54 protein-coding genes and 1 tRNA gene (2 of these 55 cut by a window edge) are annotated in these 55,758 nt (G+C 67.1%); 21 read left to right on the top strand and 34 right to left on the bottom strand.

Features of this window, described 5'->3' with window-relative positions:
• Nucleotides 1–400 carry the start of a hypothetical protein gene (locus tag EPO41_RS26950; RefSeq protein ID WP_296332121.1) on the bottom strand. The gene continues 896 nt to the left of window position 1, outside the view, so only the first 400 of its 1,296 coding nucleotides appear in the window; its start codon is at nucleotides 398–400; its stop codon lies beyond the left edge, outside the window.
• A gap of 232 nt (nucleotides 401–632) precedes the next feature.
• Here EPO41_RS26950 and EPO41_RS26945 point away from each other — a divergent pair, with 232 nt between their 5' ends.
• On the top strand, nucleotides 633–1,592 hold the full coding sequence (locus EPO41_RS26945; protein WP_296332119.1) for a LysR family transcriptional regulator: 960 nt from the start codon (nucleotides 633–635) through the stop codon (nucleotides 1,590–1,592).
• On the opposite strand, the gene EPO41_RS26940 is transcribed toward EPO41_RS26945, so the two are convergent.
• From EPO41_RS26940 to EPO41_RS26915, 6 genes are all read right to left on the bottom strand, one after another.
• Nucleotides 1,589–2,014, bottom strand: a complete 426-nt coding sequence (locus EPO41_RS26940; protein WP_296332117.1) for an HIT family protein — start codon at nucleotides 2,012–2,014, stop codon at nucleotides 1,589–1,591. The two genes, EPO41_RS26945 and EPO41_RS26940, sit on opposite strands and share 4 nt — an antisense overlap.
• Nucleotides 2,011–2,946, bottom strand: coding sequence for an ATP/GTP-binding protein (locus EPO41_RS26935; RefSeq protein WP_296332116.1), 936 nt, complete (start codon nucleotides 2,944–2,946; stop codon nucleotides 2,011–2,013). The genes EPO41_RS26940 and EPO41_RS26935 overlap by 4 nt, the downstream gene beginning before the upstream one ends.
• Entirely contained in the window at nucleotides 2,943–5,618 is a 2,676-nt protein-coding gene (ppdK, locus tag EPO41_RS26930; RefSeq protein ID WP_296332114.1) for a pyruvate, phosphate dikinase, read from the bottom strand. Before ppdK ends, EPO41_RS26935 begins: the two co-directional genes overlap by 4 nt.
• Nucleotides 5,619–5,620: 2 nt before the next feature.
• Entirely contained in the window at nucleotides 5,621–7,672 is a 2,052-nt protein-coding gene (glyS, locus tag EPO41_RS26925; RefSeq protein WP_296332112.1) for a glycine--tRNA ligase subunit beta, read from the bottom strand.
• A gap of 2 nt (nucleotides 7,673–7,674) precedes the next feature.
• Complete coding sequence (locus EPO41_RS26920) at nucleotides 7,675–8,574, bottom strand: glycine--tRNA ligase subunit alpha (RefSeq protein ID WP_296332111.1); 900 nt, start codon at nucleotides 8,572–8,574, stop codon at nucleotides 7,675–7,677.
• A gap of 114 nt (nucleotides 8,575–8,688) precedes the next feature.
• A complete protein-coding gene (locus tag EPO41_RS26915) occupies nucleotides 8,689–8,970 on the bottom strand; it encodes a hypothetical protein (RefSeq protein ID WP_296332109.1) in 282 nt (93 codons plus the stop codon).
• Nucleotides 8,971–9,022: 52 nt separating this feature from the next.
• On the opposite strand from EPO41_RS26915, the gene glpD reads away from it, so the two are divergent.
• Nucleotides 9,023–10,561: a glycerol-3-phosphate dehydrogenase gene (gene glpD / locus EPO41_RS26910; RefSeq protein WP_296332107.1), complete on the top strand. Its 1,539-nt coding sequence runs from the start codon at nucleotides 9,023–9,025 to the stop codon at nucleotides 10,559–10,561.
• Nucleotides 10,562–10,638: 77 nt separating this feature from the next.
• Entirely contained in the window at nucleotides 10,639–11,229 is a 591-nt protein-coding gene (locus EPO41_RS26905; protein WP_296332105.1) for a Spy/CpxP family protein refolding chaperone, read from the top strand.
• Between the two features lie 3 nt (nucleotides 11,230–11,232).
• Here the strand turns inward: EPO41_RS26905 and EPO41_RS26900 are convergent, their stop codons facing one another.
• Nucleotides 11,233–12,057 carry an aspartate dehydrogenase gene (locus EPO41_RS26900; RefSeq protein ID WP_296332103.1) on the bottom strand — a complete coding sequence of 275 codons (825 nt, stop codon included), beginning with the start codon at nucleotides 12,055–12,057 and terminating at the stop codon, nucleotides 11,233–11,235.
• A gap of 118 nt (nucleotides 12,058–12,175) precedes the next feature.
• Here EPO41_RS26900 and EPO41_RS26895 point away from each other — a divergent pair.
• A tRNA-Pro gene (locus EPO41_RS26895) sits at nucleotides 12,176–12,252 on the top strand.
• A 45-nt stretch (nucleotides 12,253–12,297) separates the two neighbouring features.
• On the opposite strand, the gene EPO41_RS26890 is transcribed toward EPO41_RS26895, so the two are convergent.
• The 9 genes from EPO41_RS26890 to EPO41_RS26850 all read right to left on the bottom strand — a co-directional run bounded on the left by EPO41_RS26890 (nucleotide 12,298) and on the right by EPO41_RS26850 (nucleotide 20,904).
• A complete protein-coding gene (locus tag EPO41_RS26890; RefSeq protein ID WP_296332102.1) occupies nucleotides 12,298–13,257 on the bottom strand; it encodes an oligopeptide/dipeptide ABC transporter ATP-binding protein in 960 nt (319 codons plus the stop codon).
• A complete protein-coding gene (locus tag EPO41_RS26885; protein WP_296332100.1) occupies nucleotides 13,254–14,264 on the bottom strand; it encodes an ABC transporter ATP-binding protein in 1,011 nt (336 codons plus the stop codon). The genes EPO41_RS26890 and EPO41_RS26885 overlap by 4 nt, the downstream gene beginning before the upstream one ends.
• Nucleotides 14,261–15,124, bottom strand: a complete 864-nt coding sequence (locus EPO41_RS26880; RefSeq protein ID WP_296332098.1) for an ABC transporter permease — start codon at nucleotides 15,122–15,124, stop codon at nucleotides 14,261–14,263. The genes EPO41_RS26885 and EPO41_RS26880 overlap by 4 nt, the downstream gene beginning before the upstream one ends.
• Entirely contained in the window at nucleotides 15,105–16,058 is a 954-nt protein-coding gene (locus EPO41_RS26875; RefSeq protein ID WP_296332097.1) for an ABC transporter permease, read from the bottom strand. The genes EPO41_RS26880 and EPO41_RS26875 overlap by 20 nt, the downstream gene beginning before the upstream one ends.
• A gap of 32 nt (nucleotides 16,059–16,090) precedes the next feature.
• Complete coding sequence (locus EPO41_RS26870; protein WP_296332095.1) at nucleotides 16,091–17,620, bottom strand: ABC transporter substrate-binding protein; 1,530 nt, start codon at nucleotides 17,618–17,620, stop codon at nucleotides 16,091–16,093.
• A gap of 112 nt (nucleotides 17,621–17,732) precedes the next feature.
• Nucleotides 17,733–18,023: a hypothetical protein gene (locus tag EPO41_RS26865; protein ID WP_296332092.1), complete on the bottom strand. Its 291-nt coding sequence runs from the start codon at nucleotides 18,021–18,023 to the stop codon at nucleotides 17,733–17,735.
• 36 nt (nucleotides 18,024–18,059) lie between these two features.
• Nucleotides 18,060–18,824, bottom strand: coding sequence for a sulfite exporter TauE/SafE family protein (locus EPO41_RS26860; RefSeq protein WP_296332089.1), 765 nt, complete (start codon nucleotides 18,822–18,824; stop codon nucleotides 18,060–18,062).
• A 153-nt stretch (nucleotides 18,825–18,977) separates the two neighbouring features.
• Nucleotides 18,978–19,754 (bottom strand): SDR family oxidoreductase, encoded by a 777-nt coding sequence (locus tag EPO41_RS26855; RefSeq protein ID WP_296332088.1) that lies wholly within the window; start codon nucleotides 19,752–19,754, stop codon nucleotides 18,978–18,980.
• A gap of 1 nt (nucleotide 19,755) precedes the next feature.
• Nucleotides 19,756–20,904 (bottom strand): iron-containing alcohol dehydrogenase, encoded by a 1,149-nt coding sequence (locus EPO41_RS26850; RefSeq protein WP_296332087.1) that lies wholly within the window; start codon nucleotides 20,902–20,904, stop codon nucleotides 19,756–19,758.
• Between the two features lie 48 nt (nucleotides 20,905–20,952).
• Between EPO41_RS26850 and EPO41_RS26845 the strand changes: the two genes are divergently transcribed.
• The 4 genes from EPO41_RS26845 to EPO41_RS26830 all read left to right on the top strand — a co-directional run bounded on the left by EPO41_RS26845 (nucleotide 20,953) and on the right by EPO41_RS26830 (nucleotide 23,534).
• Nucleotides 20,953–21,432: a GNAT family N-acetyltransferase gene (locus EPO41_RS26845; RefSeq protein WP_296332086.1), complete on the top strand. Its 480-nt coding sequence runs from the start codon at nucleotides 20,953–20,955 to the stop codon at nucleotides 21,430–21,432.
• A gap of 92 nt (nucleotides 21,433–21,524) precedes the next feature.
• Entirely contained in the window at nucleotides 21,525–22,598 is a 1,074-nt protein-coding gene (locus tag EPO41_RS26840; RefSeq protein WP_296332085.1) for a TauD/TfdA family dioxygenase, read from the top strand.
• Nucleotides 22,599–22,682: 84 nt separating this feature from the next.
• Nucleotides 22,683–23,129, top strand: a complete 447-nt coding sequence (locus tag EPO41_RS26835) for a MarR family transcriptional regulator (RefSeq protein ID WP_296332084.1) — start codon at nucleotides 22,683–22,685, stop codon at nucleotides 23,127–23,129.
• A 9-nt stretch (nucleotides 23,130–23,138) separates the two neighbouring features.
• Nucleotides 23,139–23,534: a DUF1398 family protein gene (locus EPO41_RS26830; RefSeq protein WP_296332082.1), complete on the top strand. Its 396-nt coding sequence runs from the start codon at nucleotides 23,139–23,141 to the stop codon at nucleotides 23,532–23,534.
• Here EPO41_RS26830 and EPO41_RS26825 read toward each other — a convergent pair.
• The 7 genes from EPO41_RS26825 to EPO41_RS26795 all read right to left on the bottom strand — a co-directional run bounded on the left by EPO41_RS26825 (nucleotide 23,531) and on the right by EPO41_RS26795 (nucleotide 30,634).
• Nucleotides 23,531–24,586, bottom strand: coding sequence for a branched-chain amino acid ABC transporter permease (locus tag EPO41_RS26825; protein WP_296332081.1), 1,056 nt, complete (start codon nucleotides 24,584–24,586; stop codon nucleotides 23,531–23,533). The two genes, EPO41_RS26830 and EPO41_RS26825, sit on opposite strands and share 4 nt — an antisense overlap.
• 4 nt (nucleotides 24,587–24,590) lie before the next feature.
• Complete coding sequence (locus EPO41_RS26820) at nucleotides 24,591–25,565, bottom strand: branched-chain amino acid ABC transporter permease (protein WP_296332079.1); 975 nt, start codon at nucleotides 25,563–25,565, stop codon at nucleotides 24,591–24,593.
• 10 nt (nucleotides 25,566–25,575) lie between these two features.
• The gene (locus EPO41_RS26815) at nucleotides 25,576–26,301 is read right to left on the bottom strand and encodes an ABC transporter ATP-binding protein (protein WP_296332077.1); all 726 of its coding nucleotides are present in this window, start codon (nucleotides 26,299–26,301) and stop codon (nucleotides 25,576–25,578) included.
• Nucleotides 26,302–26,378: 77 nt separating this feature from the next.
• Entirely contained in the window at nucleotides 26,379–27,158 is a 780-nt protein-coding gene (locus tag EPO41_RS26810) for an ABC transporter ATP-binding protein (protein ID WP_296332076.1), read from the bottom strand.
• 37 nt (nucleotides 27,159–27,195) lie between these two features.
• Complete coding sequence (locus EPO41_RS26805; protein ID WP_296332075.1) at nucleotides 27,196–28,386, bottom strand: substrate-binding domain-containing protein; 1,191 nt, start codon at nucleotides 28,384–28,386, stop codon at nucleotides 27,196–27,198.
• Nucleotides 28,387–28,416: 30 nt separating this feature from the next.
• Nucleotides 28,417–29,592, bottom strand: coding sequence for a serine hydrolase domain-containing protein (locus EPO41_RS26800; protein WP_296332073.1), 1,176 nt, complete (start codon nucleotides 29,590–29,592; stop codon nucleotides 28,417–28,419).
• A gap of 154 nt (nucleotides 29,593–29,746) precedes the next feature.
• On the bottom strand, nucleotides 29,747–30,634 hold the full coding sequence (locus EPO41_RS26795) for a LysR family transcriptional regulator (protein ID WP_296332071.1): 888 nt from the start codon (nucleotides 30,632–30,634) through the stop codon (nucleotides 29,747–29,749).
• A 71-nt stretch (nucleotides 30,635–30,705) separates the two neighbouring features.
• On the opposite strand from EPO41_RS26795, the gene EPO41_RS26790 reads away from it, so the two are divergent.
• From EPO41_RS26790 to EPO41_RS26760, 7 genes are all read left to right on the top strand, one after another.
• Nucleotides 30,706–34,287: an ABC transporter ATP-binding protein gene (locus EPO41_RS26790; RefSeq protein WP_296332069.1), complete on the top strand. Its 3,582-nt coding sequence runs from the start codon at nucleotides 30,706–30,708 to the stop codon at nucleotides 34,285–34,287.
• A 4-nt stretch (nucleotides 34,288–34,291) separates the two neighbouring features.
• Nucleotides 34,292–35,614, top strand: coding sequence for an LLM class flavin-dependent oxidoreductase (locus tag EPO41_RS26785; protein ID WP_296332067.1), 1,323 nt, complete (start codon nucleotides 34,292–34,294; stop codon nucleotides 35,612–35,614).
• Between the two features lie 4 nt (nucleotides 35,615–35,618).
• Nucleotides 35,619–36,602 (top strand): tripartite tricarboxylate transporter substrate-binding protein, encoded by a 984-nt coding sequence (locus EPO41_RS26780; protein ID WP_296332065.1) that lies wholly within the window; start codon nucleotides 35,619–35,621, stop codon nucleotides 36,600–36,602.
• 21 nt (nucleotides 36,603–36,623) lie between these two features.
• Nucleotides 36,624–37,007 carry a VOC family protein gene (locus EPO41_RS26775; protein WP_296332064.1) on the top strand — a complete coding sequence of 128 codons (384 nt, stop codon included), beginning with the start codon at nucleotides 36,624–36,626 and terminating at the stop codon, nucleotides 37,005–37,007.
• A gap of 105 nt (nucleotides 37,008–37,112) precedes the next feature.
• Nucleotides 37,113–37,817, top strand: a complete 705-nt coding sequence (locus tag EPO41_RS26770) for a DinB family protein (RefSeq protein WP_296332222.1) — start codon at nucleotides 37,113–37,115, stop codon at nucleotides 37,815–37,817.
• Nucleotides 37,818–37,885: 68 nt separating this feature from the next.
• The gene (locus tag EPO41_RS26765) at nucleotides 37,886–38,218 is read left to right on the top strand and encodes a hypothetical protein (protein ID WP_296332062.1); all 333 of its coding nucleotides are present in this window, start codon (nucleotides 37,886–37,888) and stop codon (nucleotides 38,216–38,218) included.
• 43 nt (nucleotides 38,219–38,261) lie between these two features.
• Nucleotides 38,262–38,525 (top strand): hypothetical protein, encoded by a 264-nt coding sequence (locus EPO41_RS26760; protein ID WP_296332060.1) that lies wholly within the window; start codon nucleotides 38,262–38,264, stop codon nucleotides 38,523–38,525.
• Here EPO41_RS26760 and EPO41_RS26755 read toward each other — a convergent pair.
• A complete protein-coding gene (locus EPO41_RS26755; RefSeq protein WP_296332058.1) occupies nucleotides 38,492–39,685 on the bottom strand; it encodes an AI-2E family transporter in 1,194 nt (397 codons plus the stop codon). The two genes, EPO41_RS26760 and EPO41_RS26755, sit on opposite strands and share 34 nt — an antisense overlap.
• A 160-nt stretch (nucleotides 39,686–39,845) precedes the next feature.
• On the opposite strand from EPO41_RS26755, the gene EPO41_RS26750 reads away from it, so the two are divergent.
• Nucleotides 39,846–40,586, top strand: a complete 741-nt coding sequence (locus EPO41_RS26750) for an alpha/beta fold hydrolase (protein ID WP_296332056.1) — start codon at nucleotides 39,846–39,848, stop codon at nucleotides 40,584–40,586.
• Nucleotides 40,583–40,957 (top strand): DUF4189 domain-containing protein, encoded by a 375-nt coding sequence (locus EPO41_RS26745; protein ID WP_296332054.1) that lies wholly within the window; start codon nucleotides 40,583–40,585, stop codon nucleotides 40,955–40,957. The genes EPO41_RS26750 and EPO41_RS26745 overlap by 4 nt, the downstream gene beginning before the upstream one ends.
• 13 nt (nucleotides 40,958–40,970) lie before the next feature.
• On the opposite strand, the gene EPO41_RS26740 is transcribed toward EPO41_RS26745, so the two are convergent.
• Complete coding sequence (locus EPO41_RS26740; protein ID WP_296332052.1) at nucleotides 40,971–41,351, bottom strand: hypothetical protein; 381 nt, start codon at nucleotides 41,349–41,351, stop codon at nucleotides 40,971–40,973.
• Nucleotides 41,352–41,445: 94 nt separating this feature from the next.
• On the opposite strand from EPO41_RS26740, the gene EPO41_RS26735 reads away from it, so the two are divergent.
• On the top strand, nucleotides 41,446–42,255 hold the full coding sequence (locus tag EPO41_RS26735) for a hypothetical protein (RefSeq protein ID WP_296332050.1): 810 nt from the start codon (nucleotides 41,446–41,448) through the stop codon (nucleotides 42,253–42,255).
• 176 nt (nucleotides 42,256–42,431) lie between these two features.
• On the opposite strand, the gene ybaK is transcribed toward EPO41_RS26735, so the two are convergent.
• The 4 genes from ybaK to EPO41_RS26715 all read right to left on the bottom strand — a co-directional run bounded on the left by ybaK (nucleotide 42,432) and on the right by EPO41_RS26715 (nucleotide 46,898).
• Complete coding sequence (ybaK, locus tag EPO41_RS26730) at nucleotides 42,432–42,911, bottom strand: Cys-tRNA(Pro) deacylase (RefSeq protein WP_296332047.1); 480 nt, start codon at nucleotides 42,909–42,911, stop codon at nucleotides 42,432–42,434.
• A gap of 43 nt (nucleotides 42,912–42,954) precedes the next feature.
• Nucleotides 42,955–44,181, bottom strand: a complete 1,227-nt coding sequence (locus tag EPO41_RS26725; protein WP_296332046.1) for a hydantoinase/carbamoylase family amidase — start codon at nucleotides 44,179–44,181, stop codon at nucleotides 42,955–42,957.
• A gap of 144 nt (nucleotides 44,182–44,325) precedes the next feature.
• A complete protein-coding gene (locus tag EPO41_RS26720) occupies nucleotides 44,326–45,594 on the bottom strand; it encodes an amidase (protein WP_296332044.1) in 1,269 nt (422 codons plus the stop codon).
• Complete coding sequence (locus tag EPO41_RS26715) at nucleotides 45,591–46,898, bottom strand: amidase (RefSeq protein WP_296332041.1); 1,308 nt, start codon at nucleotides 46,896–46,898, stop codon at nucleotides 45,591–45,593. Before EPO41_RS26715 ends, EPO41_RS26720 begins: the two co-directional genes overlap by 4 nt.
• A gap of 68 nt (nucleotides 46,899–46,966) precedes the next feature.
• On the opposite strand from EPO41_RS26715, the gene EPO41_RS26710 reads away from it, so the two are divergent.
• Complete coding sequence (locus EPO41_RS26710) at nucleotides 46,967–48,571, top strand: ABC transporter substrate-binding protein (RefSeq protein WP_296332040.1); 1,605 nt, start codon at nucleotides 46,967–46,969, stop codon at nucleotides 48,569–48,571.
• Between the two features lie 182 nt (nucleotides 48,572–48,753).
• On the opposite strand, the gene EPO41_RS26705 is transcribed toward EPO41_RS26710, so the two are convergent.
• Nucleotides 48,754–49,635 carry a DMT family transporter gene (locus EPO41_RS26705; protein ID WP_296332038.1) on the bottom strand — a complete coding sequence of 294 codons (882 nt, stop codon included), beginning with the start codon at nucleotides 49,633–49,635 and terminating at the stop codon, nucleotides 48,754–48,756.
• Nucleotides 49,632–51,941 carry a xanthine dehydrogenase family protein molybdopterin-binding subunit gene (locus EPO41_RS26700; protein ID WP_296332036.1) on the bottom strand — a complete coding sequence of 770 codons (2,310 nt, stop codon included), beginning with the start codon at nucleotides 51,939–51,941 and terminating at the stop codon, nucleotides 49,632–49,634. The genes EPO41_RS26705 and EPO41_RS26700 overlap by 4 nt, the downstream gene beginning before the upstream one ends.
• 111 nt (nucleotides 51,942–52,052) lie before the next feature.
• On the opposite strand from EPO41_RS26700, the gene EPO41_RS26695 reads away from it, so the two are divergent.
• Nucleotides 52,053–52,781: a glutathione S-transferase N-terminal domain-containing protein gene (locus EPO41_RS26695; RefSeq protein ID WP_296332034.1), complete on the top strand. Its 729-nt coding sequence runs from the start codon at nucleotides 52,053–52,055 to the stop codon at nucleotides 52,779–52,781.
• Here the strand turns inward: EPO41_RS26695 and EPO41_RS26690 are convergent, their stop codons facing one another.
• Nucleotides 52,782–54,203, bottom strand: a complete 1,422-nt coding sequence (locus tag EPO41_RS26690) for an MFS transporter (protein ID WP_296332031.1) — start codon at nucleotides 54,201–54,203, stop codon at nucleotides 52,782–52,784.
• Between the two features lie 118 nt (nucleotides 54,204–54,321).
• Between EPO41_RS26690 and EPO41_RS26685 the strand changes: the two genes are divergently transcribed.
• A complete protein-coding gene (locus EPO41_RS26685) occupies nucleotides 54,322–55,590 on the top strand; it encodes an MFS transporter (RefSeq protein ID WP_296332029.1) in 1,269 nt (422 codons plus the stop codon).
• Nucleotides 55,591–55,606: 16 nt separating this feature from the next.
• Here EPO41_RS26685 and bla read toward each other — a convergent pair whose 3' ends face one another.
• Nucleotides 55,607–55,758 carry the 3' end of a class A beta-lactamase gene (gene bla / locus EPO41_RS26680; protein WP_296332220.1) on the bottom strand. Its footprint extends 682 nt past the window's final position, so 152 of the gene's 834 nt are visible here — the last part of the coding sequence; its start codon lies beyond the right edge, outside the window; it ends in the stop codon at nucleotides 55,607–55,609.

Below are 55,758 nucleotides of genomic sequence, written 5' to 3'. Positions count from 1 at the left end.
TCGTGACGAGCGCAGCCCCGGCTATGCCGCCGACGGACGCCATCCCGAGCTGGTTGAGCGCACCCCCCCATAACATCAGCCAGAACATCACCAGGTTGAACGCCAACTGCGGGATGAATCGCCCGAGCCGGCCGGCCGTGACGAAGCCGAACCGATTGTTCGCCCAAAGTTCGGCCTTGTTACTGAGCTTTGCGTAGCTCGGCAGAAACACCCCGACGAAGATTGACACGCAGATCAGCGTGGGGTTAGCCCAACTGCTGTGCGCGTACGCATAGCTCAAGTATGTTAAAAGTCCGCCAAAGGCGGCCATGCGCGTCGACGGACTGCGCAGGTAACGACCGAATTTGCCGACGCGAACCGCGGCCGGCGTTGTTTTTCCGTTAGAGCCGATGGCGGCCACGGGTAGCACTCCTGTCTCGTTGCGAGCGTCGATCCGGATACTTACAACCGAAAAATCGACTGGCGAATACGTGAACTGGAGGTGCCGAAGGGTCCCGGCGCGGTCCGAAAAGCCGCCTAACCCCCTAAAATAAGACAGAAAACGACATTTCACCGATAATGGTATAGGATGTAGAACATGAAGCTCGCGTCAGATATGCGTGAGCGCAACTCTTATTGTATCGATTGTCACCATGGTCACGATCCCTCCGCGCAAGAACAAGGTGCCGAACATTCTCGGCGACTGGGATGACGTCCGTTTCTTCCTTGCGGTTGCGAAGACCGGAAGTTTCAGCGCCGCCGCCACCCAGTTGAACACCAAGCAGACGACCGTCGGTCGCCGCATCCAGGCGCTGGAGCGGCGTCTCGGCGCCAAGCTGTTCGACCGCCACCGCCACGGCATGGAAGTGACCCCGGCCGCCCGCGGCGTGCTCGTGCAGGCCGAGTCCATGATGTCGAACGCCACGGCAATCGAAAGGCACCTGGCCGGCCTCGACCGCGAGATGGCGGGAATCGTTCGCATCGCCGCAACCGAGGGCATTGCCGCCCACTGGCTGGTGCCACGGCTCGGCGTGCTGCGCCGCACCCATCCCGACATCATCGTCCAGGTGATCGCCGGCGACCAGGTGCTCGACCTCGCCACCCGCCAGGCTGACCTCGCCATCCGCTTCTTCCGTCCGACGTCGAACCAGCTGGTCGCCGCGCGCGTGGGTCAGGTCAACATGTCGATCTTCGCCGCGCCCTCCTACATCGAGCAGTACGGACTGCCGCAGAAGCTCGAGGACATGCGCGATCACCATGTCGTCGACCACACGACGCTGCACAGCCTGCCCGCCATGAAGCCGTGGAGCGAAGTGGTCGAGCGCAGTACCTCGGTTGTCCTGCGCACCAACTCCTCCTACGCCGCCATGGAGGCGGTGCAGACCGGCTACGGCATCTCGGTGTTCCCCGACTATATCGCCAAGTCGTCGAACCTGGTGGCTGCGCCGATCGATCTCAGGATCGTCCGCGACATCTGGCTGGTCAGCCACGAGGAGACCAATAAGGGCGCGCGCATCCGCACCGTGATCGACTATGTACGCGAGCAGTTCCGCCAGGACGAACGCGAGTGGTTCTCCACCACGCCGCGCAGCAGGTCGATGGCAGCCGCCTAAAGGGCAGCCGTCAACCTCTTCCAGATCGCCTCGATCTCGGCCTTGTCCCCCGGCTTGTAGGTCCAGTTCAGCCTGACTTCGTCGCCCGGGAAGCGCGGCAGGATGTGAACGTGGAGATGGGGCACGCTTTGCCCGGCGCCCACGCCATTGGACTGCAGAAGATTCACCCCGCTCGGTTCCAGCGTGGTCATCGCCGCCTTCGCCACGCGTTGTGCCGTCTTGGCGACCGCGGCCAGGACCTCGGGTGGAATGACGTCGATGGTCGGCCAGTGGCCCTTGGCGACCGCCAGCGCATGACCCGAGTTGACCGGATTGATGTCCATGAAGGCGATCGTCGCCTCGTCCTCGAGCAGCTTGAAGCACGGCAACTCGCCCACGACGATCCTGCAGAAGATGCAGCTGCCGTCTGTTGGATGGCTCATAGCGGTCTCTCCAGGGCGAGGCTGAGTTCGCGCAGCCTCTGAAAGGGCTGCGTGCCGGGCGTAAGGGCCGGATCCAAGCCCAGTCGCCCCAGTCTGGCAATGCCGTCGCGGCCGAACCGGTCGCGCAGCGATTGGACGACCCAGCCCTCGCTCTGGCGATGGCGCGCCACAGCCAGTCTGGCATCCGCAGCCAGGTGCTCCCGATGTGCCTCGAGTGCCGCGACCAGCCCGTCGATTCCGGCGCCGTTGCGCGAGGAAACGGCCAGGGTCCTCACTGGCCAGTCCCCGGCCTCGCCGGCGGTGGCGAGTGACAATGCACCCGCCACGTCGGCGCGCGCCCGTTCGGCCGGTGCGCCGACATCCGCCTTGGTGACGACGACCAGATGCGGGATCTCGACGATGCCCGCCTTCATGAACTGCAGCGAGTCGCCCGAGCCCGGCTGGACGCAGAAAACGACCGTGTCGGCGACGCCCGCCACGTCCGTCTCGGACTGGCCAACGCCCACCGTCTCGATCAGCACGCGGTCGAACAGGGCGCGCATGACGACCATGGCGGCCACCGTCTGGTCGGCCAGGCCGCCCAGGCGATCGCGGGCGGCCATGGAGCGGACGAAGCTGCCCTCGTCCGCCCCATCATGAACGATGCGCACCCGGTCGCCGAGCAGTGCGCCGCCGCTGGTCCGCGACGAGGGATCGACGGCGATCACGCCAACTGTCTTGCCGGAGCGTCGCCACGCCGCGACCAGAGCGGCGCAGAGGGAGGACTTGCCGACACCTGGCGGACCGGTGACGCCCACGACATGCGCCCGCGGCTCGCGCCATGCCGCATCGAGCAGCGCCTGCGAGGCTTCGCCGTCGGGATCGCGCTCCAGGCCGGCGAGGGCGGTGGCCAGGGCTCGCTTGCCGTCCGTGCGGAGCGCCGCCAGCGTCATTCGGTCTTGAGCGGACCGCCCAGCGCCGCCTGAGCCGCCGCCAGCCGCGCGATCGGCACGCGGTAGGGCGAACAGGAGACATAGTCGAGGCCGGCCTTGTGGCAGAAGAAGACTGAGGCCGGATCGCCGCCATGCTCGCCGCAGATGCCGAGCTTCAGGCTGTTGCGCACCTTGCGGCCGCGCTCCGTCGCGATCTCGATCAGCTCACCCACACCCTCGGTATCGAGGGAGGCGAACGGATCGTGCTCGAAGATGCCACGCTGCTGGTACTTCTCGAGAAACGAGGCCGAGTCGTCGCGGCTCAGGCCGAAGGTCGTCTGCGTGAGGTCGTTCGTGCCGAAGGAGAAGAACTCTGCCGACTCCGCGATATCGCCGGCGCGCAGCGCCGCGCGCGGCAGTTCGATCATGGTGCCGACGAGATATTCGAGTTTCTGACCCGACGCGGTGCTCACTTCCTCGGCGACCTGGTCGATCACTACCTTCATCAGGTCGAGCTCCTTCTTGGTTGCTACGAGGGGGATCATGATCTCCGGCACGACGGTCTTGCCGGCCTTTTTCTGAACCTCCGCCACGGCCTCGAAGATGGCGCGGGCCTGCATCTCGTAAATCTCCGGATAGGAGATGCCGAGACGCACGCCGCGATGGCCGAGCATGGGATTGAACTCATGCAGCTTGTTGGCGCGCTCCTCGATCTCCTTCACGTCGACCCCGAGGTCCTTGGCAACGACTTCCATCTCCTCCGCCGTCTTCGGCAGGAACTCGTGCAACGGCGGATCGAGCAGGCGGATGGTGACCGGCAGGCCCGCCATGATCTCGAACAGTTCCACGAAGTCCTGGCGCTGCATCGGTTGGATCTTGGCCAGTGCCACGCGCCGGCTCTTCTCGTCGTCGGCCAGGATCATCTGGCGCACGGCCACGATGCGGTCGCCGTCGAAGAACATGTGCTCGGTGCGGCAGAGGCCGATGCCCTCGGCGCCGAACTTGCGCGCCTGCGCGGCGTCGGTCGGGGTTTCGGCGTTGGTGCGGATGCCGAGCTTGCGGAACTCGTCGGCCCATTCCATGAGCTGGGCGAAGTCGCCGCTGAGCTCGGGCTGGACCGTCGGCACGACCCCCAGCATGATCTCGCCGGTGCCGCCATCGAGGGTGATGGTCTCGCCGGCCTTCACCACCGTGCCGCGCACGCTGAGCGTCCCGGCCTTGCCGTCGATACGCACGTCGCCAGCGCCCGCGACGCAGGGCTTGCCCATGCCGCGCGCGACCACGGCGGCGTGGCTGGTCATGCCGCCGGTCGAGGTCAGGATGCCCTCCGCGGCGTGCATGCCGTGGATGTCTTCCGGGCTGGTTTCACGCCGCACCAGGATGACCTTCTCGCCGGCGCGCGCCTGCTGCTCGGCGTCGTCGGCGCTGAACACGACCTTGCCTGAAGCCGCGCCCGGCGAGGCCGGCAGGCCCTTGGCGATCACCTTGCGGGCGGCCTTGGGATCGAGTGTCGGGTGCAGGAGCTGGTCGAGCGAGGCCGGCACGATGCGCGCCACGGCCTCACGCTTGTCGATCAATCCCTCGTGCACCATGTCGACGGCAATCTTGAGGGCGGCCTTGGCGGTGCGTTTGCCGTTGCGCGTCTGCAGCATGTAGAGCTTGCCGCGCTGGACCGTGAACTCGATGTCCTGCATGTCGCGATAGTGCTGCTCGAGCCGCTGGCGCACGCTGTCGAGCTGCTTGAACACTTCCGGCATGACCTCTTCCATGGCCGGCGCGTCGGATTTCTGGGCGAGCTTGCCCTGAACGGTCAGGTGCTGCGGCGTGCGGATGCCCGCGACCACGTCCTCACCCTGCGCGTTCACGAGATACTCGCCGTAGAACAGGTTGGTGCCAGTGGAGGGATCGCGCGTGAAGGCAACGCCGGTGGCGCAGTCCTCGCCCATGTTGCCGAACACCATGGCCTGGACGTTGACAGCCGTACCCCAGCTCTCGGGAATCGAATGCAGGCGTCGGTAGGTGATCGCCCGCTGGTTCATCCAGGATTCGAACACCGCGCCGACGGCGCCCCACAGCTGCTCGCGCGGCTCCTGGGGAAACGGCCTGCCGGTGCGCTTCTCGACCAGCTTCTTGTACTCGGCCACGACCGCACGCCAGTCGTCGGCCTTGAGGTCGGTGTCCATGGAAACGCCGAGATCCTCTTTCTTGATCTCGAGTGCCTCCTCGAAATAGTGATGGCCAACGTCGAGCACGACGTTGGAGTACATCTGGATGAAGCGGCGATAGCTGTCCCAGGCGAAGCGCTCGTCGCCCGACGACTTGGCGAGGCCCAGCACCGTCTTGTCGTTGAGGCCGAGGTTCAAAACCGTATCCATCATGCCCGGCATCGAGGCGCGGGCACCCGACCGGACCGATACCAGGAGCGGATTGGCTGCATCGCCGAACTGCGTGCCGACGACCTTCTCGACCTCGGCGAGCGCCTTCTCCACCTCGTCCGTCAGCTCGGCCGGATAGGTCTTCTTGTTGTCGTAGAAGTAGGTGCAGACTTCGGTGGTGATCGTGAAGCCCGGCGGCACCGGCAGGCCGAGGCTCGACATCTCGGCCAGGTTGGCGCCCTTGCCGCCCAGCAGGTTGCGCATGTCGGCGCGGCCCTCGGCCTTGCCATCCCCGAAACTGTAGACCCACTTGGCCATTCTTAGCCCTCGATCTTTGAGAAATCGGCCACGGTATCCATGGTGGCACGAATCTGGTTGAGCAGCTTCAGCCTGTTCAGGCGAACCTCCGGCCTGTCCGTCACGTTGACCGTGACCTTGTCGAACAGGGCGTCGATCGGCCCGCGCAGCCCCGCGAACGCAGCCATTGCCCCCGCGAAATCCTCGGCGGCGAGTGCCGGCTTCACCGTGCGCGCCACTTCTTCCAAGGCGGAAGCAACGGCTTTCTCCTCAGCTTGTTCCAGGAGTGCGGCCTCGGGTGCCCCCGCGATCCTGGCGGCGAGCGCCTTGTCCTTCTTTTCCTCGGCGCGAACGATATTGGCGGCGCGACCGTAGGCCGTCAGCAGGTTCCTGCCAGCCTCGGTGCCGAGGAAGGTCTGCAGTGCCTCGACCCGCGCCAGGAGGCGCACGAGATCGTCCTCGCCACCCAGCGAGACGACGGAGTCGACCACGTCGTGGCGCACGCCCTTCTCGCGCATCTGCACCTTGAGGCGCTCGGCGAAGAAGGCGAGCAGGTCGTCGGCCTTGAGGAACGGCTTGAGCGGCAGGCGCAGCTTGTTCTCGATCACGATGCGGATCACGCCGAGCGCCGCGCGGCGCAGCGCGAAGGGATCGCGCGACCCCGTGGGCTTCTCACCGATCGACCAGAACGACATCAGCGCGTCGAGCTTGTCGGCCAGCGCAACGGCGATCGACACCGGCGCCGTCGGGCAACGGTCGTTGGGACCGGCCGGCGTGTAGTGATCGCCTATCGCGTCGGCAACGGCCACCGGCAGTTTCTCGCCCAGTGCGTAGTAACGGCCCATGACGCCCTGCAGCTCGGGAAATTCACCCACCATGCCGGTCACGAGATCGGCCTTGCAGAGCCGCGCCGCCTGCTCGACCGCGGCCGCATCGGCGCCGGGAACGGATTTCGCGATCTCGCCGGCCAGCGCCACGATGCGCGCGACCCGCTCGGCCTGGGTGCCGAGCCTGGCGTGGAACACGACCTGGTTCAGCCGCGGCAGGCGGCTTTCCAAAGTCGCCTTGCGGTCCTGTTCCCAGAAGAACTTCGCGTCGGCGAGACGGCCGCGCAGCACGCGTTCGTTGCCGGCGACGATCGTCTTGCCGCCGTCACGCGCGACGTTGTTCGCCACCACGACGAAGCGGTTGGCCAGGGTGCCGTCGGCCTTGGACGTCGTGAAGAAGCGCAGATGCACCTTCATCGAGACGATCAGCACTTCCGGCGGGACGTCCATGAACTGGGCGTCGATGGCGCCCAGCATCGGCACCGGCCATTCCGTCAGGCCGGCCACTTCTTCGAGCAGGCCTTCATCCTCGTTCAGCTTGACCTGTGCCCCGGTGCAGAGCTTGCCCGCCCCCTCGAGGATGATCGCCTTGCGTTCGGCGGCGTCCAGGATGACATGCGCCTCACGCAGCCTGGCCGCGTAGTCGGAGAAGCTCGCAACCTCGAACATGCCCTTGGACAAGAAGCGATGGCCGCGAGTCGTGGCACCAAACGGGATCGGCGCCATCCGGCCGCCCGGTGAAACCTCGCCTTTCAGCACCTTGCCGTCGAACAGCGCGACGATGGATTGAAGCGGGCGCACCCAGTGCATTGTGCTGCTGCCCCACTTCATCGACTTGGGCCAGGGCAACGCCTTCAGCGCGGCATCGATCACCGCCCCGAGCGCGTCGGCCGTCGGCCCACCCTTCTTGGTGATCACGGCGAACCAGAACTCACCCTTGCCGGTGTCGCGCTTCTCTGCCTGGTCGAGCGAAGCGAGGCCGGCGCCTTTCAGGAAGCCCTGCACGGCCTGGTCGGGCGCGCCAACGCGCGGCCCGCGTCTTTCCTCGCTGACATCATCCTGGATGGCCGGGATGCCCTCGACCACCAGCGCGAGACGCCGCGGCGTCGCGAAGGCCTGGGCCTTCTCGAAGCCGATGCCCGCGCCCTTCAGCCCGTCACAGATCAATCGCTTCAAGTCTTCAGCCGCACGCGTCTGCATGCGCGCGGGAATCTCTTCCGACAGGAGTTCGAGAAGAAGCTCGGCCATCTTCAGGCGGCCTTCTTCTGCGTCGCCAGCCACGCTTCGCAGCAGGCCTTGGCGAGTTCGCGCACACGCAGAATGTAGCTCTGGCGTTCCGCCACGCTGATCACGCCGCGGGCATCGAGCAGGTTGAAGGCGTGCGATGCCTTGATGCACTGCTCGTAAGCCGGCAACGGAAGCCTCTTCTCGACCAGCCGGCCGCATTCCTTCTCGGCGTCGGCGAAGTGGCGAAACAGCATCCCGGTGTCGGCATGTTCGAAATTGTAGGCCGACTGCTCCCGCTCGTTCTGCAGGAACACGTCGCCATAGGTCAGCGGCACGTCCGAGTCGGCGCGATTGTACGGCAGCTCATAGACCGACTTCTTGTCGAACAGGTACATGGCCAGCCGCTCGAGACCGTAGGTGATCTCGCCGGCGACAAGGTCGACCTCGATGCCGCCCACCTGCTGGAAGTAGGTGAACTGCGTGATCTCCATGCCGTCGCACCAGACTTCCCAGCCCAGTCCCCAGGCCCCCAGCGTCGGGCTCTCCCAGTCGTCCTCGACGAAGCGGATATCGTGCAGCGTCGTGTCGATGCCGATCGCCTGCAGCGAGCCCAGGTAGCGTTCGAGGATGTCGGGCGGTGACGGCTTCAGGATGGCCTGGAACTGATAATAGTGCTGCAGCCGCATCGGGTTTTCGCCATAGCGACCATCGCCGGGGCGGCGCGACGGCTGCACGTAGGCCGCGTACCAGGGTTTCGGGCCGAGCGCGCGCAAGGTCGTCGCTGTGTGGAAGGTGCCGGCCCCCATCTCCATGTCGAACGGCTGGAGGATCAGGCAGCCCTGGGCCGCCCAGTAATCCTGCAGGGTGAGAATGAGTTCCTGGAAGCACGTCGGCTTGCCGCGTGCTGCTGAGGGGTTCGACACCGTTATTCCCCGAAGCTCAGAAGGCCTTTGATTTCCGCGACTTAGGCTGTTGTTGCGGTGCGGCAAAATAGGTTCCACCCCCTACCCGGTCAAGGCTGGCGGTGCGCCATCGCCTCACACCCGTGCATGCCCGCATTGGCCGCACTTTTCGGCAGTGGTCGGAATATAGGCACCGCAGGCGGCACATTGGACGGTATCCTCGATCACCACAGGCTTGCGCACCGGTGCTGCGGGCGGCGGCTCGGGCCGAGCGGGCGGCGGCGCAGGCGTCGGCGGGTGCTGGGGCGGGACCGCATTGCCCGTGAAACGGTCGAAAAGGCCCTTCCAGTGCCGGAAAGTCCTGTACGCACCATAAATAGCGACGCCGAACAGCAGGATCTTGAGCAGGAAACCCATGCGGCCTTTTGCGGTTCCTGCACAACACGGTCAAGCGGGCTATAGGTAGGCGATGAGTGGAACGGAGGATCGGCCGCTCGACCTTTTCGTGGTCGGGGGCGGCATCAATGGCGCGGGCATCGCCTGCGACGCGGCGGGGCGGGCGCTCAAGGTCGGCCTCTGCGAGATGAATGATTTCGCCAGCGCGACCTCATCGAAGGCGACCAAACTCATCCATGGCGGCCTGCGCTACCTGGAAACCTACGAATTCCGCCTGGTCCGCGAGGCGCTGCAGGAGCGCGAGGTGCTGCTGGCCAAGGCGCCGCATCTGTCGTGGCCGCTACGCTTCGTGCTGCCGCACGAACCGCACCTGCGGCCGCGCTGGATGCTGCGGCTCGGCCTCTGGCTCTACGACCATCTCGACTGGCACATGACCCTGCCCAAGTCGATCGCAGTCGACCTGCCGGGATCGAAATTCGGCGCCGGTCTCAAGCCCAGCTTCCGGAAGGGCTTCGTCTATTCGGACGCCTGGGTGGACGATGCGCGGCTCGTGATCTCCAACCTGAAGTCGGCGCGCGAGATGGGTGCGAAGATCTACGCCCGCCACCGCTGCGTCTCGGCCCGCCGCAGCAGCGACGGCAAACTGTGGAACATCGAACTCGAAGGTGCCGGTGGTGCTCCGGTACATCTCAGGGCGCGCGGGCTGGTGAACGCCGCCGGCCCCTGGGTGAAGCATTTCCTCGATGAGCAGACCGAGATCCGGACGCCCAAGCGCGTGCGCCTGGTGAAGGGCAGCCATATCATCGTGCCGCGTCTCTACGAGGGCGATCACGCCTTCATCCTGCAGAACAGCGACAACCGCATCGTGTTCGTCATTCCCTACGAACGCGACTTCTCACTGATCGGCACCACCGACATCGCGGTCGAGGACGGCGAGCATCCGGTCTGCTCGCCCGAGGAGATCACCTATCTGTGCGACGTCGCCAGCCGCTACATGGCCAGGCCCGTGCGTCCGGAAGACGTGGTCTGGACCTATTCCGGCGTCCGCCCGCTGTTCGACGACGGCGACGACAACCCCTCGAAGGTGACGCGCGACTATCATCTCGAAGTCGATGGCTCGCCGCAGGACAAGGCTCCCATCCTCTCCGTGTTCGGAGGCAAGATCACGACCTACCGCCGGCTGGCGGAGCATGCGCTGCGGGACCTGCAGCCCTTTTTCCCGCGCATGGGCGGCCCCTGGACCGATAGCCGCGCGCTCTACGACGGCGAGATGGCGGACGCGCCGACCTTCGAGCAGGCCTTCGACAGGTTCGTGGACGGCGCCGCCGCCAGCAAGCCGGGCCTGCCCAAGGAACTCGTGCGCATCCTGGCCCGCCGCCACGGCTCGGGCATCGAGGATCTGCTGGAGCATGTGAAGACCGTGGCCGATCTCGGCCGGCACTTCGGCGGCTCCCTCTATGAGGTCGAGGTCCGCCATCTCGTGCGCGACGAATGGGCGGTCGAGGCCGAGGACATGCTGTGGCGGCGCACCAAGGAAGGCCTGCACATGACGGCCGGCGAACGCGAAGCATTCGCCGTCTGGATGGAAGAGCAGAGGCCCAACTTCACATAACTTTACCTCCAGTCCGGGCACGCTCGGCGCCCTCGGTCCGTACGTCAGGAACCACCCCTTGTTCGGTGAGGTTCCCGATGTCCATTCGCTCCCTGCTCCTGCCTTCCGCCCTCGTGCTGGCGGCGGGCTTTGCCTTCACCACCCCTGCCTCGGCCTTCGATCTCTTCGATGAAGACGACATGATCGAGCTCGCGCAGGCCACTCCGCCGGCCCCGCCGCCCCCTCCAGGTCCGCGGGGCGAGCGGGCCCCCGGTGAGCGAGGCGCCGCTCGCGTCGAGCGCAGCTTCTCGCCCAGGTCGATGTGCCTCGACATGGCCGCCCGCCGCATCGGCGATCGCGCCTACCTCAAGGCCCGGCTGGAGCTGAAGCCCGAGCAGATGACGGCCTGGAATGCCTTCGAGAAGGTGGCCGACGAGGCCAGCGCCAAGTCGATGGCGCGTTGCCAGACCCTGCCGGCCGAGATGAAGGAGCGCCCGACTTATCTCGAGCGCCTGACGATGGAAGAGGACGTCATGAAGGCCCGCATCGCCACGATCGAGGCGGTCAAGCCGTCGCTGACGGCGCTGGTCGCCGTCCTGACGCCGGAGCAGAAGGCGATCCTCGACCGTCCGCGTGGCGGCTTGGGCCATCATGGCGGTCCTGCGATGGGCCGCCCCGGCCCGCGCTGACCTCTACCAGTCGCTGTGGCGGACGATCTTCATCAGGTCGTCCGCCATGGTGAGGGCGGTGAGGACGCCGGTCTTGGGATTGTCCGGCATGGCCCGCCCCAGCCGCTCGAGCTTCAGCTCGCCTGAATCGGAGACGACCTCCAGCTTGCTGGCATTGGTGCCGGGCGGCAGGGTCGGATCGGCTACCAGCTCGATCTCCGTCTTGTCGAGACCCGCGCCACAGAGCGCCACCGTGACCGCCAGATTGGCATTCTTCGGATAGAGTCGGCCCGCATCCGCGGGCGAGCCGCGGAAGATCACGGTCGGTTCCTTGATCGATGGCAGGTCGAACTCGGTCTCGGCCGGCGTGCCGGTCCAGGCATGCGGCGGCTTGATCGAGATGTATTTCACCCGCTCCAGCGTCCCCAGCCGCATGGCGAGCAACCCGTCCAGGCCGGCGATGGCGCCGGACGGCAGCCGCAGACGCGCGCCGGCCTTTTCCGCCGCCTTCAGATGCTTCTTCCACAGCACCGGGTCGCCGTAGGCGCCGGTGGCGATCACCATGAAGTCGATGCCCTTCTTCAGAACGGTCTCGCCCCAGTCGCGCACCGCCTGCTGGCTCGCCGCCTCGACCACGACGTCGGGCTTGAGTTTCAGCAGCGCTTTCAGGTCATCGACGACGGCGACCTTCTTGCCGAGCTTCTTCTGGGTGGCCGCGACCCTGCCCTTGCGCACTAGGACACCCACGATGTCGATCGGCGGCTTTTTCTCGCGAAACACGTCGAACAGCATCTGGCTGATGGCGCCATAGCCGATCAGTGCGATTTTCAGCCGCTTTTGCTTAGCCATTTGTCCCCCGCTGGCTGGATTTGCCGCCGACTATAACGGGCAGGCTCGGCCCTTGCGACCCACCGGGGCGGCCGCTATAACCCCGGCCTCGCCGCGGGCCGGAGTCCGTAAAACCTGACGGAGCGTAGCTCAGCCTGGTAGAGCACTAGCTTCGGGAGCTAGGGGCCGGAGGTTCGAATCCTCTCGCTCCGACCAATCGGCGAGACGAACGGCGCGCAGCAATGCGCGCCGTTTTCGTTTTCACGCCACCAGCGGAAAGTGGCAGGCAACCTCGCGGCCGGGCGCGATCGCGCGCAGCGGCGGCACGTCGGAGGCGCAGCGCGGCTGGGCATGCGGGCAGCGCGTGCGGAATCGGCAGCCGGAGGGCGGGTCGAGCGGCGACGGCGGGTCGCCGGGCTTCAGTTTCGTATCTCCCAGCGGGACGTCCGGATCGGGCACCGGAATCGCGGCCATGAGTGCGGCTGTATAGGGATGCGCCGGCGTCGCGAACAGCGAGTCCGAATCGGCCACCTCGCAGAGCCGGCCGAGATACATGACGGCGACCCGGTCCGACACCGACTTCACCACCGCGAGATCGTGGGCGATGAACAGGAGCGTCAGGCCGAAGCGCGCCTTCATGTCCTCCAGCAGGTTGACGATCTGCGCCCGGATCGAAACATCGAGCGCCGAGACCGGCTCGTCGCACACGATCAGGCTGGGTTCGAGCACCAGCGCACGCGCGATGGCGATGCGCTGGCACTGGCCGCCGGAGAATTCGTGCGGCCTGCGGTTCCACACGAGATCGGGATCGAGGCCGACCGCCTCCATGACGGCACGCACACGGCGGGAGCGCTCGGCGGCATCGGACACGCCCGACACGATCAGCGGCTCGGCGATGATCTCGGAGACCTTGCGGCGCGGATTGAGCGAGGCGATCGGGTCCTGGAAGATCATCTGCAGGCGCGGCCGCACGGCGCGCAGCGCCTGGCCGCGCATCTTCGTGAGGTCCTGGCCGTCGAACAGCACCGCGCCCGCCTTGGGCGGCGGCAACTGCAGCAGCGCGCGCGCCAGCGAGGATTTTCCGGAGCCGGATTCGCCGACGAGGCCCAGGGTCTCACCCTGTTTCACCGATAAGGTGACGTCGCTGACGGCATGGACGTGACGGCCGCCGCCGACCGGATACTCGACCACGAGGTTCTGGATGGCGAGGAGATCGCTCATGCGCCAACGCCCCCTTCAACACCCCGGGGATGGAAGCAGGCATAGCCGCGCGAGGCTTCCCACGTCAGTACCGGCTGCTGCTCGTCACACTGCGTCGTGCGGTAGCTGCAGCGCGGCGCGAAGGAACAGCCGCCGCTGCGACGCGCGAGATCGGGCGGCCGGCCGGGAATGGCGCTGAGCCGCGAATGCGTGGGATCGGTGAGGCGCGGGAGCGAACGCAGCAGCGCCTCGGTGTAGGGCATGCGCGGCGAGCGGAAGATCTCGCGCGTCGCGGCCGCCTCCACGGCGCGGCCGGCATACATGACCATGATGTCGTCGGCGCGGCCGGCGGCCACGCCGAGATCGTGGGTGATCAGAATCATCGCCATGCCGCGCTGACGCTGCTCGCGCTGCAGCAGGTCGAGAATCTGGCGCTGCACGGTGACGTCGAGCGCCGTGGTCGGCTCGTCGGCGATCAGGAGCTTGGGCGCGCAGGCGATCGCGATGGCGATGGCCACCCTCTGGCGCATACCGCCCGACATTTCGTGCGGATACTGCCGCGCGCGGCGTTCCGGCTCGGGGATGCCGACCTCGCTCAGCAGCTCGACGGCGCGGCGCGCGGCGGCCTTCGAATCCAGCCCGCGGTTAAGGCGCAGCCCTTCCCCGATCTGGCGGCCGATCTTCATCACCGGATTGAGCGAGGTCATCGGATCCTGGAACACGATACCGATCTCGGTACCCAGGACGCCGCGGAACTCGCGCGGCGAGAGGCCGCGAAGATCACGCCCCTCGAAGAGGACCTGGCCCGCCACGCCGGCGCCCGATCCTGCGCCGACCAGGCCGATCAGCGAGCGCACCAGCACCGACTTGCCCGATCCGGACTCGCCCACGATGCCGAGCGTGCGCCCCTCGTGCAGGTCGAACGACACGCCGTCGACGGCGCGCAACGGCCCGCGCGCCGTGGAGAAGCTCACCTCGGCGTTGCGCACCGACAGGAGCGGCGCCTGGCTCTTCGCCTGGCCGCTCACAGCGCCGACCTCCGCGGATCGACCATGTTGCGCACCATGTCGCCCACGAAGTTGAGCGACAGGACCGTGGCGAACATCACCGCGGCCGGAATCAGCGCGGTATGGGGCGCTACGTCGAGCGCCTCGCGCCCGTCGGCGATCATGCCGCCCCAGCTCGGCTGCGGCGCCGGGATGCCGAGCCCCAGGAAGGACAGCGCGCCTTCCGCCACGATGATCACGCTGATCGCCACCAGCCAGAAGGCGAACATCGGCGGCAGGAGGTTGGGCAGGATCTCGCGCGTCAGGATGCGCCAGTCGCTGGCGCCGACGGTGCGGGCGGCCAGCACGAAGTCTCGATTGGCCCAGGCCAGGGTATTCGCCCGCGACACCCGTGCTGCGGCGGGTATCGACAGGATGCCCAGCGCCAGGGTGACGTTGAACAGGCTCTGCCCGAGATAGGCGGTGAAGGTGAGCGCCAGCACCAGCGACGGGAAAGCGAGCAGGATGTCGATGAAGCCGACCGCCAGCAGGTCGACCTTGCCGCGGAAATAGCCGGCGCTCATGCCGATCGCGCCGCCCACCAAAAAGCCGAGGAACGGTGCGCAGATGCCGACGATCAGCGAGGTGCGCGCGCCGTAGATCACGCGCGAGAGCATGTCGCGGCCGAGATTGTCGGTGCCCAGCAGGAACTCGGCCGAGGGCGGCTTGCGGCGCAGGATCAGTTCCTGCGCCGACGGATCGGGCAGCCCGATCCAGTCGGCGGTGATCGCCAGGAAGACCACGAGCAGCAGCCAGCCCAGCGGCAGGGCGAGCGCCCAGCGCCAGCGGCGGCGCGGCCCCGTCGCGGCGATGGCGGCGACCTTAGCTGCGGAAGCGGACATGACGCACCCTCGGGTCGAGCACGGCATAGAGCATGTCGACCAGGAAGTTGATGACCACGAAGCCGACCGCGATGAAGGCCACGGTGCCCTGCACGAGGATCAGGTCGCGGTTGAAGATGCCGCCCAGCAGCAGACGGCCGACGCCCGGCAGCGCGAAGATCTGCTCCACGATCACCGCGCCGCCGATCAGCCCTCCGATGTTGAGGCCGAGGATGGTGATCAGGGTGAACGACGAGGGCCGCAGCGCGTGCTGCAGCAGGACACGCCACTGCGGCAGGCCCTTGGCCCGCGCCAGCAGGATGAAGTCCTCCTTGAGCGTGGTCAGCAGGTCCGAGCGCAGCACGCGCATCAGCACTGTCCACTCGATCAGGCCCAGGGTCAGCGACGGCAGGATCATCGATTCGAGATTGTCCCACAGTCCTTCGGACATCGGCGTGAAGCCGGTCGCCGGCAGGAGGTCGAAGGTCACGGAGAAGAGATAGATCAGGACAATGCCCAGCATGAAGTTGGGCATCGCGAGAAATCCGAAGGCAGCCGAGGCGGAGATGCGATCGAACAGGCCGCCGGGGCGCCGCACCGAGAGCAGCGCCACCGGGATCGCGATGCCGAGCGCGATGAGCTGGGCCATCACCATGAGCTGCAGCGACACCGGCAGGCGGTCGAGGATCGCCTGCACCACCGGCTCGCCACTGCGGTAGGAGCGGCCGAGGTCGCCCGACAGCGCCGAACCGAGCCAGTCGAAGTATCGAACCAGCATCGGCCGGTCGAGGCCGAGGTCGGCGCGCAGGCCGGCAATGTCCTGGGGCGTCGCCAGGTTCCCCAGGATCACGATCGCCACGTCACCCGGCAGGATGTTGACGATCGTGTAGGTCAGCAGGGTGACGCAGAACAGCACGACCACCAACCGCACCAACTGGCGTACCAGCCATGGCATCGGGAACGCCTACGCTACTCTCAGCACCGCCCCTATTTCGTCAGCCACGCGCCCTCGACCTGCACCGCGCCGCCGCGCAGGGCCGGAATCCCGTGCACATTGGCGCGGGTGATCGCGAAGTCGATGTTGCTGCCGGACCACAGCCAGACCGCGTCGTCGTTCAGGATCTTGATGAGGTCGCAGTACGCCGCCTTGCGCTTGTTCTCGTCGAGGCTGGTGCGGCCGACCAGGAGCAGGCGATCGACCTCGGCGTTGTTGTAGCCGGAAAAGTTGATCGGGCTCTTGGAATGGAAGTTGGCGAACATCTGCGGATCGACGTCGGCGAGGTCGATGATGCGCCAGCCGGTGACCTGGAAGTCGCGTGTCAGCGCCTCCTTCACGAGCTGCGTCTGGTCGACCGGCTTGATCTCGACGTCGATGCCGGCCTTCTTCATGTCGGCCTGGAAGACCTGGGCGCCCTCGCGGCCGCGCGGCGACGCCGTGACCGTCATGGTGAGCTTCACCGGCTTGCCGTAGTCCGCAATCAGCTTGCGCGCGGCGGCCGGATCGTACTTCAGCGCGCCGGTATCCTTGCACTCGATCCCCGAGCTCGGGCCGTAGGGATCGTCGTAGACGGGACGAAGACCCTGGGTCAGGACGGCGGCGTTGGCCTTGCGGTTCAGCGCCATCGAGACGGCCTGGCGCACGCGCTTGTCGTTCAGCGGCTCCCGCTGGGTGTTGAGCGGAATGACCAGCGCGCCGCTGCCCACCCATTGCAGCACGCGCAGGTTCTTGTCCTTCTTCGCCTTGACGATGTTCTCCGCGCGATCCTCCCAGATCACCTGGACGTCGCCCTTCACCAGGCTGGCGTAACGGGCGTCGGAATCCGGCAGCGGTCGTACCGTCACGCGGTCGAGGTAGGGCTTGTCCTTGTCCCAGTAGTTGGGGTTGCGCTCCGCGACCAGCCGGTCGGCGGCGCGCCATTCCTTGAAGACGAACGGACCAGTGCCGACGGGATTGCGGTTGTAATCGGCACCCTTCTCCTGGGCGATCTTCACCGGGATGATCAGCGTCGTGACGGTCGGCTGCGCCAAGGTCCGGGGCAGGGCCGCGTTGGGGCCGCGCATCCTGAAGACCGCCGTCAGATCGTCCGGCGCCTCGACCTTCTCGATGGCGAGATAGGCGCGCCCAGCGAAGCGGTTGGCCGGATCGAGCAGCCGGTTGAAATGGTCGGCCACGGCCTGGGCGGTGAACGGCGTGCCGTCGTGCCATTTCACGTTCGGACGGATCTTGGCCGTCCAGACGCTGCCATCCTCATTGGGCGTCATTGACAATGCGAGCGCCGGTATGAGGTTGCCCTTGTCGTCGAGCCGCATCAGCGTCTCGTAGAAGAGCGAGGCCGCGGTCACGGTCGAATTCGAGTAGACGCCCGCCCGGATCGGATCGAAGCCTTCAAAGTCACTTTCGACCCCGATCGTCAGTGCGCCGCCGCGAACGGGTGCAGGCGCCTGGGCGAAGGCCGGAACTGCGAAAGCCGCGGCGAGCGCCGCCGCCAGACCGAATCTGCGTGAAAACAGTGCCATTCAGGCCCTCCCATGGATCGCGCCGTTGACCGGCATCAACTCTATGGGCGGGAAGATAACGCGATGGTTGCCGCAAGCCTAGAGGATTGCGGCGTTCCTGAAGTTCCGCAGGCTACATGCAGTAGGCTTGGGCCGCGACGACCGCGTTCAGGCCCTGCATTTCCTGCGGCGAGAGATTCGACGGGTTGAGCAGATTGCCGCTCACGCTCACCGACTGGTTCGACTTGCGCAGGCCGAGGATCGCGTTCGCGCGCTGGTCGGCCGGGATGCGCGCGATGATGCACTGACACATCTTTTCGGAGGCCGTGACCATGCATTCGGCCATGAGTTCGTCGGCACGCGAGGCGGACGAAAAACCCAGGGTCAGGACGAGAGCGGCAAATCCGGCGGCGATGATACGCATGCAAATCTCCATGGATGGCGCATCCTACACCGTCTCTCAGGTCACCAGCCAGTTCCTCAGAAGGCCGAACAGGCCGGTCAGGAAGAGGATTGCGAGCGCGACGTTGCGGTAGAGCCGCTCGCTGGCAAGACCGTGGAACAGCCGCCCGCCGGCCCAGGCTCCCAGCACCATGACCGGGAACAGCACGACGGCGCGCACCAGCGCGTCGGCACCGGCAACGCCGGTGGCCAGCACGATCACGATCAGCAGGAACTGCGTCAGGAAGTAGTAGGTGACGATGTTGGCGCGGTTGACCTGCGGCGGATCGTTGCCTGACAGGAGGTAGAGCAGCACCGGCGGGCCACCGACGCTGGTCGTCGCCATCATCGCGCCCGAGATGGCGCCCACGATCACCGTCGCCACGGTCGAGCGCCGGCCGGTGTATTTCCAGCCCGTCCACATCAGGAGCACGAAGGCCACGATCACGGCCGATACCGAGGTCACGATCGTGCCCTTGTCGACGCTGGCCAGCAGCCAGACGCCCGCCGGCATAGCGAGACACGCCGCGATGCTCATCGGCATCAGCACCTTCCAGTCGGCATGCCGCCGCACCTGCGGGAAGAGCTGCAAGGAGACGACCAGCTCGATGGCGACCACCGTCACCACCATCTCGGCCGATCCGAACAGGATCGCGAAGATCGGCGCCATCAGCATGGCCGAGCCGAAGCCCGCGAACCCGCGCATCAGCCCCGCGACCAGCGTGACGCCGAGCGCGGTCCACAGGCCGGTCTCGGCGAACAGGGATTGGATGTAGGGGAGCATGAGGCGACGGACTCGATCGGATTGAAGACGTTCGACGACACTGATCCGCGGCCCGAAGGCGGCGGATCAGCGAATAACTCGAAGCGTCGTAAGTCGCATCATGATGGCCGGAGTGTCGACGATGGCGAAAGAGTCGTCAACAACACAAGCCGACTAGCGCCTTGCCTGCCCTTCTCCGGTCTTGTCGCGCAGGCGGCGCATGCCGCGCAGCCAGCGGTCGCGGTCGAGCTTGCGCACCATATATTCCTTCACCTCGGGATGCGGCAGGATCAGGAAGCGCTCCTCGTCCATCGCCTCGATCACCGTCTGCGCCACCGCGTCGGTGTTGATCACGCCGTCGACGGAAGCCGCCGTCGCGCCGGCCATGCGCAGCATATTGGTATCGACGGCCTGCGGGCACAGCACCGAGACCCGGATGCCGCGGTCGCCGTACTGGATGGAAAGATGCTCGGCCAGCGCCACGGCGGCGTTCTTGGTGACGCCGTAGGGCGCTGAGCCCATCGAGGCCAGCAGGCCGGCCGCACTCGCGGTGTTCAGCAGATAGCCCTCGCCGCGCTTCAGCATCTGCGGCACCAGCGCCCGCGCGGCGTAGACGTGCGCCATGACGTGGATCGCCCAGGAATCGGCCCAATCCTTGTCGGTTGCATCCTCATGACCGCCGCGGCCGATGCCGGCATTGGAGAAGAAGATGTCGATCTCACCATACTTCTTCTCTGCTTCGGCGATGAGACGCTTCACCTCGGACTCCTGGCCGATGTCACCCGCCACCGCGAGGGCACCAATGTCGCTCGCGACCTTCTCGAGCCGTTCGGCATCCCGGTCGGCCACGACCAGCCCCTTGGCGCCTTCCTTCGCAAAGCGCCGCGCGATCGCCTCGCCGATGCCGCCCGCCGCGCCAGTGACGACGCAGACCTTGCCCTTGACCTTCATGTCAGCCCCACGATTGCTCGATCAGATCGATGTACTGCGCCTTGGTCGGCTGGCGCGGCGTCGAGAGGTGGCAATGGTCGCCCATCGCGCCCTCGGCGATCTTCTCGATCGTGTCCTGCGCCAGCCCCGCCGCCCCAAGGCCCTTCGGGATGCCGAGCCGCTCGTTGAGCGCCGACACCGCGTTGGCCACGCCGTCGGCGCTGGCCTCGCTTTCGGGCAGGCCCATCACCTGCGCCACCCGCTTGAACTTGTCGCCCACCGCCGGTTCGTTGAAGCGCAGCACCGCCGGCAGATAGATCGCGTTCAAGGTGCCGTGATGCAGGCGATAACCCTTGAGTCCGCCGGTCGGATGCGAGAGTGCGTGCACGGCACCCAGCCCTTTCTGGAACACCATGGCACCCTCCATGGCGGCCACCGCCATATTGTAGCGGGCCTCGCGATCCTGCCCGTCCTTCGTCGCGCGTTCGACGTACGTCCAGGCCTTTTCCAAACCATCGAGTGCGATCGCATCGGCCGGCGGGTTGAAGACGTTGGCGAGGTAGCATTCGATATTGTGGGTGAAGGCGTCCATTCCGGTACCGGCCGTGAGATGCGGCGGCAGGCTCATCGTGAGTTCGGGATCGATCAGCGCCAGCCGCGGAATGAGGTACGGACTGCCGATCGCCAGCTTTCGCCCGGAATCCATGATGATGACGCCGCCGCGGCTCACCTCGCTGCCGGTGCCCGACGTTGTGGGAATCGCGACCATGGGCGCCACCGCCGCCGTGATCTTGCCCGCCCCGCCCTCGACGAACGAATAAGCCTGCAGCGACGGGCCGGGATGTGTCGCCATCAGCGCGACGGCCTTGGCAAGATCCATGGGCGAGCCGCCGCCGATGGCGATGATGCCGTCGCAGCCCTCCTCCTTGTAGACCTTGAGCGCGTCGCGCATGGCCGCTTCCGTCGGATTCTCCGGCGTCTCGTCGTAGATCGTGATCGGCATGTTGCCGGGCAGCTGCTCCTTGACCTTGGCCCACAGGCCGGCCGCGATGACGCCCTTGTCGGTGACGATCAGGGGGCGGCGCATGCCCATCAGCTGCAGCTCGGACTCGAGCAGCTTCAGCGCGCCGAAGTCGAACTGGATACGGGTCAGGTAGGTGATCAGGGCCATGTACTCTTTCCTCTCGATTTTGCGCCGAGCCTACGCGAGAACCTGCGCATGAGCGACACCCTCATCCTGCGCGCCGGGACCGCCGGCGATGCCGCCGCGATCGCCCACGTGATCGCGGCCTCCTTCGAGCAGTATCGTGGCAAGCTCAACCCGGAATCCGGCGCCTTCCGGGAGACCGCCGACGGCATCGCTGCCGAACTCACCAGGGGCGCCGGCGCGATCGTCGCGGAGCGGAATGGCGAGATGCTGGGCTGCGTGCTCGTTGAAGAGCAGGAAGGCGATCTCTATTTCGGCCGGCTCTCCGTCATGCCTTCGGCGCGCGGCCAAGGCCTCGCGAAGCAGTTGGTCGATGCGGTCGAGGCCGAGGCACGCCGTCGCGGCCTCCCCGGCGTCCGCCTGGGTGTACGCGTCGTCCTCGCCGGCAACCAGCGCCTGTTCCAGGCGCTCGGCTACCGCGAGACGTCGCGGGAGGCCCATCCAGGCTTCGACCATCCGACCTCGATCAACATGCGCAAGCCGCTGCCCTGATCGGAGACCGGGAATTATCCCTGCCCGCGCGCCAACGACGCGACCGATTGACCGTTGAGCAACCGGGGCTCCGGTCTGCTAATCTGAGAGGCATGAGCAGCCGCACCCCCCTCACCGGTCCGTCCGTCTGGCATGGCCAGGACATCAAGAATTCCACGCGCTGGATTCGCACCCTGACGCCCGATGGCGTCGATGAGCTCGACGCCGCCCTCAAGGGCCTGCGCGGCATGGAATGGTCGGAGATCACGCGCGGCGACTTCCACCTGCCGACGCTGGACGAGCTGTTCGACGACATCGCCGACGAGCTGGAGAATGGCAGCGGCATCGTGAAGCTGCGCGGCATTCCGGTCGACCGCTACAGCGAGGAGGACCTTCGCCGTCTCTACTTCGCCATCGGCACGCATGTCGGCACGCCGGTGTTTCAGAACCGCAGCGGCGAGCTGATGCGCGCCATCCGCGACGAGGGCGCCCATGTCGGCCGCACCTACGGCGAGACCAAGGACGAGAAGGGCTCGACCTTCCTCTCCTCCTATGCCCGCACCCTCACCAACGGCGCGTTGCGCTTCCACACCGACCGCACCGACGTCGTGACCCTTCTATGCGTACGCCAGGCGCGCGCCGGCGGCGTCAGCAAGCTCGCGTCGACGCCCGCCATCCACAACGCGATGCTGGAGCGCCGGCCCGACCTGCTCGAACTGCTGTTCCAGGATTACTGGCGCAGCCGGTTCGGCGAGGAGGGCACCAAGAAGGACGGCGAGGCGACGACGCGCGAGACCGCCTATCCGCTGCCGATCTTCGGCCTGCGCGACGGCAAGTTCACGTCCCACTATTCGCTGACCTTCATCGAGGCGGCGCAGATGGCCCCCGGCGTCCCGAAGCTCACCGACGCCCAGCGCGAGGCGATCGACGTGCTGATGCAGACTGCCGAGGAACTCTGCTTCGAGATGACGCTCGAGCCCGGCGACCTGCAGCTCATCAACAGCCACGTCACCTATCACGGCCGCACGCCGTTCGAGGATGACGCCACGAGCGGCCACGACCGCCTGCTGCTGCGCCTCTGGCTCACCATGCGCAACAATCGGCCCCTGCCCCACGGACATGAAATCCTGTGGCAGGAAATCGAAGCCGGCCGCCCGCGCGGCGGCATCCGCCAGATCGAACTCTAGCTGGGGGCGCGCCACAGGAGTGGCGCGCCCCAGCGATGAGTAGTTGACTAGGAAACCGCTTTTATTTAGTTTCCTAGTCAACAAATGACTTCCGATCTCGAAACTCATCTCGGCTACTGGCTGCGCTTCGTGTCCAACCATGTCTCGCATTCCTTCAGCCTCAAGCTGCAGGCGCGCGGCGTGACGGTGGCCGAATGGGTCGTCCTGCGCGACCTGTTCGACGGCGACCACGTCCCGCCCAGCGCCCTCGCCGACCGGCTGGGCATGACCCGGGGCGCCATCTCCAAGCTGGCCGACCGGCTGATCGCCAAGGACCAGATCGAGCGCACGGCCTCTACTGAGGACCGGCGGCAGCAGACGCTGGCGCTGACCGCGGCGGGACGGGAGCTGGTGCCGGCGCTATCGGCGCTGGCCGACCGCAACGACGCGGAGTTCTTCGGCCACCTGACACCCGACGAGCGAGCCATCCTGGAAAAGACACTCCGGGACATCGTGCGCCGGCACGATCTCAAGACCATTCCCACCGAATAGGACCGCCCCATGAACATCGCCGTCATCGAGGACTGCACCAGGGCCTCGCACGAGGAGCGCATCACCTTCGGCGAGGTTGTCGGACGCCTGATCGCGGCCGGTGTCGAGCGCTATCACGTCGACCTGGTGCGCGGGGAATCCACCTACTTCATGCCGGACGGCCGCTCCCATCGCGTGACCTGCGAGGCGCTCGGCACACGGCCTGCCGACTCCTTCGCGGCCGACGGCGTCCTCGCCGCGATCCGCTCGATCCAGGCCGGCCGAACGAAGTATCTGACCTTCTGCCGCCAGATCACGGAGGCGGGCTGCGTCGGCTACCTCGTGTCGATGCAGGGAAAGCGCGCCGTCTATTACGGCCGCGGCGCGGAGACCTATGTCGAGCCCTTCCCGCCGGCCGCCGCCTAGCGCTTCTGGCGCAGCCGGCCGACGATGCCCGCCGGGAAGAAGTAGACGCAGAGGATGAAGGCCACGCCCAGCCACAGCAGCCAGCGGTCGGGATGGAACAGGTTCGCCAGCAGCGGCACGCCGGCCAGTGCCTTGTTGGCGATCGCCAGCAGGTCCTGCAGGTAGTTCTGGGCGAAGACCAGCAGCACCGCGCCGATCACGGCGCCGTACATCGTGCCCATGCCGCCGATCACCACCATCAGCAGGATGTCGACCATGATGTCGAAGCTCAGCGTGGTGTCGGGATTGGTCTGGCTGGACCACAGGGCCAGCAGCGCGCCCGCCAGCGCTGCCGTGGCGGCGGCGATGCAGCTCGCGATCGTGCGGTAGACCACGGTGCGGTAGCCGATCGCCTCGGCCCGGAACGGGTTCTCGCGGATCGCCATCAGCACGCTGCCGAACGGCGAGTTCACGATGCGCAGCAGCACCAGGATCAGCGCCAGCGACGCGGCGTAGACGAGGTAGTAGTCGAGCAGCCGTCCGTTGAGGCGGACCCCGAACAGCGTGTCGCCGAACGAGAAGGAGGCACGCAGGGCTGCCGGCAGCCGGTAGTTCAGCCCGTCCTCGCCGCCCGTCAGGTCGGAGAGCTGCGAGGCCAGGATCGCGAAGGCGCTGGCGACCGCCAGCGTGATCATCGCGAAGAAGATCGTGCGCACGCGCAGGCTGAACAGGCCGATCACCGTGGCCAGCACGATGGCGACCACGAGCCCGGCGACGACGCCGACGGCGACCGCGTCCCACCCGGCCCCCATGCGTGTGAGCGAGATGGCGACGCCGTAGGCGCCGATGCCGAAGAACATGGTGTGGGCGAAGGAGACGATGCCGGTATAGCCCAGCAGCAGGTCGAACGAGGCGGCCAGCACGATGAAGACGCAGATCTTGGCCGCGACGTTCAGCGATTTGGCGCCGGGGAACAGGAACGGCGCCACCGCGAGTCCGACCAGGATGGCGACCAGCGCCAGCGCCAGCCAGCGGCTCTTCGGCAGGTCGTCGGACAGGATCGAGCGCAGCATGGCCCTACCTCTTCGCCACGGGGTAGAGGCCCTGCGGCCGCCACAGCAGGACCATCGCCATCAGCAGGATGTTGGAGCCCAGCGCCACCTTGGGCGCGAGGAAGCCGATGTAGTTGGCCGTCAGTCCCACCAGGAGAGCGCCGACGAAGCAGCCGCCGACCGAGCCCAGCCCGCCGATGATGATGACGATGAACACCAGCACGGCGACCTGGGCGCCGATCGCCGCGGTCACCGTCTCCTGGTAGAGGCCCCACATGGCGCCGCCGAGGCCCGCCAGCGCCGAGCCGACGACGAACACGCCGACGAACAGGCGGCGGATGCGATAGCCCAATGCCTCGACCATCTCGCCGTTCTCGACGCCGGCCCGGATCAGCAGGCCGAGCCGGGTGCGGTTCAGCGTCAGCGCCAGGGCGGCGAACACGACCAGCCCGACCACGACGGCCAGGACACGATACTTCTCGATCGCCACGTCGCCGAACAGGAAGGCGCCGCGCAGTGCCGTCGGCCGGCTGAGCGTGATCTGGTCCGGTCCCCAGATCACCTTGAGGAGCTGCTCGGCCACGATCAGCCCGCCGGTCGTCACCAGGATCTGCTTCAGGTGCTGGCCGTAGACCGGCCGCACGATGATCCGCTCGAAGCCAAGCCCCAGCACGCCGCTCACGACCATGGCCGCCAGCACGGCGGGGCCGATGGCCGCGAGGTTGAGCCAGATCGAATCGGCGGTCATCCACGGCGCCAGCGCCAGCATGACGCTGGCGGCCACGAAGGCACCCACCGCGATGAAGGCGCCGTGGCCGAAGTTCAGCACGTCCATCAGGCCGAAGGTGAGCGTGAGGCCAGAGGCCATGATGAAGATCATCAGCCCCATCGCGAGGCCCGCGACGGTGAGCGTCACCCAGCTCGCCGGCGAGCCGATCAGCGGCAGCGCGCCGATCATCAGCGCCGGGATCAGCAGCAGAGGGAGCCAATCACGTTTCATAGGGCGCGTTTCATTGGTGCGTATCCATGCCGAGGCCGAGCAGGTGCTGCTGCAGCGCGGAGTCCGCGGCAAAGGCCGCCATGCTTCCCTGGTGGGCCACCCTGCCGTCGTCCATCACCGCGACCGTGTCGCCCAGCTGACGGGCGAATGCGAAATTCTGTTCGACCACCAGCAGGGTCGACTCGCCGTCCTTCAGCTCGCGGAAGGCGTCGATCATGTTGGCGATGATGGCCGGCGCCAGGCCCTTGGTCGGCTCGTCGATCAGCAGCAGTCGGCGCGGCTCGATGATGGCGCGCGCCACCGCCAGCATCTGCTTCTGTCCGCCCGACAGGTGTCCCGCCGGCAGGGTCCAGAACCGCTTCAGCGCCTCGAAGCGCGCAAAGATCCAGTCGAGCCGCTTCTGGTCCGGCGGCCCCGACCGCGCGGCCAGCACGAGGTTCTCCTGCACCGTCAGGTCGGCGAAGATCGCCATGCTCTCCGGTACGTAGGCGATCCCCAGCCGCGCGATGTCGGGCGTGGCCAGATGCGTGATGTCGCGCCCGTCGAAGCGGATCTCGCCCGCCGCCGCCCGCCACATGCCCATGATGGTGCGCAAGGTCGTGGTCTTCCCGGCCCCGTTGCGCCCGAGCAGCATGGTGAGACCGCCCTCGGCCACGTCGAATTCGACGCCGTGCAGGATGTGGTAGCGGCCGATGTTGGTCTGCACGCCGCGCAGGGAGAGGAGAGGTTCAGCCATTGCCAGCCATCTTCCTCCTCTCCCCCGCTAGGGGGAGAGGTTGGGTGAGGGGGTTGCGCACGATCATCGACGCCCCCTCACCTAGCCTCTCCCCCTAGCGGGGGAGAGGAACTCGAGCCCAGATACGCCTCGCGCACGATGTCGGAATTGATGACCTCGGCGGGCTTGCCGTCGGCCACCAGCTTGCCCTGATGCAGCACGACGATGCGGTCGGAGAGCGAGCGCACCACGTCCATCTTGTGCTCGACCAGCAGGATCGTCTTGTCGCCGCGCTGCTTGATGGCGGCGATGATGTCGAGGATCGTCGGGACCTCGTCGATGCTCATGCCGGCCGTCGGCTCGTCGAACATGAAGACGTCGGGCTCGAGCGCCAGCAGGATCGCGACCTCGAGCTTGCGCTGGTCGCCGTGCGGCAGGGTCGCTGCGATCGCCTGGGCGCGGTCGGCCAGCGACACGGCGGCGAGATGCGCCATCGCCCGGTCGATCAGCTCGCGATGCGTCAGGGTCCGGCTGAACAGGTCGTAGCCCTTGCCGCTCTTCACCTGCACCGCCAGCCGCACGTTCTCGAGCGTGCTGAGGTTGGGAAAGAGGTTGGTGAGCTGGAAGGCACGCCCCAGGCCGAGCCGCGTCCGGCGCGGCGCCGCGAGTCCCGTGATGTCCTCGCCGTTCAGCGTGACCCGGCCGGAGGTGGCCGGCAGCTGCCCGGAAATCAGGTTGAAGTAGGTCGTCTTGCCCGCGCCGTTCGGGCCCACGATCGAGGTGAGCGTGCCCTTGCCGAAGGCGCACGACACCCCGTCGACGGCCGCGTGTCCGCCGAAGCGGATGGTGAGGTCTTTGGTCTCGAGCATCGCATTCACAGGAGCGCGCCACTCCAGGGGCGCGCTCCAATGACTCTTAACGCTTGTTCTTGATCGGCAGCGTCATCTCGCTCGCCGGGATCACGCGCACCAGTTCGAGCAGGTCGACATTGTCCGGCGCGTCCTTCTTCATGCGCCAGTGATACATCTCCTGCAGGGCCTGGTGGTCTTCCTTGCGGAAGGTCATCGTGCCCTTGGGCGTCTCGAAGCTCATGCCCTCCATCGCCGCGATCAGCTTCTCGCTGTCGGTGGACTTGGCCTTCTTCACCGCCTCGACCAGCGCGATGGCGGCGCTCATGCCGCCCGCCACGAAGAAGTCCGGCGGCACGCCGTTGTTCTTCTTCTTGTATTCGGCGACCAGCCAGTCGTTCACCGGGTTCTTGGGGAAGCCCCAGTAGTAGTAGATCGCGCCCTCGAGGCCGGGGAACTGCTTCCAGCCGGCCATCACCGGCAAGAGGTTGCCGCCCGGCGCCATCTCGATGCCGAAGCGCTCGGGCTTGAGGTCCATCAGCTTCGGCAGCGGATGGGCGCCGGCCCACACCACGACCACCACCTTACGGCCGGGCTTGTCCTTCAGCGCGTCGAAGATGCGCTGCGCCGAGGCGGTGAAATCGGTCGTCGCCTGCGGGGCATATTCCTCGTGCACGATCTTGGCCTTGGAGCCGACGGCGGCGAGGGCGGCCTTCACCGCTGCGACGCCGTCCTTGCCGAAGGCATAGTCCTGGGCCAGCGTGGCGATGCTGATGTTCTCGTCCTTCAGGGTCGCGGCGGAAGCCAGCGCGTCCTGGGTCGAGTTGCGCCCGGTGCGGAAGATGTAGCGGTTCCACTTTTCGCCGGTGATCTGGTCGGCCACGGCGGGCTCGACGATCAGCAGCTTCTTGTATTCCTCGGCAACCGGCAGCATGGCGAGCGCGCCCGCCGAACCGGTGGTGCCGACGGCAATGTCGACCTTGTCGTCGCCATAGGCCTGTTCCAGCGCGGCCTTGGCCAGGTCCGGCTTGAACTGGTCGTCCTTCAGGATGACCTGGATCTTGCGGCCATCGACTTCCATCGTGCCCTTGGTGGCGTATTCCAGGCCCAGCATGAAGCCGGCCTCGGTCTGCCGCGCATAGGCTTCGAGCGGACCGGTCTTGCTGTAGATCAGCGCCACCTTGAGCGGCGGCTGCTGGGCCGCGGCCGGGCCGGCCAGAAGCAGGCCGGACAATGCCAGAAACGAACGACGGATCATGAACTATCTCCCTCCCTGGAGGAGGTCCTTCTAATCCATGATCGCGGCTTGCACCATCGTGCGGAATTGATTCCGCAGCGCCACCCGGTCGGGATCGCTCACCTGCACCATGTAAATTGCCGTCAGTTCGTTCTTCGGGTCGACCCAGAAGAGCGTCCCGGCATTGCCGGCCCAACCATATTCTCCGACCGAGCCCGGCAGGGCCGCCTCGCCGGTCATCGTCCTGACTTCGAAGCCCAGGCCAAAGCCCAGGCCCGGTGGGCGACCCGGCCGCGCGCCGGTATGGTCGGCCGTCATGAAGGCCAGGGTCTGCTTGCCGATCAGGCGCTTGCCATTCAGCTCCCCGCCGTTGGCCAGCATGGCGGCAAAGCGCAGGTAGTCCGCCATCGTGGAGGTGAGCCCACCGCCGCCGGATTCGTACTTCGCGCCGTCATCGACCTTGAAACGCGGCGTCATCGGCTGACCACCGGGTCGCGGCCCGGGCTGGGCGGCTCGCGCGACCTTGGCGGCCGGAACCTGGAACTGCGTATCGACCATGCCGAGCGGCTTGAAGACGCGTTCCGACAGCGACTCGCCCAGAGACTTGCCGTCGATCACCTCGACGAGGCGCCCCAGCACGTCGGTCGAGACGCCATACTCCCACCGTGCGCCGGGCGAGAAGCGCAGCGGCAGGGTCGAGAGTCTGGTGACGAGCTCCTGGTTGCTCATCGACCGGTCGCCGATCTTGGCAGCGACGTAGGCCTGGTTCACCAGCGATGAGCCGCGGCCACCGTAGATCAGGCCGGACGTGTGCCGCAGCAGGTCCTGCACCGTCATCGGCCGCTCCGCATCGGACAGCAACAGCGAGTGCGTGCCGTCGGCGCCGACCTTCTCCTGCGCGACCTTCATCTTGCCGATCTCGGGGAGGAACTTGGACACCGGGTCGCCGACCTGCAGGCGCCCCTCCTCCACCATCTGCATGACCGCGACACTGACGATCGGCTTGGTCATCGAATAGATGCGGAAGATCGAATCGGCCTTCATCGGATCGGGCGACGCCGCCGGATCGCGCTTGCCGAGCGTCGACACCCAGGCGACCTTGCCGCGCCGCGCCACGAGCATGACCGCGCCCGGCACGAGGCCATCGTCGACGTGCTTCTGCGTCACCGCTTCGAGTCGCTTCAACTGAGTGGAGGAAAGCCCGACATCCTCAGGCTTCGCCGCCATCGGCAACACCCACTCCTGGGCATTTGCCGATCCAGCCGTTACAAGCAAGGCGAACCCGACAGCAGCTACAGCAACCCTTTTCATGACGTTTTCTCCCGGTACTCGTTGCCAAAAGCATACGTCGCTGGGGGCGCGCCACTGCGCGCCCCCAGCGTCATGACCTTCCTTCGAGCAGAGGCCGCTCGCGTTGGAAGAGGTCGATCACTGCGTCCATGACGGCACGCACGCGCGGTAGCGCCCTGAGGTCCCGATGGACCAGCAGCCACTGGTCGGCGAAGACGTCGGGGATGATGCCGCCGATCCGGCGCAGAAGCGGATCGGGATCGGCGAGATGACAGGGCAGAACCGCGAGGCCGGCGCCGGTGCGGGCGGCCTCGTGCAGCACCAGCCAGTTGTTGCCGCGGATCTCGGGACGACGGCCGCCGCGAAGGGCCAGCAGCCAGCTCTGACCCTGCATGCGGAGATGGTCGTCGTCGAAGCCCACCCATGGCAGCGCTGCCAACGCGGCCGGTGAGGACTTCTTCACCGGAAAATCGCGCGCGGCATAGACCGCGTAGGCCAGCCGTCCCAGCTTGCGGGCGACGATGCCGCCCAGCTCGGGCACCTGCTCGCGGATCAGGAGGTCGGCCTCGCGGCGCGACAGGTTGGCCAGCGTATGGCTCGAGACGACCTCGAACTCGATCTGGCGCAACTTGCTCCGAAGCTCGGCCGAGTAGCGGGCGATCAGCGCCGCCGTGGCCTCCTCCGCCGACAGGCGCACCGTGCCGCTCACCGTGTCGCTGAGGCCGGCGCTGCGGCGATGGATCGACTGCGCCGCCTTCTCCATCGCCTCGGTATCGGCCAGCAGCTCCTCGCCCGCACCGGTGGGCACGAAGCGGTCGGGCAGACGGTCGAACAGGCGCGCGCCGATCTGCTTCTCCAGCGCCTGCACGCGGCGCGAGACCGTCGGGTGGCTGACGCCCAGCGCCTTCGCCGCCATCGTCAGCGTGCCGCCGCGCGCCAGGGCGAGGAAGATGCGGAGATCGTCCCAGTTCTTGTCCATGTTCAGAATTGTACAGGCGCCTTTCCGAATTGTGGACTGACGAATACGGGTGTTCGCCCTAGCATCGCCTCATGCACATCGAACCCCGCCTCCTCGTCTTCACCAAGGGCGTGCGTGCCCGCATCGCCGCCACCGTGGCCGTCGGCCTCCTGGGCGTGGGCTTCGGCATCGCGCGGCTCGGCCTGCTGGGATGGCTGATCGGCCAGATCTTCGTCGGACGCCCGTTGCAGGAACTCGTGCTGCCGATCCTGCTAATCGCCCTGGTGATGGTGCTGCGCGGCGTGGCCGAGCACTGGCGCGCCGTGCTGGCGCACGAGACGGCCGCGCGGGTCCAGAAGGTGCTGCGCCGGACGCTCTACGACAAGGTGGCCTCGCTCGGGCCCGCGACGGTCGGCCGCCAGCGCTCGGGCGGACTCACGCTCTCCATGATCGACGGCGTCGAGCAGCTCGAAACCTATTTCGGCCAGTTCCTGCCGCAGTTTCTGATCGCGCTGCTGACGCCGCTGCTGATCTTTGCGGTCATCTCCTTCATCGACCTGCCGGTGGCGCTGGTCATGCTGGGCTTCGCGCTGGTCGCGCTGTTCGCACCGGCTCTCTGGCACAAATGGGACGTGCGCGCCTCGATCGCGCGCATGACCGCCTACAAGTCGTTCGCCGCCGAGTTCCTTGATTCGATCCAGGGTCTGGCGACCCTGAAGGCGTTCGGCCAGGGCAAGGCGCGCGCCGACAAGCTCGAAGTCGAGGCGCGCGATCTGTTCCGCCGCACCATGTGGGTGCTGGGCACCAACTCGCTGGCACGCGGCATCACCGACACCGCGATCGCGGGCGGCGCGGCGGCGGCGCTGATCTACGGTGCGTCGCGCGTGGAGTCCGGTGCGATGACGCTCACCGCACTGCTGGTCATCCTGATGCTGGGCATCGAGATCTTCCGGCCGATGCGCGAACTGCGCTCGGTGCTGCACCAGGGCATGGTCGGCCTCTCGGCAGCGCAGGGCATCTACCGCATCCTCGACGACACGCCGTCGGTGATCGACCCGGCACCGGCCCGGCTCGACGGGCTGCTGGCGCCCACCATCGCCTTCGAGGATGTGCGCTTCGCCTATCCCGGCACGCGCCGCACCGTGCACGAACGGCTGAACTTCAAGGCGGCCGCCGGCGAGCGGCTGGGCCTCGTCGGCTCCTCGGGTGGCGGCAAGTCGTCGATCGTGCGCCTGCTGCTGCGTTTCTACGACCCGGACCAGGGCCGCATCCTGCTGGGCGGCCACGACCTGCGCACGCTCTCCTTCGCGCAGATCCGTTCGCTGATCTCGGTGGTGAACCAGGACACGTTCCTGTTCCACGGCACGGTCGAGGAGAATATCCGCCTCGGCCGGCCGGGCGCGTCCCGTGAAGAGATGGAGGAGGCGGCGCGGGCCGCCAACATCCACGACTTCATCGAAAGCCTGCCGCAGGGCTACGCCACCATCATCGGCGAGAAGGGCATCAAGCTCTCGGGCGGCCAGCGCCAGCGGGTCGCCATCGCCCGCGCGCTGCTGCGCGACACGCCGATCCTGGTGCTCGACGAGGCTCTCTCCGCCGTCGATGCCGAGAACGAGGCGGTGATCCAGGAAGCGCTCGACCGGCTGATGCAGGGCCGCACGACGCTCATCCTCGCGCATCGCCTGTCGAGCGTCATCGATTGCGACCGCATCCTCGTCCTCGACTGCGGCCATGTCGCCGAGGAAGGCAAGCACGCCGCGCTGATGGGCCGGGGCGGCGTCTATGCGCAGCTCATGGCCGAACAGGCGCGCGAACAGCAGGCCGGCGCCACGCTCGACGCTCTTGCGGCGCCGCAGCGCGCCGAGACGATCGCCAGCACCTCGGGCGGCGCGGTGAAGCCCGTCACCGAAGGCATCATCAAGGCCGAGGGCCTCACCTGGTACCAGGTCGTGGTGGCGCTGATGAAGGTCATCATGCCGTGGAAGGGCAAGCTCACCGCCACCTTCATGCTGGGTGTGGCGCGCGTCGTCTCCTTCATCGGCATCGGCGTGCTCTCGGCGCTGATCGTGCTCGCGCTCAAGAACCACCAGCCCTATGGCGGCCTCGCGATTGCGCTCGCCATCCTGGCGCCGGTCTCGGGCATCCTGCACTGGTTCGAATCCTGGCTGGCCCACGACATGGCGTTCCGCCTGCTGGCCGAGATGCGCATCGACGCCTTCCGCAAACTCGACGCGCTGGCCCCGGCCTATCTCACGCGCCGCCGCACCGGCGACCTCATGGCGCTGGCGACGCACGACATCGAGCTGGTCGAGTATTTCTTCGCCCACACGGTGGCGCCGGCCTTCGTCGCGATCCTCATCCCCGCCGCCGTGGTGATCGCGCTGGCCACGACGAGCGGCTGGCTGGCGTTGACGCTGGTGCCGTTCCTGCTGGCCGTGGGCCTGAGCCCGTTCCTGATGCGCAAGCGGGTCGACCGCCTCGGCAGCCAGGCGCGCGAGGCGGCCGGCGAGCTCGGCGCCTTCGCCGTCGACTCGGTGCAGGGGTTGGGCGAGATCGTCGCCAACCAGCAGGAACGCGCGCGCGGCGACAAGCTCGACGAGCTGTCGCAGCGTCACATCGCGCTGCGCCTGCCCTTCTTCAGCGAACTCACGATGCAGCACGCGATCCTCGAAGTGCTGACCGGGCTGGGCGGCCTCGCCATCGTCGTTGTCGGCGCGATCCTCGCCTCGCGCGGTGCGCTCGATCCGGGCCTGCTGCCGCTGATGACGATCCTCGCCATGTCGGCCTTCCTGCCGGTCTCGGAGATCGCGCAGATCGGCCGCCAGCTTGCCGATACGCTCGGCGCGACGCGGCGCGTCTACGCACTGGCCAACGAGCCGATTCCCGTGCGCGACGGCCGAGGCGTGCCAGCCGCACGGGGCGCCGCAGCACTCGCGCTCGAGCAGGTGAACTTCACCTACCCCGGACAGACGCGGCGCGCCTTGTCCGACGTGAGCTTCGCCATCCCCGCCGGCAAGACGGTGGCACTGGTCGGCACGTCGGGCGCGGGCAAGACCACGACGGCTCAGCTCCTGATGCGCTTCTGGGATCCCGACTCGGGCCGCATCACCCTGAACGGCGCGGACCTGCGCGACTACAAGCTCGACGAGCTGCGCGGCCTCGTAGCGCTCGTGGCGCAGGACACGTACCTGTTCAACGACACACTGCGCGCCAACATTCTGATCGCACGCCCCGAGGCGACGGAAGCCGAGTTGCTGGCCGCCATCGATCATGCGTCGCTGGGCGAGCTGGTCGCGACACTGCCGCAGGGCCTGGACTCGCCGGTCGGCGAACGCGGCACCAGCCTGAGCGGCGGCCAGCGCCAGCGGGTGGCCATCGCGCGCGCCTTCCTGAAGGACGCGCCGATCCTGATCCTCGACGAAGCGACCTCGCATCTCGACGCAGTGAACGAGCAGGCGGTACGCCGCGCGCTCGACGTTCTGAAGGCCGATCGCACGACCATCGTGATCGCTCACCGTCTTTCGACCGTGCGTGATGCCGACCTGATCGTGGTGCTCGATGAGGGCCGCGTGGCGGAAAGCGGTACGCATGCGTCGCTGGTTTCGCGCGGCGGCCTCTATGCCCGACTCGTGTCGCGCCAGCTTGCGTCGGTCTACGCGCCGGCTGCACAGTGAGGGGATGCAGCGACAGCTCCACCTCAATCTCTTCATCCAGAGCCGTGGCCACCACGAGGCCTCGTGGCGGCATCCCGACTCCTCAGCCCTGCCGCTGACCGACATCGAGTATTTCCGCGACCTCGCCCGCCGCGCCGAGGCCGGCCTCTTCGACTCGATCTTCCTGGCCGACCAGCTCGCCTTGGCCGACACCGTGGCGCATGCCGCCAGCACCTGGCTGGAGCCGATCACGGCACTGGCCGCCATCGCCGGCTCGACGCAGTGCATCGGCCTCATCGCCACGGCCTCGACCACCTATTCGGAGCCGTTCAACCTCGCGCGGCAATTCGGCTCTCTGGACCATATCAGCGGCGGCAGGGTCGGCTGGAACATCGTGACCTCGTGGCTCGCCCCCGCGGCCCGCAACTTCGGCGGCACGGGCCTGGTGAGCCACGACGAGCGCTACGAGCGCGGCGAGGAGTTCGTGCAGGTCGCGAAGGCGCTGTGGGACAGCTGGGCCGACGACGCCGTACTCGACGACCGCTCGAGCGGCCACTATGCGCGCGCCGATCGCATCCGGCCGATCAACCATGAGGGCAAGTACTATAGCGTCGCCGGCCCGCTCAACATGCCGCGCGGCCCGCAGGGGCGGCCGGTCTTCGTGCAGGCGGGTTCGTCCGACACCGGCCGCCGCTTCGCCGCGCGTCATGCCGAGGCGGTGTTCACCGCCCAGATGGAGAAGAGCACCGCGCAGGAATTCTACGCCGATCTCAAGAGGCTGGCGGCCGCGGAGGGACGTCCTCCCGAACAGGTCCTGATCCTGCCCGGCCTCAGCCCGGTGATCGCCTCGACCGAAGCCGAAGCGAAGCGCCTTGCGAAAGACCTGAACGACCTCACCGATCCGGAAGTCGGGCGCAAGCGCTTGAGCGGCCGATTCGGCGGGCATGATTTCTCGCACCTGCCGCTCGACAGGCCGCTGACGGCGGAGGACTTTCCCGATCCCGGCACGGTCCAGGCCGCGCGCAGCCGCACCGAGGTGATCGTGGGCCTCGTCCGTCGCGAGAAGTTCACGCTGCGCCAGCTGCTCGCCTACCTGGCGGGCGCCCGCGGCCACTACACCACGGCAGGCACGCCCGAACAGATCGCCGATCTCATCGAAGACTGGTTCGACGACGGCGCCGCCGACGGTTTCAACCTCATGCCACCCCTGCTGCCCTCGATGCTCGACGTGTTCGTGGCCGAGGTGGTGCCCATCCTCCAGAAGCGCGGGCTCTTCCGCACCCGCTATGAAGGCGCCACGCTGCGCGACAATTTCGGCTTGCCGCGGCCGGCCACCGCGTCATCCTGACGGGGTGAGCGTACCCAGTTCGTTACCGCGTCGATCCTTTCTCGCCACCGCGCTCGCGGCACCGGCGATCGCGCGCGCCCAGGACTCCCTTCCCGACCGGCCCTTGCGCATCGTGGTGGGCTTCGCCGCCGGCGGCGGCTCGGACGTCATGGCGCGCGCCATCGCAGCAGCCCTCGAACAGCGCGTGGGCCGTCGCGTCATGGTCGAGAACCGGCCGGGCGGGACGGGCGCCGCGGCCGGAGAGGCGCTGAAGCATTCGCCGGCCGACGGCACGACGGTCGCCTTCATGCCGACCTCGTCGATGGTCGCCAAGCTGTTCCTGCCGTCCTACCCGTTCGATCCCCTGACCGATCTCGCGCCGATCACGACCGCCGGCACGTTCATCCAGGCACTGGCCGTGTCGCCGCGCATCGGGGTCACGACGATCCCGGAATACATGGCGTGGCTGAAGTCCGAAGAGCCGGGCCGTCGGCGCATCGGCGCGACGGCGACCGACGCAGCGATGAGCCTCTATTCGAAGCTGCTCAGCCGCTCGTTCGGCGTGCCCATGGAAGGCATGTCGTTCCGCGGCTCGGCCGCAATGGTGAACGATCTCGCCGAGGGCAGGATACCGGCCGCTGTCGGCGCGCTGACATCCCTGCTCGTGGCCAGCCGAGGCGGACGGATCCGTCTGCTGGCCGTATCGGGAACCAGGCGCGCGGTGGTGGCACCCGATGTCCCGACGGCTGCGGAGGCGGGCTCCTCTGTGCTGAACCTGGAAGAATGGTATGGATTCTTCGCCCGATCCGGCACGGCACCACCGTTGATCGAAGCGTGGAACAGGGCGCTTGCGAGCGCACTCGCCTCCTCCGAACTTGCCGCCCAACTCTCGCAACTCGGCCTCGAAATCGAGACATCGACGCCGGAACAGGCCGCGGCTCGGCTGGAGGCTCACCTCAGAAAGTGGCAAGCTTCTATCGAGCAGCTCGGCCTCAAGCCCAACAACTGACGTTTTCGGGAGAAGCGCCCCATGTTCAGCCACGTGACGATCGGCAGCAACGATGTGGGCAGGGCCAAGCCCTTCTACGATGCGCTCCTGCAGCCGCTCGGGCTGGTGCGCCACATGGATTATCCGCATGCGGTCGGCTACGGGCCGGCGGGCGGGCGGCCGCAGCTCTGGATCGTGAGCCCGATCGACAAGAGGGCTGCCTCGGTGGGGAACGGCATCACGATCGGCCTCGAGGCGCCCGACCGCAGCGCCGTCGATGCAGCGCACGAGGCGGCACTGGCTGCGGGCGGCAAGGACGAGGGCGCACCGGGCCTTCGCGCCCACTATCATCCCAACTATTACGGTGCGTATCTCCGCGACCTCGACGGCAACAAGATCTGCGTGGTCTGCCACCGCAAGCCCTAGCCCGGCTTGACATGCCGGGCATACGGGCACCCAATCGAGGTTCTTCAGGAGTAACTCATGACAGAACCACTGAAGGTCTTCTGGCAGCCCGGTTGAACGAGCTGCCTGAGACTCAAAGAGTTTCTATCGATCCGTGGGATCGACTTCGTTTCCGTGAATGTCCTCGAAGATCCGGCCGGGCTCGCCGAGCTGCAGGCGCTGGGTGCGCGCTCCGTACCGGTCCTGTCGCGCGGCCGCCAGTTCATCTTCGGCCAGAGCACACGTGAGATCGTGGCCTTCCTCGGCCTGCAGGAAAAATCGGGCCCCGAACTCTCCCCTGCCGAACTCTATGCACGCCTCGACAGGTTCATGACCGCAGCCATCGGGTTGCTGCCGCTCATGCCGGACGAGAAACTCCACATCCACGTACCGGGCCGGCCGCGCAGCTACCGCGCGCTCGCCTTCCATCTCTTCCGCGTCGTCGCGGCCTTCCTCGACGCCGAGCAGGGTACGACCCTGGTGCAGGCGGCGTTCCGCGAGGAGCCGGCGGCCGATGCCGACATGGCGTCGGTGGCGGCCTATGGCGCCGTCGTCCAGGAGCGATTCCGCACCTGGTGGGCTCACGGCGACACCGGCGCAACGCGAATGCTCTCGACCTACTACGGCCCGCAGACCCTGCACGAGCTGCTGGAGCGCACGACCTGGCATTCCGGCCAGCACGTCCGCCAGTGGATGATGCTGCTGGAGCGGGAGGGCGTGTCTCACGACCGGCCCCTCCGCGATGCCGATTTCGCGCGCCTTCCCATGCCTCGGAACGTCTGGGACGGCTAGAATCGCAACCTCCGGCCTCGCGGGGCGTTTGGTCTGCCAGACACACCTATTTCTCCGGAGGAACAACCATGCGCGCTGTCAGCCACGCCAACGGCAAGGATCTCGCCAAGGAGATCAGCCTTCTCAAGGCCCAGCTCGAGGAACTCACGGAATCGATGAGCGGTACCGGCCATTCGATGGTCGCCCGTGGCGAGGAAGCCGTCGAGGAGACCATCAAGTCGGCCCGCGAACTGATCGCCAAATATGGCGACACCGCCAAGGCGATCGCCGAGGACACGATCAGCCTGAAGAACAAGGCGACCGACAAGCTGGTCGAGCAGACCGAAGCGCGACCGCTGACGACGCTTGCCGCCATCGTCGGGATCGGCTTCCTCGCAGGCTGGCTTTGTCGTCGGCAATAGCCGGCCCAGGACTGTCCGGCCTCGCCTGGAGAAGAGACCCTCGATGATCGGCCCCCTGCTCCGGGTCGCGGCAAGCGCTGCCGCGGCCCGCTCGCTGCGTGCCGCCGCGCAGGACGCGGTGAACCGCGCCCTGCTGACGATGGGCGCTGCGCTCGCTATCGCCGTCGGCGCGATCTTCCTGACGTTTTCGGCTTTTGCGTTGCTGGAGAGCCAGCTCAATCCGGCCGGCGCCTCGGCGATCGTCGGAGTGTTCTGGGGGCTTCTTGGTCTCGCCTATTTCGCGGCCACGCGGCGACGCCGCACCTGAACAGGCGTGACGGACGCCAGCGGAGGCTTCACCGCAAGCCGCTCGCTCACCGGCCGATCTTCCGACAGCAGGACTTCCAGCCAGCGCAGCGACGGCAGATGCGCCGCAACCGTGCTGACCAGGATCAGCAGCGGCACCGCGACGATGGCGCCCACAGCACCCCACATCCATCCCAGGAATGCCACCCCCGCGAACACCGCCACGGTGTTGAGCGCGCACCGGCGACTGACGAAGGTCGGCGTAATGAGCTGCGACTCGACGAAGTGGATGGCCGCGAGCACCGCCGGTGCGGCCAGCATGCGCATCCAGTCCTCGTAGGTGAGGAGAGCAACGAAGGCCACCAGTCCGATGGCAACGGGCGGTCCGACGAACGGCACGAAGGAAGCCAGGCCCATCAGCACGCCCCACAGCAGGGGATTGGGGAAACCCAGCAACGCCAACACGATGGTCGAAGCGAGCGCCACCAGCGAGTAGATGACCACCAGCGCAAACAGATAGGTGCCGACGCGGTCGTTTATGTCCCGCATGACCCGAGCGATCCGCACCCTGGTGTGGAAGTCGATAGGAACACGGAGGATCTGGCGCTTGTGGTCGTTGCGATGCGCCAGAAGCATGAAGGCCAGAACGGCCGCGTAGCCGATCTGGAGCAGCAGCGCCGGCGTGGTGCTGACGAGCTCCGAGATCAGGGACTTGTCGCGGACCACGATCTTTTCCGGCGGTGTCTGTTCCCGGGTGGCCTGTGCCGGCTGGGCCTGGGTCGCCTGCTCCACCCGATCGGTGACCTGCTTCACGAAAGCCAGCGACTTGCGAAGTCCTTCGAGCTTCCGCTCCAGCGTATAGGTGAGATAGGGCGCCTGCTCCGCCCAGCTCGTGATCGCCGGCGCGGAAACCACCAGCAGGCCCGCGACGACAAGCGCCAGCAAGGACACCGAGGCGCCCGCGGCCGCGGCCGGAGGCATATGCAGGCGTTCGAACTTCTTTGCGACCGGTGTCAGGACCAGCGCCAGAACGATTGCAGCCGCCGTGGGAATCAGGAAGTCGCGGGCAAGGTAGGCGATGATGCCGACCGCACAGACCGCGAGAACGATCAAGGGCCGGCGTATGGCCGAGCCGCCCCGAACATGGACGGTCGGCACGTGCTGGACTGAATTCTCGGCCACGGAACCTCGCTGATCGGCAATAACGCCCTTCCGCAAAGGGAGTTCCAGTCCACTTCCCTGCAACTCACCGAGCGCAGGGCCAAGGACCTCGCACGTTTGGAAGACGATCATCGACTCGATCGGATATAAGCCGCAGAGGAAATCTAACGGAGGCGAGTACATGCCGATCCTGAAGCGGCCCGATGCCGACATCCACTACGAGGTCCACGGCAAGGGCTTTCCGCTGCTGCTCTACGCACCCGGCGGCCTGCGCTCGTCGATCGAGTTCTGGGGCCCCGGCGCCGACGGCGCACCGCGGGCCTGGATGGACCCGCGCACCGCGCTTGCCGACAAGTTCACCGTCATCTCGATGGATCAGCGCAATGCCGGCAAGTCGGTGGCCGACGTGAAGGCCGACCACGGCTGGCACACGTTTGCCGCCGACCATCTCGCGCTGATCGACCATCTGGGCTTCGGGCGCTTCGCGGTGATGGGCGGCTGCATCGGCGGCAGCTACTGCTTCGAGGCGATCGAACAGGCGCCGGATCGCGTCGCCGCCGCCGTGCTGCAGAACCCGATCGGCCTGTGGGAGAACCGCGACACCTGGGATGCGGCCGTGCTGGGTTACGGCGAGACCGTTCGGGCGCGCGATCCCTCGATCTCCGAGGCCACGATCCAGAGCTTCGGCCGGAACATGTTCGGCCAGGATTTCGTCTTCTCGGTCACGCGCGACTTCGTCAGGAATTGCAGGACGCCGCTGCTGCTGCAGCCGGGCACCGACAAGCCGCATCCCGCCCACACCAGCGACGAGATCGCGGCGCTCGCCCCCAACGTCGAGGTGCAGAAGGATTGGCGGGCGCCGCAGTTCCTGCAAGAATCGATCAAGCGTGTCCGTACTTTCCTCAAGAAGCACACACAATGATGAAGAGACTGACGATCCTGCTCGCCACCTTTCTCGCGACGACCGCGGCAATCGTGGCAACGGCACAGGCCCAAGAGGTTTGGGGAGCCGTCGCGACCGACAACGAACGCCTGTTCGGCGTCTCGGCCGGCATGGCGACGCGCGAGGCGGCCGAGACCTCGGCGCTGGCCGAATGCGGGCCGCTGGAATGCAGGATCCGGATGAGCGCGCCACAGCGCTGTATCGCCTACGCCCACAGCGACAACGGGCAAGCCTCGGGTTACGGCGCCGCGCCCACCAGACAGGACGCGGAACAATCCGCCTGGAACGAGTGCAACGCCCGGGTGCCCAGCAACTCCTGCACCATCCGCAGCGCTCGCTGCTTCGAGTAGGTCTTCGTGCCGGTCAGGCCGGCGGCCGCGAAATCCCGGCCAGCCACTTTCGCGCCTCGTGAAGGCTTTGAAATACCTTCACCGGCCGCAGGCCTCCGGTGAGCCGGGCGAACGTTTCGGCATTGTCAGCCGCCTGCCCCGGACTGACGACGAACGCCACCGGCCCCGGCGTCTTGCCGGCGTTCCGGCTGAGAATGAGATTGGCTATTGCCTCGACGCCGGCCTTGTTCATTGGAAACGTGGGCGAGGCAATGTCGATGAGCTTGCCATAGTGCAGGACGTCGCTCGCCAGAGCCTGCTGCACCGCCTCGCGCACGTCGTCGGCCGTGAACGCGCCGCGGACGACGGCAACGACCAGCCGGCTGGGGTGATGGATATCGACATGAATCGGCATGATTTGCGGTCTGCGTTGCCTACATTCCACCGCATCCGTGCGGCAGGGTAGCGCGATTACCATGTCTGACCGTGCGCGCAAACAGGAGTAGCTGTTGGAGAAAATCGCCGTCGTCTTCGTCGTGGCCGTGGCGGCCGGTGCCGCCCTCTATCTGTTTGGCCGCACCGCCTCTTCTCGGCAGCGTCTGACACGGTCGGTGGCGGCGGCGATCGCCGGCGCGCTGGCCGCCGCCGGCGCGGTTTACGGGCTCGAGGCCCTGACCGGCGACGACACGCAGATGGTCGACAATGCCATGGTGGAAGCGCGCACCCTGCCCCTCGTCGGCCTGGTCCTGGCCGACGTGCCCGACGCCGAGCCACGGCTGCGCGCCTCCCTGAGAGAGGAGCTGCGCAACCCGACGACCCAGGGCGCGCCGCGTCCGCTGGTGCTGATGAGCGAGCTGCGCGCCACCCATATCGTGCCGGCGCTGAAGGCGGCCGACGCTGCCGATGCCGAGGGCGTGCTGGCGGCACGCATCGCGCTGATGCGGCACCTGCGCGGCACCAATGTCGCGGCCTGTCGCGAGCTGGCGTTGATCGGCATCCAGCACGCCGACCGGCTCGACGCGCAGGGCCAGAAGCTGATGCGCGAGATGCTGACGGCGATGGAGAAGGCCTATCGCTCGGGCCGCACGGCGCTGAAGTCGGGCGCCGCCGCACCGCCGCCGGTGCCGAATGACACCGAAGCGCGCGACCTGCTCGTCGAGGCCGGCCTGACACCGGCCGACTTCGAGAAGCTGCAGAACCTCGCGAAGCTCTCCGCCGAGGAGGCGTGCGAACTGGGTATCCGTCTGAACGCCACGCCCTCCAGGCTGCCCGCCGACCGCGCCGGCAACCTCGCCCGCTATCTGGCGGCGGCACAGTAAAGAGGGTCTTCAACACAAATCCCGTCATCTCGACCGGAGCACCGAAGGTGCGGAGTGGAGAGATCTTGTCTCCACGCAATGCCGCCAAATCGCGGAAAAGAGGTCTCTCCACTCCGCGCTGCGCGCTCCGGTCGAGACGACGGGATTTTGTTTTGGGATTGCCCCTGTCTGGCCCGCTAAACCGAAGCCACCAGCGGGGCGACCACGGCCTTCAGCACCATCGCGACGTCCTGCGGGGACATCCTCACCTGCAGGCCGCGCTGGCCGCCGTTGAGGAAGACCAGCTCGTGCGCCATGGCCTCGGCTTCGATGGCGGTCCGCACGGACCGCATCTGGCCGAACGGGCTGATGCCGCCGACCTTGTAGCCGGTCATCCGTTCGGCATCGGCGGGCTTCATCATCTCGGCCGACTTGCCCTTGAAGGCCGCCGCCAGCTTCTTCATCGAGACTTCGCGATCGGAGGGCACGATCACGCAGGCGGGCTTGCCGTCGACCAGGGTCATCAGCGTCTTGAGCACGCGCTGCGGCTCTTCGCCCAGCGCCTCGGCGGCCTGCAGGCCGACCTTGTCGGCGTCGGGGTCGTAGTCATAGGTATGGACGGTGAAAGCGACCTTCGGCTGCTCCAGCGCCTTCGTGGCGCGCGTGACCTTCGACATCCTGCTCCTCACTCGACGAGGAACAGGATAGCGCCGTCGCCGGTCAGTTTCCCTTCAGAATTTTCGCCGCGGCGTCGGCGAAGACCTGGCAGCCCAGCACGATATCGGCGTCGTGGGTGTTCTCGGTGAAGTGATGCGAGATGCCGCCGATCGAGGGCACGAACATCATGGCGGCCGGCATCTTGAGCCCGATCACCTGCGCATCGTGGCCGGCACCCGACGGCATGCGGACATGCTTGTCCGGGGCATGGACGGCCGCCGACTCCTCGATCGCCTCGAGGAAGCGCTCGTCCATCACCAGCGGCTGGGTGCGCGAGAGGTTCACGCACTCGACCTTGCAGGGGCTGTTCTTCTGGTGATCGGCGACGATCTCCATCAGCTTGGCCTCGAAGGCCTGCAGGATCTTGAAGTCGGCGTCGCGGAACTGGAGGATCATCTCGGCCCGGCCGGGAACGATCGCCGGCGCGCCGGGCTCCAGCACCATCTTGCCGACGGTCCACACGCTGCGCGGACCGGAGACGGCGGGGAACTTGTCCATCACGTCGTTGTAGAGCCGCATCATGGCGACGCCCGCATCCTTGCGGATCGGCATGGGCGTCGTGCCGGCATGATTCTGGATGCCGCTGAAGGTCAGGCGGAACTGCATGATGCCGACGATCGCCGTGACGATACCGATGCGCTTCTCGCCCGCTTCGAGGAGGCCGCCCTGCTCGATATGCGCCTCGAGGTAGCCGCGGTACCGCCCCTCCTCCAGATGCTCGCGCGGCACGCCCTCGAGGCCGGCCGCCTTCAGCGCCTCGCGCATCGGCGTGCCCTCATCGCGATGCTTCGCCTTGTCGATATCGGCCTCGGAGAAGATGCCGATGAAGGAGCGGCTGCCGGTCATCTGCCCCCAATGGCCCTCCTCGTCGGCCCAGGAGGCGACGTCGACGGCGAGATGCGCGGTCTCGGGATCTTCCGCCAGCGCCCGGGCCACTTCGAGCCCGTAGATCACGCCCATGACACCGTCGAGCCAGCCGCCGCGCGGCTGGGTGTCGGAGTGCGAGCCGATCAGGATGCGCGGACCGGTCTTGGGACTCTTGCCGATCACCGTGCCGATGCCGTCGATCACCGGTTCGAGACCCGCTTCCTTCATGCGCGCCGCGAGCCAGTGCCGGCTCTCGACATCCTGTGGCGACAGGTGCGGGCGATGCACGCCGGTCTGGTAGCGGCCGAAATCGGCAATGCGCCGCAGGTCGCCGAGCAGTCGTTCATCATTGATCGTGGGCATATCAGTTCTCCTCCACCTCATCCTGAGGAGCGGCCCCCCGGGCCGCGTCTCGAAGGATGGGAACCCGCACCTTGTCTGTTGCCCATCCTTCGAGACGCATCGCTACGCGATGCCCCTCAGGATGAGGATTTACTGTCCTGAACATCAGTTCAGATGCGCCGCGACCCAGGCGGCAAGGGAAAGCAGGCGGTCGTCGTCGTGACGCCGGCCGACGAGCTGGACGCCGAGCGGCAGGCCGTTCGGGCCGGTGCCGGCCGGCAGGGTCACGCAGGGTGTGCCCGCAAGTGTCCAGATCGAGTTGAAGACCGGATCGCCCGTCGAGGCGAGGCCCTTGGGCGCCTCGCCCGGTGCGCTCGGCGTCAGCAGCAGGTCGACCTTGTCGAACAGCGAGTCGACATGGGCCTTGAAGGAAGTGGCCTTGCGCTGCGCCGCCACATAGCGCTCGAAGGAGACGGCGAGGCCGCGCTTCATCGGCCCGTTCATCAGCTCGTCGCTCACCTTGTCGGGATTGCGCACCCGCTCGTCGGCATAGTTGCGCACGCTCTCGAAGCCGGTGATCGCGGCATGGTCGTCGATGATATCGGCAAAGGGCGCAGCAAAGGTCACGTCGACCACGGACGCGCCCTTGTCGCAGAGCCGGGTCGCGGTCTCTTCCATCAGCGCCTTGGTCTCGGGCTCGGCCTTGTCCCAGACCGGCGAGCGGCAGAAACCGATGCGCGGCCGGCCGATATCGTAATCAATGTAAACCGGCGGCAGCTTCAGCACGGCAGCGCGGAACAGGGCGATGTCGTCGAGCGTGCGCGCCATGAGACCCAGCGTATCGACCGAATGGCACTGCATCTTGATGCCGACACGGTTGAAGTCGCCGAAGGTCGGCTTGTAACCGATGACACCGCAATAGGCGGCCGGCCGGATCACCGAGCCGCCGGTCTGCGTGCCGAAGGCCAGCGGCACATGCCCATCGGCGACGGCCGCGGCCGATCCCGAGGATGACCCGCCCGGCGTGTGCGCGGGATTGTGCGGGTTCGTCGTCGCGCCGGCATGACGGTTGGCGAACTCCGTCGTCACGGTCTTGCCCATGATGACGGCGTTGGCGGTGCGGCAGAGCGCCACGCAGGCCGCATCGCCGAACGGCACAGTCCCCGCGAAGATCGGCGAGTTGTGGCCGGTCGGCATGTCGTAGGTGTCGATGATGTCCTTCACGCCGACCGGGATGCCGCGCAGCAGGCCGCCGCTTGCCGCATCGGCGGCCTTCGCCTGCGCGATGGCTTGGTCGGGATCGAGATGCACCCAGGCCTTCACGATGTCGTCGCGCTCGGCAATGCGGTCGAGACAACGGCGCACCAGCTTTTCGGAGGTAAGCGTGCCGGCCTCGATGGCGGCCACGGCTTCGACGGCGGTGATCGCTTTCATGACAGCACGCTCCGCGCCCAGGCCGCGATGTCGAGAAGGCCCGCATCCTCATGCTGGCGGCCGACGAGCTGGATGCCGACTGGCAGGCCCGTCGGTCCCTTGGTCAGAGGCAGGGTCACGCAGGGCATCCAGAGATAGGTCCAGAGCAGGTTGAAAGTGGCATCGCCGGTCCGTTCGAGGCCGACCGGCGCCTCGCCCTTGGCCGGCGCCGTCAGGATGACGTCGATCTCCCCAAACAGCGCATCGACCGCGGCGCGGCCGGTTTCGCCGAGCTTCCGGGCGGCCACCCAGGTCGCGTAGTCGATCTTCGAGCCGGCTTCGAGCTTGTCCTTCTTCAGGCTCTCGCTCAGCAGGCCGGTGAAGCGCCGCGCCTCGTCGGCGTGGGCGCGCGGCCCATCGAAGGCCGACAGCGTCTTCTGGCCCTGGGTCATGTCGCGCACCGGCGCGGGGAGCTCGATCTCGCTCACCTGCGCACCGGCCTTGGCGAAAGCCGCCGCGGCATCGTTCAGGGCCTTCGTGCCCTCCGGTGAAAGTTCGTCGCGATGATGTGTGAAGGCGACGGCAATCCTCGGCGGCCGGTCGAGCTTGTCGATGGGCGTGAAGGGCATCGCCATCAGGGCTGCGCGGAACAGGGCAATGTCCTCGACGCTGCGGGCATAGGCGCCGATCGTGTCGAGCCATTCGGTATTGGCCTTCATACCGGCCGGCGCGAAGTGGCCGTAGGTCGGCTTGTAGCCCACGACGCCACAGAAGGCGGCGGGACGGATGACCGAGCCACCGGTCTGCGTGCCGGTGCCCAACACGGTCTGGAAATCGGCGACCGCCGCCGCCGAGCCCGAAGAAGAGCCGCCCGGCGTATGCGCGGGATTGTGCGGGTTCTTCGTCGGGCCGGGATGACGATTGGCGAATTCCGTCGTTACCGTCTTGCCGAGCAGGATGGCGCCGGCCTCGCGCGCCAGAGCGACAGTCGCAGCGTCGGCCAGCGGCTGGTGCGTGCGGTAGATCGGCGAGCCATAGGTCGTCGGCTGGTCGTAGGAATCGATGATGTCCTTCACACCCATCGGGATACCGTGCAGCAACCCCTTGCGTGGCCCGCGATCGAGCACCCTGGCGGTTTGAAGGGCAGCCTCGCGCGCGAGATGCGACCAGGCGAGCACGTCGGCGTCGCGCTGGTCGATGCGGTCGAGATGGTCGCGCACGATCCCCTCGGCGGTGGCCGCTCCGGAGTCCAGTCGTTGCGCGAGTTCGGTGGCGGTAAGCGTATTCAGCGCGGCCATGGTCGCCAGCAAAACAGCAAGAAACATGCCGCGTCCAGTGCGCTGCGGGGTGGCTCGCTTCGTGCTTCGAGCAGCGGAACCACGGAGGTCCTTCAATGCTTACCCGTCGCGCCGCCCTTCTTTCCGGCACCGCGCTTTCCCTCATCGGCACGAGCTCGGCAAAAGCGCAACAATCCGCGCCTCTGCGCATCGCCATGACACTGGCCGACATCCCCGCGACCGACGGCGCGCCCGACCAGGGCACCGAAGGCATCCGCTTCATGGGTTACACGATCTACGATCCGCTGGTCGCCTGGGACCTGACGTCGGCGACCGCGCCCGCGAAGCTGGTGCCCGGCCTCGCGACCAAGTGGTATCAGGACCCGGCCGATCCGACGAAGTGGATCTTCGAGCTGCGCCAGGGCGTGAAGTTCCACGACGGCTCCGACTTCAACGCCGACGCGGTGATCTTCACCCTCGAGCGCACCCTGAACGACAAGTCGCCGGCCTTCGATCGCACCGGCCGCAGCATCCTGATCGCGGCGGTCTGGCCGGTGATCGGCTATCGCAAGATCGACGATTACAAGGTCGAGATGCAGACCAAGGGCGTCGACACGATCTTCCCCTCGCTGCTCAACCGTTTCCCGATCGCGAGCCCGGCCAACTTCGAGAAGGTCGGCCGCGACTGGCAGGCCTATCGCAAGTCGCCGTCGGGCACTGGCCCGTGGAAGATGAAGGCCTGGACGCCGCGCGAGCGCGCCGAGCTGGAGCGCAACAACGACTACTGGAACAAGGAGCGGCTGCCCAGGACCGAGCGGATGGTGCTGCTGCCGATTCCCGACGTCTCGACCCGCACGGCCGCGCTCCTGTCGGGCCGGGTCGACTGGATCGAGGCACCCGCCCCCGACTCGCTCGACAAGCTGCGCGCCGGCGGCTGCAAGATCGAGACGAACGCCATTCCACACATGTGGCCCTATACGCTCAGCATGCTGCCGGGCGCGCCGACCGCCGACATCCGGGTGCGCAAGGCGCTGAACCTCGCGGTCGACCGGGACGCGATGGTGAAGCTGCTGAACGGCCTCGCGGCGCCAGCCGTCGGCTGCGTGCCGGTCGATCATCCCTGGTTCGGCAATCCGACCTTCAAGATCCGCTACGATCCGGCGGAGGCGAAGAAGCTGCTGGCCGAAGCCGGCTACGGGCCGCAGAAGAAGCTCAAGCTGAAGGTCGCGATCTCGACCTCGGGCTCGGGCCAGATGTATCCACTGATCATGAACGAGTTCATCCAGCAGCAATTCGCCGAGGTGGGCGTCGAGCTGGAGTTCCAGGTGATGGACTGGAACGCGCTGCTCAACTTCATGCGCCAGGGCGCCAAGGCACCGGAAGCGGCCTCGTTCAACGCCATCAACGTGAGCTGGAACACGATGGACCCGCACAACGCCTTCATGCGCTTCGTCGACAGCCAGCAGGTCCCGCCCAAGGGCTCGAACTGGGGCTACATCAACGATCCGGAGTTCGACAAGCTGGCCGCCGAGGCGCGCAGCACCTCCGATCCCGCGGAACTCGACAAGGTGCTGGCCAGGATCAACACCCGCATGGTCGACGAAGCCGTGTTCGTCTGGTTCGTCCATGACGTCTGGCCGAACGCGATCTCTTCCAAGGTGAAGGGCTACGTCCATCCCAAGAGCTGGTACGTCGACTTCTCGCCGGTGACGGTCGGTTAAAGTCTCTCCGAGCGAAAAAGAATCACATCGTCTTCCCAAAACCGGCCTCACCCTGAGGAGCGCTCCGCAGGAGCGCGTCTCGAAGGGTGGGAACGAGCACCACGTCTGTTGCCCGTCCTTCGAGACGGCCGCGGTGCGGCCTCCTCAGGATAAGGTTAAGTGTTTCAACTTGAGGCGGGATCCTAACCCCGCTTGCGCTGCGACCAGCCGATGTAGAGGCCGGCACCGACGATGATGGCGGCGCCGACCCAGCCCAGCAAATCCGGGAAGTCTCCGAAGAACAGGTAGCCCACGACCACCGAGCCGATGAGCTGCATGTACTGGAACGGCGCCACGATGTTGGCCGGCGCATAGGTGAGCGCGCGGGCGACGAAATAGTGGCCGGTGCCGCCCAGCACGCCGAGGCTGCAGAAATAGAAGATGTCGCGGGCGCTGTGCGGCGTCTTCCAGACGAAGGGCAGCACCAGGAACATGCCGAAACCGCCGACGATCGAGCTGTAGATCGCCGAGGTCTCCGGCGTGTCGATGCTGGAAATCAGTCGCGTCAGCACCTGGTAGATGGCGTAGCAGGCCGCGCTCAGGAGCGAAAGCAAGGCCGCCCACTGGAAGACCGCGCTGCCTGGCTGGATCAGGACCAGCACGCCCACGAAGCCGACCAGCAGTGCGCCGATATGAGCGCGCGCGGCGCGTTCGCCCAGCACGAGCCAGGCAAGCGGCAACACGAGCAGCGGCGCCATCATCGTGATGGCCGCCGCCTTGCCCAAGGGGATGTAGACGATGGCGAGGAAGCTCGCGACGTTCGACGTGAACAGCATCAACGAGCGCACGAGCTGCGTGCCCGGCCGCCGCGTGCGCAGCATGCCGAGACCGAAACGCGGAACGAAGAAGATCAGCATATAGACGATATGGCCGAAGGCACGCGCCCACGAGATCTGCAGGGTATTGTAGTCGGCGCCCAGGAACTTCGCGAAGCCGCTCATGATCGGAAACAGCAGGCCCGCGCCGCACATGAAGAGGATGCCGGCCAGGATGCGCTGGCCGGCCGGTGCGGATTGCGGCGTCAATGTCCAGGCTTCACGCGCTGCAGCGCCTCCCAGACGCGCGCCGGCGTGGCCGGCATTTCGAGACGATCGACACCGGCCGGACGCAGCGCGTCGAGGACGGCGGCCATCACCGTCTGCGGCGCGCCGATGCACCCCGCCTGACCCGAACCCTTCACGCCCAGCGGATTGGCATCGGTCGGCCGCTCGACCAGCTGGATGTCGAAGAACGGCAGGTCGGTCGCGCGCGGCAAGGTGTAGTCCATCAGCGAACCGCTGAGGAGCTGGCCGGATTGCGGATCGTAGACCGTGTGCTCCAGCAGGGCCTGACCAATACCCTGGGCGAGACCGCCCTGCACCTGTCCCTCGGTCAGCATCGGATTGATCAGGCGTCCGTAGTCGTCGACCGCGGTGTATCTCAGCAGGTCGACGGCGCCCGTCTCCGGATCGATCTCGACCTCGGCGACGTGGCATCCGCTCGGGAAGGTGAAGATGTCGGTGATGTTCAACACGTGCTCACCCAGTCCCGGCGACATGCCGTCGGGCAGATTCGCCGCCTCCCGTGCGCTGGCCGCCAGCGAAGCGAGATCGATGGCGCGGTCGCTGCCGCGCACCGTGAAGCGCCCCCGGTCGTAGTCGAGCTCATGCTCGCTGGCCTGCAAGAGATGTGCCGCGAGTTTGCGCGCTTTTGCGAGGGCAGCATCCATCGCCTTGACCAGGGCCGCACCTCCCATGTGCATCGAGCGCGCCCCGCCATGTCCCGCGCCGCTCCTCACGGCGCGCGTATCGGCCTGGACATAGTGGAAAGCCTCGATCGGCAGGCCGAGATGCCGCGACGCGATCTGGGCAAAGGACGTTTCGTGCCCCTGCCCGTTCGATTCGGTGCCGACGGCGATCATGACGCTGCCATCCGGATCGAAGCGCACTTCGGCTCCCTCATTGGGCGCGCCGCGTGATGTCTCGAGAAAGCAGGCGACACCGAGGCCGCGGAGGCGGCCGCGCATCTTCGCGGCCGCGCGCCGCGCCTCGAAGCCCGGGGCGCGCGCCACGGCGGTATCGAGGTTTGCCACGAAGTCGCCTGAGTCGATCGCCATGCCCATCGCGGTCCTGTGCGGGAAGGACGAGATCAGGTTCTGCCGCCGCAAGTCCGCCGGATCGCGGCCGAGCGCACGCGCCGCCGCCTCGATGGCCCGCTCGACGATATAGTTGGCCTCCGGCTTGCCGGCGCCGCGATAGGCGTCGACCGGCACCGTGTTGGTAAGCGCGCCGCGCACATCGACGGCAATCGCGGGAATGTCATACACGCCGCCCTGCGCCGTCGAGGCGGCGACCACCGAGGCGCCGGGCCCGTTGCCCGACAGATAGGCACCGAGATTGGCGACCATCGCCACGTCGAGCGCGAGGATGCGTCCCGTCCCGTCGAGCGCGATCCGCGCCGTCGCCGCGATGTCGCGGCCCTGCGCCCCCATCACGAACTCCTCGGCGCGATCGGCCAGCCAGCGCACCGGGCGCTTCAGCCGGCGCGCCGCCCACAGCAGCAGGATCCATTCCGGATAGAGGAAGTTCTTCATCCCGAATCCGCCGCCGACATCGGGCGCGCTGAGCTGGATGCGCTCGGGCGCCACCTTGAAGACGAACTCCGCAAGCTGGCGGCGGATGCCGTGCAGCCCCTGCCCCGTCAGTTCGAGATCCATGGTGTCGGTCGCCGCGTCGTAGCGCGCGATACCCGCGCGCGGCTCCAGCGGCACGACGATGACGCGATTGTTCGTCACGTCGACCTCGATGATATGCGCAGCGTTCTTCATCGCGGCGGCGACGGCAATGTGGTCGCCTCGCTGCACGCGATAGACCAGATTGCCCGGCGCCTCGTCCCACAGGGAAGGCGCTCCCTCCGCCAGCGCTGCGCGGCCGTCGACGACGGAGGGCAACGGCTCGTAGTCGATCTCGATCCGCTCTGCCGCCTCGCGCGCGATCTCCGCACTGTCGGCCACGACGAAGCAGACGGGGTCACCGACATGGCGGACGCGGCCCATCGCCAGCGCCGGACGCGGCGGCACGATCATCGGCTTCACCGCGGCCAGGCACGGCATATGGCCCAGGCCGTCGGCAGCGAGATCGTTGGCGTTCGCAACCAGATGCACACCGGCCATCGAGGCCGCGGGCGACACGTCAAGTGAACGGATCAGGGCGTGGGCATGCGGCGAGCGCAGGACATGGCCATGGAGTGCGTAGCGTTCCTCGATATCCTCGACGTAACGGCCGTGTCCCGTGAGGAAACGACCATCCTCGAGGCGGCGTATCGATCTTGCGTCCTGGCTTCCATCCGCCACCTGGTTTCTCCCGAACCGTCCGTTTGCCACGAGCATACACCATTGACGGGCCTCGACGACGGGCGGAGGCTCCCGCCACCCGGCTCACATCAAGCCTTTCGGAGGAAGCGAATGATCGATCTGCATTTCTGGCCGACGCCCAACGGCAAGAAGGTCACCATCCTGCTCGAGGAATGCGGCCTGCCCTACAAGGTCGTGCCGGTGAACATCGGACAGGGCGACCAGTTCACGGACGCGTTTCTCGAGATGAATCCCAATCACCGCATGCCGGTGATGGTCGACAATGCGCCGGCCGACGGCGGCAAGCCGCTGGTCGTGTTCGAGTCCGGCGCGATCATGATGTACATCGCCGAGAAGGCCGGGAAGTTCTATCCGCAGGACCTTCGCACCAAGCACGAAGTGAACGAATGGCTGATCTGGCAGATGGCCAACCAGGGGCCGAAGAGCGGCGAGTGCGGCCATTTCCGCCGGCTCGACCAGGCCAAGGAAGGCGACCAGAGCTATGCGATCAGGCGCTTCACCGACGAGGTGAACCGGTTGTACGGCGTGCTGAACAACCGCCTCTACAAGCACAAGTACCTGGCGGGCGACCAGTACACGATCGCCGACATGATCTGCTATCCGTGGACGGTGAACTGGAAGTTCCAGGGCCAGGACATCGAGGAGTTCCCCTACTTCAAGCGCTGGTTCGAGGAGCTCGGTGCGCGCCCCGCCGTCCAGAAGGGCATGGCGGTCGGCGCCGACTTTTCGGTCGATCGCGAGAAGCTGCCGCCCGAGGAGCAGGAGCGCATCCGCAAGATGCTCTACAACCAGCGCGCGCGGCCCGTCCGCGTGGCCTAGCTAGAGACGCTGCTCGCTGGAGAGAGGGGGCGCCACCTCCTCCAGCGACTTGCACTCCGCCGCCACGCCGAGTTTCAGGGTCACGAACGCCGCCGCGATCATCAGCACCGCGCCCAGCATGTAGCCCCACAGGATCTCGCCCGAACTGCCGCCGGCGATCAGCACCCCGAACAGCCACGGTCCGCCGACACCGCCGAACAAGGTGCCGAAGGCGTAGAACAGCGCGATGGTCAGCGCGCGGATCTCGAGCGGGAAGCACTCACCGACCGTGAGATAGGCCGCACTGGCCGCCGCCGAGGCGAAGAAGAAGACCACGCTCCACATCGCCGTCTGCGTCGTGGCATCGAGATGGCCGGCATGGAACATCCAGCCCGTCACCGCCAGCAGCACGCCCGAGATCGCATAGGTGGCGGTGATCATCTGACGGCGCCCGATACTATCGAACAGCGGCCCCAGCAGCAGCGGCCCCAGGAAGTTGCCGATCGCGAAGGGCAGGATGTAGAGGCCGACCTTGTCGGCCGGCACGCTGTAGAACTTGGTGAGGATCAGCGCGTAAGTGAAGAAGATCGCGTTGTAGACGAAGGCCTGCGAGGCCATCAGCACGACACCCAGCGTCGTGCGGCCGCGATAATGCGTGAGCAAGGTGCGCGCGACCGAAACCATCGTCGTCTTGTGCGGGTCGCCCAGCGACAATGTCTTGGTCACCGGCTCCAGCTTCCGGCCCGTATCCGCCGCGACCCGCGCCTCGATCTCCTCGACAACGCCCTCGGCCTCGCGCGGCTTGCCGTGGATCATCAGCCAGCGCGGGCTCTCGGGCAGGAAGCGCCGCAGGTAGAGGATCACGAGCCCCAGCACCGCGCCGCTGCCGAAGGCCAGCCGCCAGCCCATGTCGGGATCGAGCACGTCAGGATCGAGCAGCCAGACCGAGAGCAGCGCGCCGCCGGCCGCACCGATCCAGAAGCTTCCGTTGATGGCAAGATCGATGCGGCCGCGCAGGCGCGCCGGGATTAGCTCCTGGATCGCCGAGTTGATGGCCGAATATTCGCCGCCGATGCCCGCGCCGGTCAGGAAGCGGAACAGCAGGAAGCTGTGGAAGTCCCAGGAGAAGGCTGTCGCCGCCGTCGCGACCAGATAGACGCCGAGCGTCACGTTGAAGAGCTTCTTGCGGCCCAGCCGATCGGTGAGATGCCCGAAGAACAGTGAGCCCAGCACGGCGCCGGCGAGATAGGCGCTCCCCGTAAGGCCGACCTGCTCGGCCGTGAGTTGCAGCCGCGGACTGGTTTGCAGCGCCGCCGCCACCGAGCCCGCCAAGGTGACCTCCAGTCCATCGAGGATCCAGGTGATGCCCAGGGCAACGACGACCAGTCGGTGGAAGCGACTCCACGGGAGACGGTCGAGACGGGCGGGAACGTCGGTCTGCACAGTCGGTGCAACGCATCGGCCTGCCGAAGGTTCTATCGGCGCGGTGCCCCTACCGCCGCAAGGCTGGGTTGCCGGGGCGATACTGGCGAGCCGAAAGACTGCCGCCTAAAGTGGCAACATGTCCGACAACACGATGGCAGCCGGTTCCGCGCCCGTTCCTGCCCCCTCGGCTCCAGCCCTGTCCGGCGCCGCCTCCGCCAACACCACGACCTTCGCCGTCATCCTGTCGCTCAGCTTCTGTCACCTGCTCAACGACATGATGCAGTCGCTGGTGCCGGCGCTGTATCCGATCCTCAAGGATTCATACGCACTGTCATTCGGCCAGATCGGCTTCATCACCCTGGCCTTCCAGTGCACCGCCTCGATGCTGCAGCCGGTGGTCGGCATGTACACCGACAAGAAGCCCCAGCCCTATTCCCTGATGGTCGGCATGGGCTTCACCCTGGTCGGCCTCCTGCTGATGTCGCAGGCGAACTCCTATCCGCTGATCCTGTTCGCCGCGGCGCTGATCGGCATGGGCTCCTCGGTCTTCCATCCCGAGGCCTCGCGGGTCGCGCGCATGGCGGCCGGTGGACGCTATGGCCTCGCGCAGTCGCTGTTCCAGGTCGGCGGCAACATGGGCTCCGCCGCGGGCCCGTTGCTGGCCGCCTTCATCGTCGTGCCGGCCGGGCAGCGCAGCATCGTGTGGTTCTCCGCGGCCGCGCTCGTCGCGATGATCGTGCTGTTCCAGGTGGGCCACTGGTACAAGGCCAACCGCGCCAGCCAGAAGCCGGCGGCCCGCAAGAGCGCGGCGGCTGGCGGTCACGTGACCCTGTCGAAGGCCCGCGTCGGCGTTGCGGTCGCAATCCTGGTGGCGCTGCTCTTCTCCAAGAACGTCTACAGCGCCAGCCTCGGCTCCTACTTCACCTTCTACCTGATCCAGAAGTTCGGCGTGGAAGTTCAGACCGCGCAGCTCTTCCTGTTCGCCTTCCTGGTCGGCATCGTCGCCGGCACGATCCTGGGCGGCCTGGTCGGTGACAGGGTTGGTCGCATTCCGGTCATGTGGTTCTCGATCCTGGGCGCCCTGCCCTTCGCGCTGATGCTGCCCTACGCCAACCTGTTCTGGACCGGCATCCTCGCTGTCACCGTGGCGATCGTCATGGCCTCCGCCTTCTCCGCGATCCTGGTCTACGCCCAGGAACTCCTGCCCGGCCGGGTCGGCTTGGTCGCCGGCATGTTCTTCGGCGTCTCGTTCGGCCTGGGCGGTCTCGGCGCCGCGGCGCTGGGCGAGATCGCCGACCATGCCGGCATCGAAGCGGTCTACAAGGTGACCCCGTTCCTGTTGCTGCTCGGCCTGCTGACGGCCTTCCTGCCCAAGCATCCGAGCGCGCCGAAGCTGCCGGCCTGATCAGGCCCCGGCCGGATCAGGCAAGTCCGGCCGCGGCGATGCGGCCGGCTTCGGCGATCGCCGCGCTGCGCGCTTCGTCGGAGATCGTGGAGCCCGTGTAGTAGGCCGCGATGAAGACCGGCGCGCGGCCCGGCGGCCAGGCGACCGCGATGTCGTTGGCACTGCCGT

The organism is Reyranella sp., from assembly GCF_004297265.1.
GTDB lineage: Bacteria > Pseudomonadota > Alphaproteobacteria > Reyranellales > Reyranellaceae > Reyranella.
This window is presented reverse-complemented; position numbering and strand designations above follow the sequence as displayed.

What these genes read in the sequence shown, in the direction of transcription:
- glpD (WP_296332107.1), top strand. Translation starts at nt 9,023, where the DNA reads ATGAGTGGAACGGAGGATCGGCCGCTCGACCTTTTCGTGGTCGGGGGC.
- EPO41_RS26855 (WP_296332088.1), bottom strand. Translation starts at nt 19,754, where the DNA reads ATGAAGGTCAAGGGCAAGGTCTGCGTCGTCACTGGCGCGGCGGGCGGC.
- EPO41_RS26775 (WP_296332064.1), top strand. Translation starts at nt 36,624, where the DNA reads ATGTTCAGCCACGTGACGATCGGCAGCAACGATGTGGGCAGGGCCAAG.
- EPO41_RS26815 (WP_296332077.1), bottom strand. Translation starts at nt 26,301, where the DNA reads ATGGCTGAACCTCTCCTCTCCCTGCGCGGCGTGCAGACCAACATCGGC.
- EPO41_RS26890 (WP_296332102.1), bottom strand. Translation starts at nt 13,257, where the DNA reads ATGAGCGATCTCCTCGCCATCCAGAACCTCGTGGTCGAGTATCCGGTC.
- EPO41_RS26945 (WP_296332119.1), top strand. Translation starts at nt 633, where the DNA reads ATGGTCACGATCCCTCCGCGCAAGAACAAGGTGCCGAACATTCTCGGC.
- EPO41_RS26750 (WP_296332056.1), top strand. Translation starts at nt 39,846, where the DNA reads ATGCCGATCCTGAAGCGGCCCGATGCCGACATCCACTACGAGGTCCAC.
- EPO41_RS26825 (WP_296332081.1), bottom strand. Translation starts at nt 24,586, where the DNA reads ATGCTGCGCTCGATCCTGTCCGACGACCTGCCGAAGAGCCGCTGGCTG.
- EPO41_RS26790 (WP_296332069.1), top strand. Translation starts at nt 30,706, where the DNA reads ATGCACATCGAACCCCGCCTCCTCGTCTTCACCAAGGGCGTGCGTGCC.
- EPO41_RS26875 (WP_296332097.1), bottom strand. Translation starts at nt 16,058, where the DNA reads ATGCCATGGCTGGTACGCCAGTTGGTGCGGTTGGTGGTCGTGCTGTTC.
- EPO41_RS26725 (WP_296332046.1), bottom strand. Translation starts at nt 44,181, where the DNA reads ATGCCCACGATCAATGATGAACGACTGCTCGGCGACCTGCGGCGCATT.
- EPO41_RS26800 (WP_296332073.1), bottom strand. Translation starts at nt 29,592, where the DNA reads ATGGCGGCGAAGCCTGAGGATGTCGGGCTTTCCTCCACTCAGTTGAAG.
- EPO41_RS26860 (WP_296332089.1), bottom strand. Translation starts at nt 18,824, where the DNA reads ATGCTCCCCTACATCCAATCCCTGTTCGCCGAGACCGGCCTGTGGACC.
- EPO41_RS26835 (WP_296332084.1), top strand. Translation starts at nt 22,683, where the DNA reads ATGACTTCCGATCTCGAAACTCATCTCGGCTACTGGCTGCGCTTCGTG.
- EPO41_RS26795 (WP_296332071.1), bottom strand. Translation starts at nt 30,634, where the DNA reads ATGGACAAGAACTGGGACGATCTCCGCATCTTCCTCGCCCTGGCGCGC.
- EPO41_RS26915 (WP_296332109.1), bottom strand. Translation starts at nt 8,970, where the DNA reads ATGGGTTTCCTGCTCAAGATCCTGCTGTTCGGCGTCGCTATTTATGGT.
- EPO41_RS26715 (WP_296332041.1), bottom strand. Translation starts at nt 46,898, where the DNA reads ATGTTTCTTGCTGTTTTGCTGGCGACCATGGCCGCGCTGAATACGCTT.
- EPO41_RS26935 (WP_296332116.1), bottom strand. Translation starts at nt 2,946, where the DNA reads ATGACGCTGGCGGCGCTCCGCACGGACGGCAAGCGAGCCCTGGCCACC.
- EPO41_RS26840 (WP_296332085.1), top strand. Translation starts at nt 21,525, where the DNA reads ATGAGCAGCCGCACCCCCCTCACCGGTCCGTCCGTCTGGCATGGCCAG.
- EPO41_RS26745 (WP_296332054.1), top strand. Translation starts at nt 40,583, where the DNA reads ATGATGAAGAGACTGACGATCCTGCTCGCCACCTTTCTCGCGACGACC.
- EPO41_RS26740 (WP_296332052.1), bottom strand. Translation starts at nt 41,351, where the DNA reads ATGCCGATTCATGTCGATATCCATCACCCCAGCCGGCTGGTCGTTGCC.
- EPO41_RS26710 (WP_296332040.1), top strand. Translation starts at nt 46,967, where the DNA reads ATGCTTACCCGTCGCGCCGCCCTTCTTTCCGGCACCGCGCTTTCCCTC.
- EPO41_RS26820 (WP_296332079.1), bottom strand. Translation starts at nt 25,565, where the DNA reads ATGAAACGTGATTGGCTCCCTCTGCTGCTGATCCCGGCGCTGATGATC.
- EPO41_RS26900 (WP_296332103.1), bottom strand. Translation starts at nt 12,057, where the DNA reads ATGGCTAAGCAAAAGCGGCTGAAAATCGCACTGATCGGCTATGGCGCC.
- EPO41_RS26720 (WP_296332044.1), bottom strand. Translation starts at nt 45,594, where the DNA reads ATGAAAGCGATCACCGCCGTCGAAGCCGTGGCCGCCATCGAGGCCGGC.
- EPO41_RS26845 (WP_296332086.1), top strand. Translation starts at nt 20,953, where the DNA reads ATGAGCGACACCCTCATCCTGCGCGCCGGGACCGCCGGCGATGCCGCC.
- EPO41_RS26760 (WP_296332060.1), top strand. Translation starts at nt 38,262, where the DNA reads ATGATCGGCCCCCTGCTCCGGGTCGCGGCAAGCGCTGCCGCGGCCCGC.
- EPO41_RS26685 (WP_296332029.1), top strand. Translation starts at nt 54,322, where the DNA reads ATGTCCGACAACACGATGGCAGCCGGTTCCGCGCCCGTTCCTGCCCCC.
- ppdK (WP_296332114.1), bottom strand. Translation starts at nt 5,618, where the DNA reads ATGGCCAAGTGGGTCTACAGTTTCGGGGATGGCAAGGCCGAGGGCCGC.
- EPO41_RS26805 (WP_296332075.1), bottom strand. Translation starts at nt 28,386, where the DNA reads ATGATCCGTCGTTCGTTTCTGGCATTGTCCGGCCTGCTTCTGGCCGGC.
- EPO41_RS26865 (WP_296332092.1), bottom strand. Translation starts at nt 18,023, where the DNA reads ATGCGTATCATCGCCGCCGGATTTGCCGCTCTCGTCCTGACCCTGGGT.
- EPO41_RS26850 (WP_296332087.1), bottom strand. Translation starts at nt 20,904, where the DNA reads ATGGCCCTGATCACCTACCTGACCCGTATCCAGTTCGACTTCGGCGCG.
- EPO41_RS26765 (WP_296332062.1), top strand. Translation starts at nt 37,886, where the DNA reads ATGCGCGCTGTCAGCCACGCCAACGGCAAGGATCTCGCCAAGGAGATC.
- EPO41_RS26905 (WP_296332105.1), top strand. Translation starts at nt 10,639, where the DNA reads ATGTCCATTCGCTCCCTGCTCCTGCCTTCCGCCCTCGTGCTGGCGGCG.
- EPO41_RS26695 (WP_296332034.1), top strand. Translation starts at nt 52,053, where the DNA reads ATGATCGATCTGCATTTCTGGCCGACGCCCAACGGCAAGAAGGTCACC.
- EPO41_RS26880 (WP_296332098.1), bottom strand. Translation starts at nt 15,124, where the DNA reads ATGTCCGCTTCCGCAGCTAAGGTCGCCGCCATCGCCGCGACGGGGCCG.
- EPO41_RS26940 (WP_296332117.1), bottom strand. Translation starts at nt 2,014, where the DNA reads ATGAGCCATCCAACAGACGGCAGCTGCATCTTCTGCAGGATCGTCGTG.
- glyS (WP_296332112.1), bottom strand. Translation starts at nt 7,672, where the DNA reads ATGGCCGAGCTTCTTCTCGAACTCCTGTCGGAAGAGATTCCCGCGCGC.
- EPO41_RS26785 (WP_296332067.1), top strand. Translation starts at nt 34,292, where the DNA reads ATGCAGCGACAGCTCCACCTCAATCTCTTCATCCAGAGCCGTGGCCAC.
- ybaK (WP_296332047.1), bottom strand. Translation starts at nt 42,911, where the DNA reads ATGTCGAAGGTCACGCGCGCCACGAAGGCGCTGGAGCAGCCGAAGGTC.
- EPO41_RS26870 (WP_296332095.1), bottom strand. Translation starts at nt 17,620, where the DNA reads ATGGCACTGTTTTCACGCAGATTCGGTCTGGCGGCGGCGCTCGCCGCG.
- EPO41_RS26830 (WP_296332082.1), top strand. Translation starts at nt 23,139, where the DNA reads ATGAACATCGCCGTCATCGAGGACTGCACCAGGGCCTCGCACGAGGAG.